At 62.3% G+C, this 56,169-nt stretch carries 59 protein-coding genes (1 of these 59 only partly in view); 13 read left to right on the plus strand and 46 right to left on the minus strand.

Going from position 1 to position 56,169, the window contains the following annotated elements:
• The 7 genes from CDO35_RS20100 to CDO35_RS20130 all read right to left on the minus strand — a co-directional run.
• Positions 1-392: NAD(P)-binding domain-containing protein (locus CDO35_RS20100; protein WP_158233729.1), on the minus strand; the 392-nt coding region annotated here is incomplete at its 3' end.
• A 47-nt stretch (positions 393-439) separates the two neighbouring features.
• Positions 440-1,699 (minus strand): TRAP transporter large permease, encoded by a 1,260-nt coding sequence (locus CDO35_RS20105; RefSeq protein WP_099526387.1) that lies wholly within the window; start codon positions 1,697-1,699, stop codon positions 440-442.
• On the minus strand, positions 1,696-2,259 hold the full coding sequence (locus CDO35_RS20110) for a TRAP transporter small permease (RefSeq protein WP_243699113.1): 564 nt from the start codon (positions 2,257-2,259) through the stop codon (positions 1,696-1,698). The genes CDO35_RS20105 and CDO35_RS20110 overlap by 4 nt, the downstream gene beginning before the upstream one ends.
• Positions 2,259-3,233, minus strand: a complete 975-nt coding sequence (locus CDO35_RS20115) for a TRAP transporter substrate-binding protein (RefSeq protein ID WP_099526388.1) — start codon at positions 3,231-3,233, stop codon at positions 2,259-2,261. Before CDO35_RS20115 ends, CDO35_RS20110 begins: the two co-directional genes overlap by 1 nt.
• 107 nt (positions 3,234-3,340) lie before the next feature.
• Entirely contained in the window at positions 3,341-4,105 is a 765-nt protein-coding gene (locus tag CDO35_RS20120; RefSeq protein ID WP_099526389.1) for an SDR family NAD(P)-dependent oxidoreductase, read from the minus strand.
• A 65-nt stretch (positions 4,106-4,170) separates the two neighbouring features.
• Complete coding sequence (locus CDO35_RS20125; RefSeq protein WP_099526390.1) at positions 4,171-5,169, minus strand: transketolase family protein; 999 nt, start codon at positions 5,167-5,169, stop codon at positions 4,171-4,173.
• Positions 5,166-6,017, minus strand: a complete 852-nt coding sequence (locus CDO35_RS20130; protein WP_099526391.1) for a transketolase — start codon at positions 6,015-6,017, stop codon at positions 5,166-5,168. Before CDO35_RS20130 ends, CDO35_RS20125 begins: the two co-directional genes overlap by 4 nt.
• Positions 6,018-6,211: 194 nt before the next feature.
• On the opposite strand from CDO35_RS20130, the gene gcvA reads away from it, so the two are divergent.
• Positions 6,212-7,111, plus strand: a complete 900-nt coding sequence (gene gcvA, locus CDO35_RS20135) for a transcriptional regulator GcvA (protein WP_099526392.1) — start codon at positions 6,212-6,214, stop codon at positions 7,109-7,111.
• 258 nt (positions 7,112-7,369) lie between these two features.
• Positions 7,370-7,996 carry a LysE family translocator gene (locus tag CDO35_RS20140; RefSeq protein WP_099526393.1) on the plus strand — a complete coding sequence of 209 codons (627 nt, stop codon included), beginning with the start codon at positions 7,370-7,372 and terminating at the stop codon, positions 7,994-7,996.
• Between the two features lie 15 nt (positions 7,997-8,011).
• On the opposite strand, the gene CDO35_RS20145 is transcribed toward CDO35_RS20140, so the two are convergent.
• Positions 8,012-8,311, minus strand: coding sequence for a chorismate mutase (locus tag CDO35_RS20145; protein ID WP_099526394.1), 300 nt, complete (start codon positions 8,309-8,311; stop codon positions 8,012-8,014).
• A gap of 382 nt (positions 8,312-8,693) precedes the next feature.
• Between CDO35_RS20145 and CDO35_RS20150 the strand changes: the two genes are divergently transcribed.
• On the plus strand, positions 8,694-9,239 hold the full coding sequence (locus CDO35_RS20150; RefSeq protein WP_099526395.1) for a hypothetical protein: 546 nt from the start codon (positions 8,694-8,696) through the stop codon (positions 9,237-9,239).
• A 145-nt stretch (positions 9,240-9,384) separates the two neighbouring features.
• A complete protein-coding gene (locus CDO35_RS20155) occupies positions 9,385-9,945 on the plus strand; it encodes a type 1 glutamine amidotransferase domain-containing protein (protein WP_099526396.1) in 561 nt (186 codons plus the stop codon).
• Positions 9,946-9,957: 12 nt separating this feature from the next.
• Here CDO35_RS20155 and CDO35_RS20160 read toward each other — a convergent pair whose 3' ends face one another.
• Positions 9,958-11,631 (minus strand): sensor domain-containing diguanylate cyclase, encoded by a 1,674-nt coding sequence (locus CDO35_RS20160; RefSeq protein WP_099526397.1) that lies wholly within the window; start codon positions 11,629-11,631, stop codon positions 9,958-9,960.
• A 328-nt stretch (positions 11,632-11,959) separates the two neighbouring features.
• Between CDO35_RS20160 and CDO35_RS20165 the strand changes: the two genes are divergently transcribed.
• Complete coding sequence (locus CDO35_RS20165; RefSeq protein ID WP_099526398.1) at positions 11,960-14,014, plus strand: TonB-dependent receptor; 2,055 nt, start codon at positions 11,960-11,962, stop codon at positions 14,012-14,014.
• Between the two features lie 256 nt (positions 14,015-14,270).
• On the opposite strand, the gene CDO35_RS20170 is transcribed toward CDO35_RS20165, so the two are convergent.
• Positions 14,271-15,410, minus strand: a complete 1,140-nt coding sequence (locus CDO35_RS20170; RefSeq protein ID WP_099526399.1) for an acetyltransferase domain-containing protein — start codon at positions 15,408-15,410, stop codon at positions 14,271-14,273.
• 168 nt (positions 15,411-15,578) lie between these two features.
• Here CDO35_RS20170 and CDO35_RS20175 point away from each other — a divergent pair, with 168 nt between their 5' ends.
• Complete coding sequence (locus CDO35_RS20175; RefSeq protein WP_099526400.1) at positions 15,579-17,351, plus strand: S8/S53 family peptidase; 1,773 nt, start codon at positions 15,579-15,581, stop codon at positions 17,349-17,351.
• Between the two features lie 12 nt (positions 17,352-17,363).
• Here the strand turns inward: CDO35_RS20175 and CDO35_RS20180 are convergent, their stop codons facing one another.
• From CDO35_RS20180 to CDO35_RS20205, 6 genes are all read right to left on the minus strand, one after another.
• Positions 17,364-17,894 carry a GNAT family N-acetyltransferase gene (locus CDO35_RS20180; RefSeq protein ID WP_099526401.1) on the minus strand — a complete coding sequence of 177 codons (531 nt, stop codon included), beginning with the start codon at positions 17,892-17,894 and terminating at the stop codon, positions 17,364-17,366.
• 55 nt (positions 17,895-17,949) lie between these two features.
• Positions 17,950-18,519, minus strand: a complete 570-nt coding sequence (locus CDO35_RS20185) for a DUF1285 domain-containing protein (protein ID WP_099526402.1) — start codon at positions 18,517-18,519, stop codon at positions 17,950-17,952.
• A 104-nt stretch (positions 18,520-18,623) separates the two neighbouring features.
• Entirely contained in the window at positions 18,624-19,226 is a 603-nt protein-coding gene (locus CDO35_RS20190; protein ID WP_099526403.1) for a DUF4823 domain-containing protein, read from the minus strand.
• A 73-nt stretch (positions 19,227-19,299) separates the two neighbouring features.
• A complete protein-coding gene (locus CDO35_RS20195; protein ID WP_099526404.1) occupies positions 19,300-20,193 on the minus strand; it encodes a radical SAM protein in 894 nt (297 codons plus the stop codon).
• Between the two features lie 212 nt (positions 20,194-20,405).
• The gene (locus tag CDO35_RS20200; protein ID WP_017677598.1) at positions 20,406-21,374 is read right to left on the minus strand and encodes a GTP 3',8-cyclase MoaA; all 969 of its coding nucleotides are present in this window, start codon (positions 21,372-21,374) and stop codon (positions 20,406-20,408) included.
• A 79-nt stretch (positions 21,375-21,453) separates the two neighbouring features.
• Positions 21,454-22,077, minus strand: a complete 624-nt coding sequence (locus CDO35_RS20205; RefSeq protein ID WP_003461933.1) for a TetR/AcrR family transcriptional regulator — start codon at positions 22,075-22,077, stop codon at positions 21,454-21,456.
• Positions 22,078-22,152: 75 nt separating this feature from the next.
• Between CDO35_RS20205 and CDO35_RS20210 the strand changes: the two genes are divergently transcribed.
• The gene (locus CDO35_RS20210; protein WP_099526405.1) at positions 22,153-23,286 is read left to right on the plus strand and encodes an aminotransferase class V-fold PLP-dependent enzyme; all 1,134 of its coding nucleotides are present in this window, start codon (positions 22,153-22,155) and stop codon (positions 23,284-23,286) included.
• 351 nt (positions 23,287-23,637) lie between these two features.
• Here the strand turns inward: CDO35_RS20210 and CDO35_RS20215 are convergent, their stop codons facing one another.
• The 13 genes from CDO35_RS20215 to CDO35_RS20280 form a co-directional block, all read right to left on the minus strand.
• Positions 23,638-24,426, minus strand: coding sequence for a TatD family hydrolase (locus tag CDO35_RS20215; RefSeq protein ID WP_099526406.1), 789 nt, complete (start codon positions 24,424-24,426; stop codon positions 23,638-23,640).
• Between the two features lie 111 nt (positions 24,427-24,537).
• Positions 24,538-24,894, minus strand: a complete 357-nt coding sequence (locus CDO35_RS20220; RefSeq protein ID WP_003245164.1) for a PilZ domain-containing protein — start codon at positions 24,892-24,894, stop codon at positions 24,538-24,540.
• Between the two features lie 126 nt (positions 24,895-25,020).
• Entirely contained in the window at positions 25,021-26,013 is a 993-nt protein-coding gene (locus tag CDO35_RS20225) for a DNA polymerase III subunit delta' (protein WP_099526407.1), read from the minus strand.
• Complete coding sequence (gene tmk, locus CDO35_RS20230) at positions 26,006-26,638, minus strand: dTMP kinase (RefSeq protein ID WP_099526408.1); 633 nt, start codon at positions 26,636-26,638, stop codon at positions 26,006-26,008. The genes CDO35_RS20225 and tmk overlap by 8 nt, the downstream gene beginning before the upstream one ends.
• A 9-nt stretch (positions 26,639-26,647) precedes the next feature.
• The gene (mltG, locus tag CDO35_RS20235) at positions 26,648-27,703 is read right to left on the minus strand and encodes an endolytic transglycosylase MltG (protein ID WP_099526409.1); all 1,056 of its coding nucleotides are present in this window, start codon (positions 27,701-27,703) and stop codon (positions 26,648-26,650) included.
• Between the two features lie 3 nt (positions 27,704-27,706).
• On the minus strand, positions 27,707-28,522 hold the full coding sequence (pabC, locus tag CDO35_RS20240) for an aminodeoxychorismate lyase (protein WP_099526410.1): 816 nt from the start codon (positions 28,520-28,522) through the stop codon (positions 27,707-27,709).
• Positions 28,522-29,766 (minus strand): beta-ketoacyl-ACP synthase II, encoded by a 1,245-nt coding sequence (gene fabF, locus CDO35_RS20245; protein ID WP_099526411.1) that lies wholly within the window; start codon positions 29,764-29,766, stop codon positions 28,522-28,524. The genes pabC and fabF overlap by 1 nt, the downstream gene beginning before the upstream one ends.
• A 111-nt stretch (positions 29,767-29,877) precedes the next feature.
• A complete protein-coding gene (gene acpP, locus CDO35_RS20250; RefSeq protein WP_003245177.1) occupies positions 29,878-30,114 on the minus strand; it encodes an acyl carrier protein in 237 nt (78 codons plus the stop codon).
• A 228-nt stretch (positions 30,115-30,342) separates the two neighbouring features.
• Positions 30,343-31,086: a 3-oxoacyl-ACP reductase FabG gene (gene fabG, locus CDO35_RS20255; RefSeq protein WP_099526412.1), complete on the minus strand. Its 744-nt coding sequence runs from the start codon at positions 31,084-31,086 to the stop codon at positions 30,343-30,345.
• A 15-nt stretch (positions 31,087-31,101) separates the two neighbouring features.
• Entirely contained in the window at positions 31,102-32,040 is a 939-nt protein-coding gene (fabD, locus tag CDO35_RS20260; RefSeq protein WP_099526413.1) for an ACP S-malonyltransferase, read from the minus strand.
• A gap of 270 nt (positions 32,041-32,310) precedes the next feature.
• Positions 32,311-33,321, minus strand: a complete 1,011-nt coding sequence (plsX, locus tag CDO35_RS20270) for a phosphate acyltransferase PlsX (RefSeq protein WP_099526414.1) — start codon at positions 33,319-33,321, stop codon at positions 32,311-32,313.
• Between the two features lie 3 nt (positions 33,322-33,324).
• Entirely contained in the window at positions 33,325-33,507 is a 183-nt protein-coding gene (gene rpmF, locus CDO35_RS20275; RefSeq protein ID WP_003245185.1) for a 50S ribosomal protein L32, read from the minus strand.
• A 13-nt stretch (positions 33,508-33,520) separates the two neighbouring features.
• Positions 33,521-34,048, minus strand: a complete 528-nt coding sequence (locus CDO35_RS20280; protein WP_099526415.1) for a YceD family protein — start codon at positions 34,046-34,048, stop codon at positions 33,521-33,523.
• Positions 34,049-34,158: 110 nt separating this feature from the next.
• Here CDO35_RS20280 and CDO35_RS20285 point away from each other — a divergent pair, with 110 nt between their 5' ends.
• On the plus strand, positions 34,159-34,740 hold the full coding sequence (locus tag CDO35_RS20285) for a Maf family protein (protein ID WP_099526416.1): 582 nt from the start codon (positions 34,159-34,161) through the stop codon (positions 34,738-34,740).
• A gap of 44 nt (positions 34,741-34,784) precedes the next feature.
• On the opposite strand, the gene sppA is transcribed toward CDO35_RS20285, so the two are convergent.
• The 3 genes from sppA to rluC are packed head-to-tail and all read right to left on the minus strand — an operon-like array spanning position 34,785 to position 37,393.
• Positions 34,785-35,762, minus strand: a complete 978-nt coding sequence (sppA, locus tag CDO35_RS20290; protein ID WP_099526417.1) for a signal peptide peptidase SppA — start codon at positions 35,760-35,762, stop codon at positions 34,785-34,787.
• Entirely contained in the window at positions 35,752-36,447 is a 696-nt protein-coding gene (locus CDO35_RS20295) for an HAD-IA family hydrolase (protein ID WP_099526418.1), read from the minus strand. Before CDO35_RS20295 ends, sppA begins: the two co-directional genes overlap by 11 nt.
• Positions 36,440-37,393 (minus strand): 23S rRNA pseudouridine(955/2504/2580) synthase RluC, encoded by a 954-nt coding sequence (gene rluC / locus CDO35_RS20300; RefSeq protein ID WP_017677613.1) that lies wholly within the window; start codon positions 37,391-37,393, stop codon positions 36,440-36,442. Before rluC ends, CDO35_RS20295 begins: the two co-directional genes overlap by 8 nt.
• A gap of 578 nt (positions 37,394-37,971) precedes the next feature.
• Between rluC and rne the strand changes: the two genes are divergently transcribed.
• Positions 37,972-41,022 (plus strand): ribonuclease E, encoded by a 3,051-nt coding sequence (gene rne, locus CDO35_RS20305; protein WP_099526419.1) that lies wholly within the window; start codon positions 37,972-37,974, stop codon positions 41,020-41,022.
• Between the two features lie 113 nt (positions 41,023-41,135).
• Here rne and murB read toward each other — a convergent pair whose 3' ends face one another.
• The 8 genes from murB to CDO35_RS20350 all read right to left on the minus strand — a co-directional run bounded on the left by murB (position 41,136) and on the right by CDO35_RS20350 (position 48,211).
• Positions 41,136-42,155 carry a UDP-N-acetylmuramate dehydrogenase gene (gene murB, locus CDO35_RS20310; protein WP_099526420.1) on the minus strand — a complete coding sequence of 340 codons (1,020 nt, stop codon included), beginning with the start codon at positions 42,153-42,155 and terminating at the stop codon, positions 41,136-41,138.
• Positions 42,152-42,616, minus strand: a complete 465-nt coding sequence (locus CDO35_RS20315; protein ID WP_099526421.1) for a low molecular weight protein-tyrosine-phosphatase — start codon at positions 42,614-42,616, stop codon at positions 42,152-42,154. Before CDO35_RS20315 ends, murB begins: the two co-directional genes overlap by 4 nt.
• A complete protein-coding gene (gene kdsB / locus CDO35_RS20320) occupies positions 42,616-43,380 on the minus strand; it encodes a 3-deoxy-manno-octulosonate cytidylyltransferase (protein WP_099526422.1) in 765 nt (254 codons plus the stop codon). Before kdsB ends, CDO35_RS20315 begins: the two co-directional genes overlap by 1 nt.
• Positions 43,381-43,566 carry a Trm112 family protein gene (locus CDO35_RS20325; protein WP_013714804.1) on the minus strand — a complete coding sequence of 62 codons (186 nt, stop codon included), beginning with the start codon at positions 43,564-43,566 and terminating at the stop codon, positions 43,381-43,383.
• Between the two features lie 22 nt (positions 43,567-43,588).
• Positions 43,589-44,590 (minus strand): tetraacyldisaccharide 4'-kinase, encoded by a 1,002-nt coding sequence (gene lpxK, locus CDO35_RS20330; protein ID WP_099526423.1) that lies wholly within the window; start codon positions 44,588-44,590, stop codon positions 43,589-43,591.
• Positions 44,591-45,019, minus strand: coding sequence for an ExbD/TolR family protein (locus tag CDO35_RS20335; protein WP_099526424.1), 429 nt, complete (start codon positions 45,017-45,019; stop codon positions 44,591-44,593).
• Entirely contained in the window at positions 45,016-45,648 is a 633-nt protein-coding gene (locus CDO35_RS20340; RefSeq protein ID WP_017677620.1) for a MotA/TolQ/ExbB proton channel family protein, read from the minus strand. Before CDO35_RS20340 ends, CDO35_RS20335 begins: the two co-directional genes overlap by 4 nt.
• A gap of 337 nt (positions 45,649-45,985) precedes the next feature.
• Positions 45,986-48,211, minus strand: coding sequence for a DNA internalization-related competence protein ComEC/Rec2 (locus tag CDO35_RS20350; RefSeq protein ID WP_243699114.1), 2,226 nt, complete (start codon positions 48,209-48,211; stop codon positions 45,986-45,988).
• Between the two features lie 128 nt (positions 48,212-48,339).
• Here CDO35_RS20350 and CDO35_RS20355 point away from each other — a divergent pair, with 128 nt between their 5' ends.
• Entirely contained in the window at positions 48,340-48,867 is a 528-nt protein-coding gene (locus tag CDO35_RS20355; RefSeq protein WP_099526427.1) for a DUF2062 domain-containing protein, read from the plus strand.
• Positions 48,868-48,904: 37 nt separating this feature from the next.
• On the opposite strand, the gene CDO35_RS20360 is transcribed toward CDO35_RS20355, so the two are convergent.
• Genes CDO35_RS20360 through CDO35_RS20370 form a run of 3 tightly spaced genes read right to left on the minus strand, consistent with a single transcriptional unit; the run spans position 48,905 to position 52,102 of the window.
• Complete coding sequence (locus CDO35_RS20360) at positions 48,905-50,149, minus strand: lipoprotein-releasing ABC transporter permease subunit (protein ID WP_099526428.1); 1,245 nt, start codon at positions 50,147-50,149, stop codon at positions 48,905-48,907.
• Positions 50,149-50,835, minus strand: coding sequence for a lipoprotein-releasing ABC transporter ATP-binding protein LolD (lolD, locus tag CDO35_RS20365; protein ID WP_425048549.1), 687 nt, complete (start codon positions 50,833-50,835; stop codon positions 50,149-50,151). Before lolD ends, CDO35_RS20360 begins: the two co-directional genes overlap by 1 nt.
• 19 nt (positions 50,836-50,854) lie before the next feature.
• Positions 50,855-52,102: a lipoprotein-releasing ABC transporter permease subunit gene (locus tag CDO35_RS20370; RefSeq protein WP_099526430.1), complete on the minus strand. Its 1,248-nt coding sequence runs from the start codon at positions 52,100-52,102 to the stop codon at positions 50,855-50,857.
• A gap of 278 nt (positions 52,103-52,380) precedes the next feature.
• Here CDO35_RS20370 and CDO35_RS20375 point away from each other — a divergent pair, with 278 nt between their 5' ends.
• Genes CDO35_RS20375 through CDO35_RS20385 form a run of 3 tightly spaced genes read left to right on the plus strand, consistent with a single transcriptional unit; the run spans position 52,381 to position 53,991 of the window.
• The gene (locus CDO35_RS20375; protein ID WP_003461983.1) at positions 52,381-52,947 is read left to right on the plus strand and encodes a PilZ domain-containing protein; all 567 of its coding nucleotides are present in this window, start codon (positions 52,381-52,383) and stop codon (positions 52,945-52,947) included.
• 19 nt (positions 52,948-52,966) lie between these two features.
• Complete coding sequence (locus tag CDO35_RS20380) at positions 52,967-53,275, plus strand: phosphodiesterase (protein ID WP_099526431.1); 309 nt, start codon at positions 52,967-52,969, stop codon at positions 53,273-53,275.
• Complete coding sequence (locus CDO35_RS20385; protein ID WP_099526432.1) at positions 53,272-53,991, plus strand: glycerophosphodiester phosphodiesterase; 720 nt, start codon at positions 53,272-53,274, stop codon at positions 53,989-53,991. The genes CDO35_RS20380 and CDO35_RS20385 overlap by 4 nt, the downstream gene beginning before the upstream one ends.
• Before the next feature lie 258 nt (positions 53,992-54,249).
• On the opposite strand, the gene sthA is transcribed toward CDO35_RS20385, so the two are convergent.
• The 3 genes from sthA to CDO35_RS20400 all read right to left on the minus strand — a co-directional run.
• Positions 54,250-55,644, minus strand: coding sequence for a Si-specific NAD(P)(+) transhydrogenase (sthA, locus tag CDO35_RS20390; RefSeq protein ID WP_099526433.1), 1,395 nt, complete (start codon positions 55,642-55,644; stop codon positions 54,250-54,252).
• 97 nt (positions 55,645-55,741) lie between these two features.
• Positions 55,742-55,972 (minus strand): (Na+)-NQR maturation NqrM, encoded by a 231-nt coding sequence (gene nqrM, locus CDO35_RS20395; protein ID WP_099526434.1) that lies wholly within the window; start codon positions 55,970-55,972, stop codon positions 55,742-55,744.
• Positions 55,969-56,169: the end of an FAD:protein FMN transferase gene (locus CDO35_RS20400; RefSeq protein ID WP_099526435.1), read on the minus strand. It continues 723 nt past the right edge of the window; only the last 201 of its 924 coding nucleotides appear in the window; its start codon lies off the right edge, out of view; it ends in the stop codon at positions 55,969-55,971. The genes nqrM and CDO35_RS20400 overlap by 4 nt, the downstream gene beginning before the upstream one ends.

Consider the following 56,169-nt stretch of genomic DNA (forward strand, 5'->3'; position numbering starts at 1 on the left):
AGCGAGCCGGCGATGGCGCCTGCGGTACCGCCGGAGACCGGGGCATCGACGAAGCGGCGTCCCGCTGCCCTCACCCGCTCGGCGATGCGCTCGACGGCAGCGGGTGGACAGGTCGCCATCAGGCAGACGATGCCCTTGTCGGCCAGTGCCTCCAGTGCGCCGTTGTCGAACAGCACCTGCTCGGCCTGGGCGGCATTGACCACCATCAGGATCAGCACATCGGCACCGCTAGCGGCAGAGGCGGCGTCGGCGGGCTGCCCGCCAGCCTCGGCAAGCGTGGCAAGCGCCGCGGGGTTGAGATCGATACCGCGCACAACGTGGCCGGCGGCGAGCAGGTTCTTGGCCATGGGTAGGCCCATCGAGCCAAGCCCGGCAAATGCAATCGTAGTCATGGGTATTCCTTGCATAACGCCCCCAGCACAGCCGGGGGGCGCATCGATCAATAGAGGGTGAAGGCAGGCACGAAGGAGACCAGGCCAAGCACGATGATCGCCACCAGGTAGAACGGCCAAAGTTCGCGTACCACTGCTCCAACCTTCTCGCGCGAAATCGCCGAGGCGATGAACAACGTGGTTCCCACCGGTGGGGTGAACAGGCCGATGCTCAGGTTGACCACCATCATGATGCCAAGCTGGGTCAGGTCGAGACCGATGGCGTTGCCGATGGCGACGAAGGTCGGCCCCAACAGCAGGATCGCCGCCGGCAGGTCGAGGAACATGCCCACCACAACCATGATCAGGTTGAGCATGAGGATGACCATCCACGGCGAACTTAGGGTTCGTGCTGTCCACTCGGCCACGGCGGTCGGTATCGACTCGACGGTCAGCACATAGCCCACCAGGTTCGATGCGGCGATCACCAGCATCACCACACCGGTGGTGATCGCGGTGTGTACCAGGGCGTCGTAGAGTCGGCGCAGGGTCAGGTCGCGATAGACCAGCATGCTCACCATCAAACCGTAGAACACCGCCAGCACGCTGACCTCGGTCGGCGTGGCGATGCCGGCACGCAGCAGGATCACAATGAAGGCAGGCATAGCCAGTGCCGGCGCTGCCGCAACGGTCACGCGCAGAACGCCCTTCAAGGTGACTTCACTGGCTAGCCGCTTGAAGCCACGCAGACGGCCTGACAGGTAGCAGGTCAGCATGAAGCCGACGCACAGCAACAGCCCCGGCACCAGGCCGGCGAGAAACAGCGCGGCAATCGACTGGTTGGATACGGCGGCGTAGAGAATCAGCGGAATCGACGGCGGAATCAGCCCGGCGATGGTCGCCGACGACGCGGTTGCGGCAGCGGCAAAGGCGCCCGGATAGCCCTCGCGCTTCTGCCAGGGAATCAGCATCGAACCTAGCGCCGAGGCCTCCGCCACGGCCGAACCGGACACCCCGCCGAAGACCGTCGAGCCGACCACCGTGACCTGGCCAAGCCCACCATGGAAGCGTCCGACCAGCATGGTGGCGAAGTCGATCAGGCGCTTGCCCAGCGTACCGCCCATCATCAGGCTGCCGGATAGCATGAAGAACGGGATGGCCAGCAACGGGAAGCTCTGCGTGGGCTGAAAGATCTTCACGATCGCCGCCACGCTGGGTATGCCGCCGACGGTGACGGCCGCAATACCCGAGCTGATCAGCAACGCGTAACCGACCGGCAATGCCAGCGCCAGCAGCACGGCGAATACCAGAAGCATCATGAACGTCATACGTCGTCCTCGATTTGATGTGCGCGCACAGCAAGGGGATCACCGGCGTACAGCAGGTGAACCAACGTGGTGAGTGCGGTGAGAGCCAGGCCGATAAAGCCAGCGATCATGGCCAGATACGCCCACTTGGCCGAGATACCTGTGACCGGATAGATCTCGCCACCGGTAATCTCGATCACGTCGAGGCCAACCCAGGCCAAGTAGAAAAAAGTGGCACAGATCAACACCTGATGGCCGATCAGCAACGCCCGATTGCCACCCCGTCCGATCCAACCCTGGATGGCGGTGACGGCAATATGCTGACCACGTTGAGCGGCAAGCACGATGCCGCCCATCACCAACCAGGGGAACAAGAGGTTGGGCACCTCGGTGGGCCAGCCCATGCCCTGGTTGGTCAGGTAGCGCACCACCACCTCGGCCATCAGAGATACGAACATAGCCACCAGCGCCATAATCACGACCGCCACGCTGGCGGCCACGATTGCGCTGTCCGCCCACCTCGCCATCCGCGCCAGAGCGCCGAGCTGCAACGCGTCGTTGCCAGAGGTATGGGCATTCATCATTGCTTACCCGCTTCCGAAACGATCAGTTCCACCAACTCGGGGTATTGCTTCGACCACTTGTCGTAGACCGACTTGGTCTTGGCAGCGAATGCGGCCTGGTCGATCTCGTTGATCTCTACGCCAGCCTCGGTCAGCTTGGTACGCAACTCTATATCAGCCGCCAGCGACATCTCGCGATTGAGTTTGCCGGCCTCTGCAGCGGCCTCCTTGATCGCTGCCTGGTCGGCCTTGGATAGCGAGGCCCAGATCATCTTGCTGGCCAGCAGCGGCGTGGTCTCGTATTTATGCCCAGTCAGCGAGATGTACTTCTGCACCTCATAGAGCTTCGAGGAATAGATGTTCATCAGCGGGTTCTCCTGGCCATCGAACACGCCCTGCTGCAGGGCGATGTACAGCTCGGAGAAGGCCAGCGGGCCGGGGTTGGCGCCCAGCGCCTTGAAGATATCGAGGGTCATGGCATCCGGCGGCGTGCGTACCTTGATGCCCTGCAGGTCTTCGGGCTTCATGATCGGATGCTTGTTGTTGCTGGTGTGGCGGATGCCGTTATCCCACAGCGCCAGTACTACCAGTCCCTTCTTATTAGCGGCCTCGTCGAGCTTGGCGCCGACCGGCCCATCGACCACTTTGTAGGCATGTTCAAGGTCACGGAACAGGAACGGCAGGCCAACCACGTTGAACTCTGGCACCACGCCTGCCGTGCTGCCCTGAGAGTTGGTGCTGAATGCCAGAGTGCCCAAACGCATGTTAGTGAGCGATTCGACATCATCGCCGAACTGCGCGCTACCCCCCACCTCGACCTTGACCCTACCCTCGGTCTTCTGCTCAACCAACTCGGCGAACTTCAGAGATGCCACCGCCTTCGGGTTGCCTGGCGCGGCGTTGTGGGAGAGGCGCAGCACCTGCTGTGCCCAGCTGGTGGAGGCAGTAGCCAATGCAAAGGTTGCGGCGACAGCAATCAGTGTCTTTTTCATGAGCTTTACCTTGCGTTTCTTATTGATATTGTCTGCATGTGTTGCTTGTTGCAGGTTGTGCGTACGAGCTCTTTAGCAGTGCCCGCACGCGGCCAACCCGGTGCTGCTCAACCGTGGATGAGCATGCCACCATTGACGTCGATCACCGCTCCGGTGATGTATGCCGATAGGTTCGAGGCGAGGAACAGATAAGCACCCGCCACCTCCTCGGCATTACCGAGACGATTGAGCGGGATGCTGGCGGCAATCTCGGCCTTCTGCTGGTCACTGAGCTTGCCGGAGCTGATGTCGGTCTGGATCAGGCCGGGGGTCACGCAGTTGACGCGGATATTGCTCGGGCCAAACTCGCGCGCCATGGCCTTGGCCAGGCCCAGTACACCAGCCTTGGCTGCCGAGTAGTGCGGGCCGCCGAGGATACCGCCACCGCGCTGTGCCGATACCGAGGACATGCAGGCGATCGAGCCACTGCCTTGCGCCTGCATGTGCGGAATGACGGCCTGAGATAGATACAGCACGCCACGCAGGTTGACGTCGAGGATACGGTCCCAGCTCGCCGGGTCGATTTCCAGGGTCTTCACCGGCTGAGTGATGCCGGCATTGTTGATCAGCACATCGATACGACCGAAATCAGCGATTGCTCGCTCAGTGGCCTTGAGGCAAGCGTCCTTGTCCGCCACGTTGCAGGCATAGCCACGATGCTGCGGACCAATGGCAGCGGCAGCTTCGACGGCAGCGCCTTCATCCAGGTCGAGAATCGCCACCTTGGCGCCGTGGCTGGCAAACAGGCGAGCGGTGGCCAGGCCGATGCCACGAGCTGAGGCCGCACCGGAGATCATGGCGACCTTGCCATCGAGAAGAAGAGCGTTGTTCATACAAAATATCCCTACAGTGGCGCCGGCAACCGGCGCTTGGAAAATGGTTTGGCGTGGCGCTGTGTTCAGCCCAGCCAGCCTTTGATGGTGGCCGACATCGCTTCGGTGGAAATCCCGTAGCGGTCGTGCAGGGTCGGCAGCGCACCGGCATCGAGGAAGGCATCGGGCAGCGCAATCTGGCGAAACTGCGGGGTCACGCCGGCAGTCAGCAACGCCGTTGCGACGGCTTCACCGAGTCCACCGACCGTACTGTGGTTTTCCGCCACCACAACCAGGCGTCCGGCGCGGCCTGCTTCACGCAGAATGGTCGCTACGTCGAGCGGTTTGATGGTCGGCACGTGCAGCACGCCGACGTCGACCTTGTCCGCTTCCAAGGCTTTGGCCACTTCCAGCGCGCGCATGGTCAGGATGCCGGACGAGATCACCAGCACATCACGGCCGTCACGCAGCATTTTGGCCTTGCCCAGTTCGAAGCTGTAGCCGTATTCATCGAGCACTAGCGGTACGTTGCCGCGCAGCAGGCGCATGTATACCGGGCCGTTGTGATCGGCGATCTGCGCCACGGCTTGCTCGGTATCAAGGGCGTCGCAAGGGTCGACGATGGTCATGCCAGGGATGCCACGCATCAGCGCGATGTCCTCGGTGGCCTGGTGGCTCGGGCCGTAGCCGGTGGTAAGGCCGGGCAAGGCGCAGCACAGCTTGACGTTGAGATTTTCCTCAGCGATCACCTGATGCACAAAGTCATAAGCGCGGCGAGTACCGAACACCGCGTAAGTGGTGGCGAACGGGACGAAACCTTCTTTGGCCATGCCGCCGGCCGCGGCCATCAGCAGTTGCTCGGCCATGCCCATCTGGAAGAAGCGGTCCGGGTAGGCCTGACCAAACAAATGCAGGTCAGTGTATTTGGCCAGATCAGCGGTCAAACCCACGATCTCAGGGCGATTGGCAGCCAGCTCGACCAGGGCCTTGCCGAATGGTGCTGCCTGAACGCGCTGCCCTTCGGAAGCAATCGACGCGATCATCGCCGAGGTGGTCAGGCGTGGTTTCTTGGCGGTAGTGCTCATTGGGCAGCTCCCTGGGCTTGATCAAGAACGTTGAGGGCTTGCTGCCACTCGGCCTGGTCGACACGGATGAAGTGGTTCTTCTCACGTGTTTCCAGAAACGGCACGCCCTTGCCCATCAGGGTGTCGCAGAGAATCACGCGCGGCTTGGCCTCGGTGAGATGGCGCGCGGTATCGAAGGCCTTTATGACTGCTGCGAGGTCGTTGCCGTCGACACGTTGAACATGCCAGCCGAACGCAGCCCACTTGTCAGCGAGCGGCTCGAAGCCCATGACCTTGCTCGAAGGACCATCGGCCTGCTGGTTGTTGATGTCGACCAGGCAGATCAGGTTGCCCAAGCCATGGTGAGCTGCGCTCATGGCTGCTTCCCAAGTCGAACCTTCGTCCAGTTCGCCATCGGACATCGAGTTGTAGACGAATGCTGGGTTGCCCTTCAGGCGCAGGCCGAGCGCCATGCCAACAGCAATAGGCAGGCCTTGACCGAGCGAGCCGCCCGACATTTCCATGCCTGGCGTGTAGGTCGCCATGCCCGACATTGGCAGGCGGCTGTCATCGCTACCGTAAGTCTCGAGCTCTTCTTCGGGGATGATCTTCGCTTCGATCAGTGCCGCATAGAAAGCGATGGCGTAGTGACCGTGGGACAGCAGGAAGCGGTCGCGGCCTTCCCAGGTTGGGTCCTCGGGACGCAGGTTCAGCGCATGGCAGTAGGCCGTCGCCAGCACATCGGCGTAACCCAGTGCCTGGCCGACGTAGCCCTGCCCTTGCACCTCCCCCATCTGCAGCGCAAAGCGGCGGATGCGGTAGGCGCCTTCGGCAACCCTGGCGTGGACGGAAGAATTATTGTTCTGCACGCAGTTCTCCTTGATATGGCCCGGCGCATGATGCTGTCGGTGCCTCATTCATCTCGCTTGGAGTTCGAATCTCCAGGCCTGCCAAACAACTCGATGAGGCGCTTGGCGAGTGAGAGAAAGCCTATTCCCTTGATTTTTTGAGCTCAAACGAATAGTTAAGGCAGATAGATGAATTGAGCTAATGTGAAAACACCATGCACAACCGAGTTTCCTTCAAGTCAATTCAGGCCTTCGAGGCCGCTGCGCGCCTGTCTTCCTTTGCCCTGGCAGCGGAGGAGCTCTTCGTCACCCCCTCGGCGGTCAGTCATCAGATAAAGCTGCTGGAGGAGCAATTTGGTGTTCGCCTATTCCATCGCGTGCATCGCGCGGTGGTGCTCACCGATGCCGGACGGGTGTATGCCGAAGAAGTCTCGGCGGCATTTGCCAGAATCGACATGGCGACTCGCGAACTGGGGCGCACCGCCAAAAGCGACATCCTCACCGTGCACTCGACACCCAGTTTCGCGACCCAATGGCTGATGCCCCGTCTAGCCCGCTTCAGCGCGCTGGAGCCCGATATCGACGTGCGGCTTAACGCGTCCTACCCGGCACCGACCGACCTGCTGACACAAGGCGTGGACATCGACATCCGCTACGGCATGAAACGGCTGCAGCCTGCCGGAACCATGGTGCTGCCCTTCCCCGCAGAGACCATCGTGCCGCTCTGTGCGCCATCGCTTGCACATGGTCCACAGGCGATCCGCGCCCCGGAGGATTTGCGCCATCACACCTTGATTCATAGCGAGGTGTGCCTGATTAGTTGGCGCGACTGGATGCGGCAACATCGCAAAGTGTCGCTGGATATCTCGCGCGGGCCTCGCTTCGATCGCTCGTTCATGGCCATCAGTGCAGCCGTGGATGGCTTGGGGATATGCCTTGAAAGCCTGCTGCTCGCGCAACGCGAACTGGCCAGTGGGCAGCTAGTCGCACCGCTTGGCCTGGCAGGGCCCAAGGTACAGGGCTACACCTTCAACATCCTGCGCTCACGGGCGGAGCTGCCGAAGATACGTAGTTTTCAGGATTGGCTGTTTGGCGAGCTTGAGGGCCAATCCTGAGAGGCGGCGTTTCATGGCCCGGTTCGGAGCATCGGTGGTCTGATCAAAACGCCCACGCTCAACGAGCTGTCACTCCCCTTCCCGCCCATGACACGCAGTCGCTCGTTCGTAGTTGCTCGAACAATTCCCTTCTGTATTTGCCATTCGGCAGTTGTGTCGCATTCCCGGCCGCGATGGTTTGCCCCGGCCAATTACGCTGCGTTAGTGTCGGCCGTCCCTGGGGGCGGAGCCCTCGTTCATTTCGGCATGGAGGTGTGCATGTTCCCTATCGATACCTGGCTGGCTTATACGGGCGCCTGCATTCTGCTGGTGCTGGCTCCCGGCCCGGACAATCTGCTGGCGGTGGCGCGCGGGCTCGGCCAGGGCCGCTTGGCCGCCATCGTTTCAGGTATGGCGTCGGGCACCGGGATTCTGTTTCACGTGTTGGCGGCGTCGCTGGGGCTGACGTTGCTGATGCAGACCTCGGAGCTGGCGTTCTGGCTGATCAAGTGCATCGGCGCTGGTTATCTGCTCTGGCTGGGCATCAAGGTGCTGCGCACGCGCAACCTGATCAGCTTTCGCTCCGTCACCCGGCAGTCGCTGCCGAGCATCTTTCTCACCGGTTTTCTGTCCGCCGCGCTCAACCCCAAGCCGGGCTTTTTCGTGTTGGCGTTCATCCCGCAGTTCGTCGATCCGCAGCGTGGCTCGGTGAGCATGCAGATGCTGGTTTACGGCCTGTGGTTCGCGGTGCTGACGGCTGTGGGCTTCGCGCTGATGGGTGTGTTCGCCACCTCGCTGTCGCGCTATCTGGAGGCTCGGCCACGGGTGGTGAAGGGGTTGAACCTGGGCGCCGGGATGACCTTCGTAGCCTCCGGCGTATCGGTGGCGACGCTGAGCCAGCGTTAGGCTCAGCGTCCGCGTTCAGGCATCTGCGCTCAAGGCGGCATGGGTACGCAGTTCTTCCTCGATGAATGCAGCGATCATCGCACGGTAAACCTGCTCCACAACCGCTGCCGAGGCGCCACGCTCATCGGCCAGTGTGCGCACCTTGGCGATGACCTGCTCGACGCGCGCAGGGGCGCGAACGTCTGCACTGTCTTTCTTGAAGCGCGCCGCCTGAGCGACGAAACCGCCGCGCTGGGCGATGAGGTCGACCATGGCGCGGTCAATCTGGTCGATGCGCTCGCGCACCTCTTCAAGGGAATTGCATTGCACGTCCATATGAGGATTTCCTGTGGTGGTTCGAATGGTGCAACCACGTTAGTCAGCATGGCGCCATGCGTCCAGCGCAACTGCCCGACGTTTTTACGCGGCGGGCGCTGGCTGTGACGCGTGTCTCTGGCAGGTGATCAAGCCTGCCCCGCCAACAATGCTCGATGCGATTGCGCACGCTGCGCTCGGCGCGGTAGAGCCCGCTATCGCTGTGCGGCAGTTCAGCTCTGAGGTGGCGACGCCATGGTGGCGGCTGGGCTGTCACGCGCCGTGCGTGGCATGCCGACCCGATAAAAACAGTGAATGACTGGAGGGCCTGCAGTCTAACTAGTCAGCCCCCACGTGGCTGCTCGTCTGCCGAGCAGGCCCAACTGACAGTCGAGCACAGCCCATGAAACGCGCCCGAATCATCACCTCGGAATTACACGATCTGCAGAGCGAGCAGCAGGCGGAGTTGATGATTTTCGGCACACCGAAGGAGCGGCTCGATTTCTATCGCCGAGAAATTCAGTACGAAGCCAGTATGCTGGCCGGGCGTACCAATTCGTATCTGACGGCGCAGTCGTTTCTGGTGATCGCCTATGCATCGTCCATGGCCAACCTGAATGAGAACTGGGGGGCGCTATTCACCTTGGTGGTTCCGGCGCTGTTCACGCTGCTGGGCATCATCAGTTCACTGCACGCCTGGCCGGGGATCAGGGCCTCCGCGACGATCATCGAGCACTGGTACTACAAGCAGGAGCAGCTGCTGCGCAGCGATCCCGAGTTCGGCCATGCCTATGACGACTCACCGCTGTTCAGCGAGAAGGAGGCCAGCCGGGAGAGCACTTACAAGTCGCTGCTGTTCTTTCTGCGCTCGCCCTGGCTGTTCATCGTTTTCTGGAGCGTGCTGGGCGTGTTTTCGATCTGGTTGCAGTTGCCCTCGGCGAATCTGTGACCCGCCGCAAACGAGCCTGATGGAAGCCATCGCCCGCCAATCAAGTCGAACTTCTGCCTCTTACACCTTTCAATCCTGATACATGCCGCGTTCACCAACGCGACCACTCACCGCGCCGTGCGGCGCATCAGCGGAGGTATCGATCATGAGTTCGAATCTGCAAGGCAAGAAGGTGCTGTTCATCACCGCCAACACGGGCATCGAGCGCGACGAGCTGCTCAAGCCGATGCAGGCGTTGAAGGATCAGGGCGCCAGCGTCACCCACGCCAGCGTCAAGGGTGGCGAGGCGGAAACCTGGCTGCAGGACAGCAAAAAGGACGTCAGCGTGCAGTCCGACACACAGATCAAGGGAGTGGGCGCGGCGGATTACGATCTGCTGGTGATCCCCGGCGGTACGGTGAACGCCGATAACCTGCGCCAGGATGAAGACGCGCAGCGCCTGGTGCAGGAGTTTCGTGATGCCGGCAAGACGGTCGCGGCGATCTGCCATGGCCCCTGGCTACTGATCGATGCTGGCGTGGTGCCAGGCAAGGTGCTGACGTCGTATGCCAGCGTGCGGCTAGATCTGGCCAATGCCGGTGCGAGCTGGGTAGACGCCGAGGTGCAAGTTTGCCCAGGGCAGAACTGGACGCTGATCACCTCACGCAACCCCGACGATATTCCTGCGTTCAACGAGGCCATCAGCCAGGCGTTGCTGGCGGCCTGAGCCAGCCTCCCGTCAATGATGCTCGATGCGATTGCGCCCGCCGCGCTTGGCGCAGTACAGGGCGATGTCGCTGCGCGACAGCGCGGCCTCGACGCTGGCATCGCTGGCATTGAGCGAGGAGATGCCAACGCTGACGGCGAGGAAGATTGGCTCCCCGACGTGCACGATCGGCGTCTTGGCCAGTTCGTTCTGGATGCGGGTGGCGAAGTGCATGGCCTGGTCCAGATCCGCTTCGCTGAGCACCACGGCGAACTCTTCGCCGCCCAGGCGCCCGGCGGTGTCGGTCTTACGCAGCTGGGTGCAGAGAATCGCCGCGAAGTGACGCAGGGCCTGGTCGCCGACGTTGTGGCCCCAGCGGTCGTTGATGGTCTTGAAGTAGTCTAGGTCGAACATCAGGATCGCCGCGCTCTGCTCGGGGCTGCGTTGCAGGCGCGCCAGTTCGGCTTCAAGCTGGCGCATGAAATGCCGACGATTGGCGAGCTGGGTGAGGAAGTCGGTAGTGGCGAAGGCCTGCAGCTCGGCTTCGATCTGCTTGCGTTCGGTGACGTCGGTCATGAAACCATGCCAGATTACGCTGCCGTCCTCCTCGCGGCGCGGGCAGGCTTCGCCTTGGCACCAGGCGATTTCACGCCCCGGTACCTGCACGCGAAACTCCAGATACCAGTCCGTCAGTTCTTCGGCCGATAGTTGCAGGGAGTCGATGAAGGCCATGCGGTCGTCCGGATGGACGATGGCCGTCAGCGCCTGAGCGTCCTGCATCAGTTGCATCGCACTGAGCCCGCAGATGGCTTGCGCGCCGGCGCTGACGTAGGTGAAGGCAGAGGTGCCGTCGGCCTGCCGGCGGAACTGGAAGACCATGCCGGGGATTTCATTGGTCAGGTCGGTCATCAGGGCCGCAGTCTGCTGTACCTGATCGGACAGGCGGCGCATGGCGGTGATGTCGGTGGTGGTACCGATCATGCGCAGCGGTTTGCCGTGCATGTCGCGCTCGACCACCTTGCCACGGCTGCATACCCATTTGTACTGGCCGTCGCGGCAACGCAGGCGGTGCTCGACTTCATAGGCGTCAGTGCGCTGATCCAGATGCGCCTGGATGGTAGCGCGCACGTAGTTGAGGTCAGCCGGGTGCACGCGGGTATAGCTCTCTTCGATGCGATTGCCGATTTCGTGGTCGGCATAGCCGAGCAGCGCCTTCCAACTGCTGGAGTAATGGATGTCGCCGGTGGTGATGTCGCGGTCCCAGATGCCTGTACCGCTACCGGCGATGGCCAGTGCCATGCGCTGCTCGCTGGCATGCAGGGCGGCGACTTCATGGCGCTGGCGGGCCTCTTGCGCTTCGCGCGCCAGCAGGTCGAGGGCCAATGCGGCGAAGTCCTGCAGGGCTTCCTGCTGCTTGGCGTCAAGCGCGCGGGGCGGGTCGAAATGCAGATACAGCGTGCCGAGCCTGACGCCCTCTTGCATCTGCAAGGGCCAGACCAGGGTAGTGGGTGAGGTTTCGCGAGTGTCGATGAGCTTCGCCAGACGAGCGTCGCTCAAACCAGGGCTGGCCCAGATATGCCGTGCAGACCCGACGCCGGAGACCAGCGCGGCGGCCGAGTCGAAATACCGGCTAAGCAGGCGCACGAAGCCATCGAGTCGCTCATCATTGGCGCTGGTGGGCGCGTTGACCGAACACAGGGGCTGCATAGTGATTCTGCTTGGATAGAAACGCGGAAGGCGCTTGATATTGATACGCCATTAGCGCGCTGGCGTCTAATCCTTCGTGCACCTAAAGCCGCTATTCATCAGCCTTTGCGCCGGGTACTCAGCCGCCGATCCCTCTGGCCTGGGCCTGCACTGGCTCTGGTTACAGGTTTTCAGAGTAGCCGTGCGCCTTGAAATTGTTATGATATAACATCTTTCAGATGAATTATTTACCGATACATCCCGCGCTGATGTCTGGACGTCGCCAGCCACTCCAGCAGGCCAACGCACACTCCTCCCTCACTTAGAAAACGCAACGCTAGGAATACCCATGAAAGCCACTTCGGCCTCCCTCGCCGTCATGACCGCCCTGGTCACACCTCAGATTCACGCTGCCTCATCCGGCAACTCCACCGTTTCGCTCGGCTCGGTCTACGTCACCCCGGAGGCCAGCGGCACGCTGCGCACCGACAGCATTCTGTCCTCGGTCGACATCATGGGCAGCGACAAGATCGAGGATAAGAACGTGATGAACAGCTGGGAGCTGGTGGGCCAGATGCCCGGCATCCAGCTGACAGAGACGCGCATGGGCGCCGAGTCCGGCAAGGTGACCTTCCGTGCGTTCAACGGCGAGGGCTACATCAATGGCATCAAGACCCTGATCGACGGCGTACCGAGCAACGTCAACAGCGGCAACCAGCGCTTCATCGACATGGTCTTCCCGCTGGATCTGGAATACATCGAGGTGGTGCGCGGCACCAATGACCCGCGCTACGGCCTGCACAACATCGGCGGCAACATCAATTTCGTCACCCGCCAGGGCGGCAACTATACCGACGGCCGCCTGACCTACGGCAGCTTCAATACCCGCGAATTGCAGTTGGCCGTGGGCCACGAGGAAGGCAACTTCGCGCAGAACTACTTTCTGGCCAAGCAGGATTCCGACGGTTTCCGCGACAACAGCAACTCCAACAAATATTCCCTGGGCGGCAAATGGTTCGTCACCGATGACGAACAGACCATGAAGCTCGGCATAGTCGCCCGCCTCTATCACCACCAGGCCGAGGAGCCGGGTTTTCTCACCGTGCAGGAGCTGGCCGCGAGCCGCTCGCAGTCGCCGGAAAAAAACGCCAACGATGGCGACGACCGCGACATGAAGCACCTCAGCGCGCATGCAGACTTTCAGCTCAACGATGACCTGAGCCTGAGCAACAAGCTGTACTACAACAGCTACGACGATGACCGCACCGTGACTTTCACCAGCTACCCGGTCGGCAATGCCCCGCGTCAGCGCCGCCAGTGGGAAGAGCGCCAGACCGGCGTGTTGAGCAACCTGACCTGGCGCGCCCACGAGATGCTGACCCTCGACGGCGGCATCAACTACGAGCAGCAGAACAACGAATACCGCCGCTACCGCTACAACTTCGATGTTCCCACCGATTTCGACGCGCCGCCGGCACGCACGCAGAACGACGACAGCTACACGCTGTACAACACCGGCGCCTATGCCCAGGCGATCATCCAGCCCATCGAGCAACTGAAGATCATCCCGGCGTACCGCGTCGACAAGTTCTCCGGTAATACCGAGCTGATGAACGGCGAGAAGGCCGAGCTGCAGGACTACGGCTGGATCGAACAGCCCAAGCTCAGCGTGGTGTACAGCATCACCCCGGACATCAACGTCTACGCCAACTGGGGGCGCACCTTCCAGATCCTTACCGGTTCCACCGCACCGGCCTACATGACCGCCGGCCAGGCCTCGTACAAACCGTCGATCAACACCGGCAAGGAAGTGGGGGTAAAGTTCAAGCCGTTCGCCGGTTCCGAAGCGCGCATCGCCGTGTGGCAACAGGAGGCCACCGACGAAGTCGCCAACATGCCCAGCACCGGCACCACTGTCGGCCTGGGTGAAACCAAGCGTCGTGGCATTGACATGCAACTCACCGCACAGCTGAACGACCAGTGGACGGTGTGGGGCTCGCACGCTATTCAGGAAGCCAAGGTGGTCAGCGCGTTCACCGCTGGCGGGCAGTCGCTGGCGGGCAAGGAAGTGTTCTCCACGCCGCGCTACATCAGCAATGCAGGGGTCGACTACCAGTTCAACGATGCCTGGCGCTTTGGCCTGTCGGCCCGCGCACAGGGCGACTACTACATCGACGAGCTGAACGAGCAAGGCAAGTACGGCGGCTTCGCGGTGCTCGATGCCAACGTGCGCTATCAGCTATCGGCTACCACCAGCCTCGATCTGCAGATGAAGAACCTGACCGACCGCGACTACGAGTACGTATGGTTCGACAACTTCTTCTGGGCCGCTGGCGACGAACAACCGATGTTCTCCCCTGCACCAGGTCGCTCGGCCTATCTGTCGGTGAACATGAAACTCTAAGCCGCCCGGCTGCAACCTGGCCTGCAGGAGCTCGAAAACGGACTCCTGCACGCACAACATGGTGTGACCAGCGAACGTAGGGTGCGCCGTGCGCACCGCCAGGGCACCTCGACAACATCGGTTGTACACGGCGCAAATCATCAATGAAAAGGCCAGGGACGAACCCTGGCCTTTTTGCGTTCAAGGGGATGAGTATCGGCGCCGGTGTGGTTGCGGCTTGCCCCGGTGCGCGCGGCGCACCCTACGACAGAGGTTCCTAGAGGTACTTCAGCCAGCGAATATCGCGACGCCGCGCCTTGAACCGCGCGAACCACTGCGTGGGTGGAAACAGCACCAACGCCAGCAGCACGGTCGTAGCCCAGACCCACCCCATCGAATCGAAGCCGAAGTAGTGCCCCTGGTTCGCGCCCCAGATAGCCAGGGCGGTGATATAGAGCAACTTCAGCACATACAGGTGCAGCAGGTAGAAGAACATCGGCGCACTGCCGAATACCGCCAGGGTACGCACCAGGCGCTCGTCGTTGCGACGCTCGAAGGCAGCCAGCAACAGCAGGCCGATGCCCAGCGTCAGCGCCAGGAACAGCAGCGACGGTGGGTATTTGGTGATATTGAACAGGCCCATCAGCGTTTGCAGCGCGGTTTCTTCCACGGCCCAGGGCTTCTCGCCATAGCCGTTGAGCAGGCGCAGCAGGACGAACAGCGCCAGCGCAGCAAAACCGACGCGGCGCAGCCATTGCAGGCGCTGCTCGGGCGCGCTCGCGCCGCGAAACCACGGGCCGATCACATAACCCAGGGCGATCACCCCGATCCACGGCAGCACCGGATACGACGTGCGCAGGCGTAACGTGTCGGAAAACTCGAGCCAGCCGCGGTCATGCAGGATCGCCCAAGGCATGTGCAGCGCCGACTCTGGGCCGAAGTGCAGCCCATCGAGCAGATTGTGCCCCGCCACCAACGCCAGACCCAGCAAGGACAACAGCGTGCGCGGCAGCCATAGAAGCGCAGCGAGCGCCAGCATGCTCAGGCCGATGACCCAGATCACCTGCAGGTAGATCACCGTGGGCGGGAACTGGAAGGTCCAGGCGAAATTGACCAGGGTGAACTCCAGCACGACGAGGAACAGCCCGCGCTTGAACAGAAAAGCGCTGGTCGCCGCCCGGCTCATCTGCTTCTCGCCATAGAGAAACGCCGAAAGCCCGGTGAGCAGGATGAATACCGGCGCGCACAGATGCGCCAAGGTACGGCTGAAGAACAGCGCAGGCTCGGTGGCGGTCACGTCCATCGGGTCGCCGACCTGCTGGTGCAGGTAGAAGGTTTCGCGAACGTGATCGAGCAACATGAAGAGGATGACCAGACCGCGCAGGGCGTCGATCGAGAGCAGACGATTGAAGGGCATGGGGGGCTTCGAATAAGGCCTAAATGAAACGTAATACTATAACCATATTCACATTACAGTTGTGGCCAATATGCCTCGACACCAGGCGCCATGCGCGCACCTGACGCTGAACGATGCGCGGCTGCCGCAGTCGGAAATGCAGGACAATCGTCAAGGAAACCCTACCCCATGCTGCCCAACCGCGCCCTCCTTTCCGCTTTCGTCGTGGCCCTGCTCAGCCCTCTTGCCGAGGCGCAGGAGCCGTTGCGCATCCAGAGCCTGCAACGCTGCGGCGACCTGCTCGCCAGTGAAAAGCAGGACTGGTGCATGCAAGTGCGTGGCCTTGGCGCGAAGCTGCCCACGCTGCACCTCGGCGACGACACCCTGCCCGCTTCGGCGGTCAAGCGCACGGGCGATGGTCTACGTCTGCAACTGAGCAGCGACAAACATCGCAGCGCACCGCTGTGGCTGGAGGACGACTCGCGCGCCAGCAATCCGGTGTGGCTGTCGCTGCACCGCAGCCATGTGCTCGCTGCCGGCCCGGATGAAGTGGCGAAGAACAGGGACGGCCTGACCACCTATGTCGACCTGGTCAGCCTGCTGATCGAGGAAAGCCACGACGGCCTCGATGAGGCCAAGCGCCTGGCGAAGAAGTACGACGCCAAGGTGGTCGGCGCCATCCCACCGCTGAACGTCTACCAACTGCGCCTGCCGGTAAAGAACCTCACCGAGCGTGATGCGCTGGTGCTACGTATCGGCAACGAAGTCAGCGTCGATGCTGTGGTGGTGGAAGAAAGCGCACCGGAGCGTGGCGAAGAAAGCGAGGCCGCCCGCAAGTCGGCACATAAACCGGAAAAGAACTCCGAGGAATGGGCCGCGAACCGCTTCATGGATGCGGTCAACTATTACCAGCGGCGCATCCCGGCGGGGGAAACGCCCATCGAAGCCGAGCCGATTCGCGTCGGCGTGATCGAGCGCAACGTCGATTTCGACGCACCCGACTTCGCCGATTACCTCGGCGCCTGTCCCGATGGCAAACCGCGCACCTGCGTCTATGCGCGTGATGCCGACGAGCCGGACAACCACGGCAGCACCGTGGCCGGCATCCTCGCTGCGCACTGGGACAAAGGCGGCAACACCGGCTTCCTGCGCGGGCTGGACAAAGCCAGCCAGGGCTTCGAGGTGATCGTCGAGCGCAACTCGGACGCCGGCATCACCGCCAACATCGCCGCCTCGGTGAATCTGGTGGAAGACGGCGTACGCGTACTCAATTGGAGCTGGGGCATCCACCGCGTCGGCACGCGCAACGTCGAAGGCGACGAGATCGATTCGCTGGTGCGCTCCGGCATCGCCATGAGCGGCTACGAAGAATTGCTGGAGGAGTTCTTTCTCTGGCTGCGCGAGGAACACCCGGACGTGCTTGTGATCAACTCCGCCGGCAACGGTTCGTCCTTCTCCGGCCGGGACGAGTACCGCCTGCCCTCCTCGTTCATTACCGAGCAGTTGCTGGTGGTCGGCGGGCATCAGCGCAGCAAGGAAAAAGAGGCCGAAATCGACGACCCGACCTACGTGGTCAAACGCGACTCATCGAACGTCGACATGCGCGTCGATATCACCGCCGCCGCCTGTGCCCGCGCTTCCACCCAAGAGGTCGATGCAACCGGCGATGTGCATTGTGGCACCTCCTACGCCACGCCCCTGGTCACTGGCGTGGTCGCCGCCATGCTGTCGATCAATCCGCGCCTGCAGCCGGAACAGGTACGCATGCTGCTACGGCGCAGCGCCATGACCATCGGCGGTGATTACGACTTCGAACCGATGGACGCCGAAGACCTGACCGCGCCGATCCTGCCATCGGAGCGCAACTACAAGATGAGTGACAAGGACGTGGGCCGCTCGGCGCGGCTGGATATGCAGAAAGCGCTGGACCTGGCGGTGCAGAGTCGCGATCGGGTGCGTTGAGGGCCGTTCAGGTCACTCGCCGGAAACCCGCTCGTAGAGCTCGACCGGCTCGACCTTGCCCTGGGCGCCGCACCGGCTGTGGCCCAGGCCCAAGTGACGGAAGCCGGCCTTGAACAGCACCCGGCCGGATTGCGGGTTGCGCGCCAGGTGGCTGGCGTGCAGCCGGCGCAAACGAAGCTGGCGGAAGGCAAATTCCACCAGGGCATTGCAGGCCTCACTGGCGTAGCCACGGCTCCAGTAAGGCACGCCGATCCAGTAGCCCACCTCGGCCTCGCCTCGGCCAATATCCTTGAGCACCATGCTCCCGACCAGCGTGCCACTGGCCGACTCGGTGATGATGAAGTTGGCTGCCGTGCCACTGGCCCAATCCTGCGCGCAGCGCTCGATCCACTGCTGCGCCAGCTCGGCCGGATAGGGATGGGGAATACTGCTGGTGACATCGGCAATACGAAAATCACCCGCCAGGCGCTGAACCTCGTCGGCATCCTGTAGCTGCGGTGGGCGCAGCGTCAGCCGTTCGGTTTCGATGCGGTGCTCATCCATATGCGTCTCCTGTCAAATCCATGGGGTGCGCCAGCGCCGCTTGCGCATCGCCCGTTCAGGCCGGAGAAGGCCCGATGGGATAGAACACCCCAGCGCTCCACACACCCAACCAGGGTTCTCCGTCGACCTCGCGCTCCACCGCCAGTTCCACCAGCTGATAGAACACGTTGCGGTGAATCAGCGCCTCGAGGTTACGCCGCACCAGAATGTAGGGCGAGGGTTCGAGTGTCGCAGGGTCGATCTCGACACGGATAGGATGCTCGCCGCCTGCGACCACCTCGTCCTCGACGTTGGTGGTGAAACGCAGCACCTGCGCTTCCCCCTCGCCTTCGACCTGCAGGGTCACGGCGACGAAGGGCGCATCCTCGACCTGGATGCCGACCTTCTCCACCGGCGTGATCAGGAAGTAGTCGTCGCCGTCACGGCGAATGATCGTGGAAAACAGCCGCACCATGGGTTTGCGGCCGATGGGCGTGCCCAGGTAATACCAGGTGCCATCGCGGGCGATGCGCATGTCGATATCGCCACAAAAATCCGGATTCCACAGGTGCACGGGGGGCAAGCCCTTGCCTTCACCCTTGGGGATCTGCGCCAGCAGATCGCCCGCCTTGCCTGGATCGCTCATGGCCTTTCCTCGTCCAGTTCGATTCGAACGGACGAGGATACACCGTGCCACCTGTCGCGGCTAAAGCCCCTCCCACAAGAGCAGCGCGCCGATTGTCCCTATTCTTAGCGCCCCACACCCAACAGGCTGCGCGCATAGTCATGCAGCGGCGGGCCGATCAGGTCCTGCGGCTGGGCGTCGTAAAACGTCAGGAATCCGCCACGGCTGCGAATCCGTGCGGTGTCCACCAGGTAGCGCGTGTTGGTTTCGATCAGCATCAGCTGGATCGAGGCGCGGTCGGTACCAAGGCGATCCACAGCCTCCTGGTCTTCCCACTCCTCCAGGGTGCCGATACGGTCGTCGCTGTAGGCAAAACGGCTGTACAGCAGATAATGCGCGCCGGCGGCACGGGCTTCGGCCATGGCTTCGTCCAGGCCTGCCGGCTCACGTGCGCGGCGCACCAGCGGGAAGTATTCGACGAAGCCCTTGAAGGCCTCCTCGGCCACTACGTTTGGCCGCGGATAGCCGTGGCCCGGCGGCACGAAATGGCCCTGGGCGATGTAGATGAAGGAGTCCTGCTGCAGGCGCCGCGAGGCCATGCGCTCGGTGCGACCGTGATCGAGAAACCCGGCATCGCGCAGGTGGTACTCGGCGCCACTGGCCAGATCACTGACCTTCATGCACCCGGTCAGGCCCAGCAGCGCCACCAGTAGAAGCAGGTTACGCATGAATCCATCCTCCTCGTGCCGGTGACGGAAAACCGGCGGATAAGGGATAGATGCAGGTTCTGCGCCAGCCTCGTCAAAGCCCGCGCTGCCACTCCTGACGCAGATTGGCCTGTTGCGGTCGCTCGATAGCCTCACGCACCTGCGCCAGCAGACGTACTTTGTCACGCCCCAGGTTGCCCTTGAGCACCAGGTAGTTGGACGCGTGATCACTGCGAAATATTGTTTGCTGCAGTTCGAGCCCCTGCAGCAAGCGCTCAACCTCACCGAATAGCTGCAGTTGCGTCAGCGGCTGGTAATCGGCGAATTGCTCGCGAAAGCGAGCCTCACCCATGGGGAAACTGACCACCAGAGTGGAGAGATACTCAGGTTCGGCCTCGTTCATCAGGCGCGCCGAGTTGTCTGCATGCTGATCGCTGAGTACCTGACCACCGAGCCCGTTGAGAATCATCACGGAGCGGGTGATGCCGGCCTGGCCAAGCTTGTCCAGAGCGCTAAGGCTGGACTCGAAGGTTTCACCTTTGTTGACCCGCGCCAGCACCTCGTCATCACCGGACTCGCAGCCGACATAGGCCATTTTCAAACCGGCATCGGCCAGCTCCTTGAGCTCCTCCACCGATTTCTTGCGCAGGTTGCGCGGCAGGCAATAGCTCGAGACCCGACGCACTTCAGGCATGTATTCGCGAATGGCTTGCAGGATGGCCAGCAGGCGCCGAGTCGGCAGCACCAGCGCATCGCCGTCGGCGAGGAATACCCGGTTGACGATCAGTTGCTCACCCGCACGACGAATCTCCTCCAGCACCTGCGCCTCATCGCGGGCGCGGAATTTCTTCTGCGGCGCGGTGTACATCTCGCAGAAGGTGCACTGGTTCCAGGAGCAGCCGTTGGTGACCGGCAGAATCAGCGACTGCGCCTCACTCGGCGGGCGAAACACTGGCTCGATGTAAGCGATGGGAAAGGTGGCGGGCATGCAGGCAGTCACTCGGTTGGTTGGCGCCCCGGCAGTTTATCCGGGCCTGGAGTGACTGCCGAGCCACTCTGGGCCTCGACCTGCAACCGTTGCATGCCGCTCAGGTTGCGTTTAACTCACGTGGGACGGGGCTCGAGAATGGATCGTGGGCTAAAGCTCACCCTGCAGCACTGCCGGCGGTGCGCATGGCGCACCCTACCGTGATCGGCCCACTAGCCGCCGATGATCTTCATCACTGTGACGCCGCCGGAGAAGGCCAGGTCCTGCTTGTCGCCGAGTGCCTTGACCAGCAGACGCTGCAGCGCTGGCAGGGCCTGGTGACGCGGTTTGTCCAGCAGGTCACCAACGAAGTGGCGGTTGCTCGACGACAGGCAGCCATGCAGCCAGCCGGTGGAGGACAGGCGCAGGCGCGAGCAGGTACGGCAGAACGGCACGCTTTCGTTGGCGATCACGCCGAAATGACCGGCGCCGGGAATGGCATAGCGCATCGCCGTGGCATCCACCGGAGCGCTGGCCTGCACGTACTGGTGACGGCTGCCAATCAGCTCCAGCAGCTCCGGCAGACCGACGAATTGCTGGTTGAAGGCATTGGGGTCGCGCGCCAGATGGCCCATGCGCATCAGTTCGATGAAGCGCAGCTCGAAACCACGCTCCAGGCAGTACTCCAGCAGTGGCAGCACCTGGTCGAGGTTCTGCCCACGCAGCGGCACCATGTTGACCTTGATTTTCATCCCGGCTTCGCGCGCCGCTTCCATGCCAGCCAACACGGTGGCCAGGTCGCCGCCGCGGGCGATGCTGCGGAAGGCGTCGGCGTCGAGGGTATCGAGGGAAACATTGAGACGGCGGATACCGCATTCGACCAGCAGCGGCAGCTTGCGCTCGAGCAACTGGCCGTTGGTGGTGAGGCTGATATCGTCGAGGCCGAGTTGGCTGACCTGGCGCAGGAAAGGCTCCAGGCGCGTGCTGACCAGGGGCTCACCACCGGTAATGCGCAAGCGCTCGATGCCAGCGGCTTCGATCAGGTAAGCGACGCCACGCGCCATGGCGTCGGCGGAGAGTTCGTCCTGAGCGGCGACCAGACGCTTGCCGTTCGGCACACAGTAGGTGCAGGCGTAGTTGCAGGCAGCGGTCAGGCTGACGCGAAGGTTGCGGAAGCGTCTGCCCTGGCGGTCGACGATCATTGGGAGCTCCAGTTCGTTAAGAGCCGGAGTATATCGCTATGTCGGCCACGGCACAGTCCCGTGGCCGACATGCCAGGCGTCAGGCGTCGCGCTTGCGCTTGTTACCCATGCGCACGCCGATATCCATGAGGAACTGGAAGAAGCCTTCCTGATCCTCGAGCACATTGCTCCAGAACGGCGAGTGGTACAGCGCCACGGCGCCATGCACCAGGGCCCAGGCGGCGCAGTAGTGGAAGTATGGCGGCACGTCTTCCAGCTTGCCTTCGGCGATGCGGCCCTTGATCAGCTGGGTCAGACGCTCGAAGTTGGAAGCACGGATCTTGTGCAACTGCTCGACCATTTCCGGCACTTGATTGCCCTTGACCACCTTCTCTTCGAGGCGGTCGAACAGGCGATAGCGTTGCGGATCGCGCATGCGGAATTCGAAGTACGCACGCGACAGCGCTTCCTTGTCACGATCCACATCGGCCGAATGCAGCAGCTCGTTGAGATCGCGCTCGTAGTCGAGCATCAGGCGCAGGTAGATCTCCGCCTTGGACTTGAAGTGCTTGTAGATAGTGCCTTTGCCGATACCGACCGCATCAGCGATCATCTCGACGGTAACGCTGTCTTCTCCTTGTTCGAGGAAGAGTTTCAGCGCGGTATCGAGAATTTCTTGCTCGCGGCGACGGAATTCGCGGACCTTACGGGGTTCTTTCTGCATAAAGGGACTACGGGGTCAAAAATCGAAGCCGCTTATTATGCCCAAATGCGGCCAAATTGCACGGATCATCCGACCATGTACGTGTTTCATGATGAGTTCCCCCTGGAAAACGGACTGCGCTATCTGAACCATGCGGCGGTCGCTCCCTGGCCGAAACGCAGTGCTGAAGCGGTTCGACGGTTCTCGGAAGCGAACGTGAGCAGCGGCGCGCGTGACTATCCCGACTGGCTTAAACTTGAGCGCAGCCTACGCGAACGCCTTGCGCGCCTGATGAACGCACCAAGCACCGGTGATATTGCACTGGTCAAGAATACCTCCGAGGCACTCTCCTTCGTGGCCTTCGGCCTGGACTGGCGAGCCGGCGACCAGGTGATCATCAGCGACGAGGAATTCCCTTCCAACCGCATCGTCTGGCTGGCACTGGCGGCTCAGGGCGTCGAGGTAGTCGAGGTCAATCTCAAGAGTGATGATCCGGAAGCAGCCTTGCTCGCCGCCTTCACCCCGCGTACACGCCTGTTGTCGATCAGCGCCGTGCAGTTCGCTAGCGGCCTGCGTCTCGATCTGCCGCGCTTAGGCCACGGCTGCCGCCAGCATGGCGTGCTGTTCTGCATTGATGCCATCCAGCAACTGGGCGCCCTGCCCTTCGACGTCCAAGCCTACGACTGCGACTTCGCCATGGCCGACGGCCACAAATGGATGCTCGGTCCGGAGGGCCTGGGGGTGTTCTATTGCCGAAGTGCGGTGCGCGACCAGCTGAAACTGCACGAATACGGCTGGCACATGCTAGAGCACGCCGGCGACTACACCCGCCAGGACTGGCAGCCGGCCCGCAGTGCACGGCGCTTCGAATGCGGCAGCCCGAACATGCTCGGCGCCTTCGCCCTGGAGGCGAGCCTGTCGCTGCTCGAGGAAGTGGGCATGGAGCGGATCGGCGCGCTGGTGGGAGAGCGGGTTCAGCGCCTGAACGATGGTATTCGCGAATTGCCTGGTGCAGTGATCCATAGCCCGCTCGAGCCTGCGCGTCGTGCCGGTATTCTCAGTTTCAGCCTGGCGGGCTGGGACAATCCGGCGCTGTATCAGCGCTTGCGCGAGGAACAGGTGATCTGTGTACAACGCGGGCCAGGCGTCCGCCTGTCGCCGCATTTCTACACCAGCGAGCAGGTTATCGAAGAGACCTTGGGCCTGCTAACCCAGCTGGCAAAAGGGTGAGGACTCAGCAGCGCCCGCGGTATTCCAAATCCGTTTAAAAAACTCAGGCTTTTGCCTGGACGCTCGCTGATCATGGCCAATACTGAAATTTACTGGTGCGCGGCATCTCCCCCCAAGTGCCCCGCCAGCCAAGGTACCGTGGACCGCGTACCTTGATTTACTCCTAATGGTCTTGACCCGGATTCATCCCCCAGAGTCCGGGTTTTTTTTGCTCAGCGAATCGCCGTTCCCGTAGGGTGGGTGAGCCGCCTGTCACGGTCGCCGACTGCTTCGCTGGATCTGGGTGCGGCGTAACCCACCATGGCTGCAACACCTCACATCGCCTGGTGCGCGCGGCGCCCCTACGGGCTGTTATGCGTCAGCCACACCAGCCAACGGGAACAAACGCTTGAAGTTGTTCGAGGTCTGCTCAGCCAGGGCCTCGTAGCTCACCCCACGCAGCACCGCCAGGTACTCGGCCACCTCTCGCACGTATTGCGGCAGGTTGGGCTTACCGCGATGCGGCACGGGCGCGAGATATGGCGAATCGGTTTCCACCAGCAGACGATCAACCGGCACCTGGCGCGCCACTTCGCGCAACGCCTCGGCATTGCGGAAGGTGACGATACCCGACAGGGAAATATAAAAACCGATATCCAGCGCGGCCTTGGCCATATCCCAGTCTTCGGTGAAGCAATGCAGCACGCCAGCCTGTGGCAACGCCGCTTCACGCAGTAGCGCCAGGGTATCGGCGCGGGCCTCGCGGGTATGCACGATCACCGGCTTTCCGGTAATGCGTGCGGCCTCCAGATGCAAACGAAAGGAGGCCTGCTGCAGCGCAGCAGACTCCGGCTCATAGTGGTAATCCAGGCCGGTTTCGCCAATGGCGACCACCTTCGGATGCGCCAGCTCGCCCAGCAGCCAGTCCAATGCGGGTTCTGCCCCCGGTTCCAGATCCAACGGATGCACGCCCACCGAGCAATCGACATCGTCATAACGCTCAGCCAGGCCCTTGACCGTGGCGGCGTTGTCGGCGCTGATGCCGATGCACAGAAAGTGGCCCACACCTGCAGCGCGCGCCGCGTCCAGGGCAGCATCCAGCGAACCGCCATGGGCAGCGAGGTCGAGACGATCAAGGTGACAATGGGAGTCGATCAGCACAGCGGGAAAACTCGGGCAAAGGGAAAGCCCGAATTGTAATCGAAAGCAGCGGATGCCTGGTCACGTGGGAGGGGCTTTAGCCGCGACGATGCGAGTTCGCGGTCAGAAGGCTTACATCGTATGGGTCGGGCGGTCGGACTTCAGCGCGCCAGCGAGGTAGGTTTCGATCTTGTTGCGCGCAGTGTTATCACCGTCGTTGAACTGCACGCCGACACCGGCAGCACGGTTGCCCTGCGCGCCTTTCGGGGTGATCCACACCACCTTGCCGGCAACCGGAATCTTCTCCGGCTCATCCATCAGGTTGAGCAGCATGAACACTTCGTCACCGAGCTTGTAGCTCTTGTTGGTGGGAATGAAGAGGCCGCCATTCTTGATGAAAGGCATGTAGGCCGCGTACAGCACGGACTTGTCCTTGATGGTCAGGGACAGAATTCCGTTACGGGGACCCAGATTGGGTGGCAGGCTCATCAGCACATTCCTGGCGTTTATTGCTTAATGCCTGATTCTAGGGCCTGACCATACTCATGCGCAAACAACCAGGTGGCAGGCAGCCGGCAGAATGTGACGCCCTGCCGAATCCTGCCATGACGCTGCTCAGCCGCGATCCTGCCCAGGCAGTGACGCCCATTGCACCAGCAGCGCTTCGAGCAGCAGCACACGGTTGAGGTTGGCTTTGCCCATCACCTTCTGCCGCTGCGCGAGCAGCCATTCCTGAATGGCCAATACCTTGGCCTGCGCGCTCTTGTCCGCCAGGTATTGCACCACCTTGCGCATATCGGCCTGGCCGAGGCCTTCCTCGTCCTTGGTCAGTTGGTAGCGCAACATCAGCTGAGCCCAGTCGCAGAACCAGTCGAACAGCAGATTCAGCGGCAGTGAGTTCCAGCTTTCGGCCAGTTGGCTGGGCGATATCTGCTGCTTGAGCAGTTTCTTCACACCCTCCACGGCCTGGGCACGCTGTTCGCGCACGCCCTGAGCCTGCAGGCGCACGGCGGCCAGCGGCGAACCCGCTGCGAGCGTCAGCAGGTCGGCGCGCTCATCGTCACCCAGTTCGGGCAATGCCTGGGCCAGCCAGGCCAGGCTCATCGCCTCGCTCGGTAAGGGGCAGGCCTGCTGCACGCAGCGACTCTTGATGGTCGGCAACAAGCGGCTTGGCTGGTGACTGATGAGCAGCAGCACGGTATTGCCGGACGGCTCTTCCAGGCTTTTCAGCAGCGCGTTGGCGGCGTTGAGGTTCATCGCCTCGGCCGGCTCCAGCAGCACCACTTTGCGCCCACCCAGCTGCGCGGTCTGCACTACGAAATCGACCAGCTCACGCACCTGATCGACCTTGATCGGCTTGTCCGCCTCTTCCGGCTCCAGCACGTAGTTGTCCGGGTGAGTACCGGCGGCCAACAGATGACAGGATTTACAGTTGCCACAGGCATCTAGCCCGTTCGGACTCTGGCACAACAGGCGCGCCATGAGACGCTCAGCCAATGCACGCTTGCCTATCCCGGCCGGGCCATGCAGCAGATAGGCATGAGCATGTTGCGTGCGCCCGGCCAGTTGCTGCCAAAGCGTTTGCTGCCAGGGATAGACCTCAGCCACGGCAAGCCTCCAGCAGGCTCGGCAGCAAGGCATCGATATCGGCTTGCACCTGCATCAGGGTCTGCCCGGCATCCAGCACCCGATAGCGTTGCGGCGACTGCTCGGCGCGCTGCAGATAGGCCTGGCGTACGGCCTCGAAGAAGCCACGGCCTTCCTGCTCGAAACGATCCAGGCGACCGCGAGCCGCAGCGCGAGCCAAACCAACCTCGACCGGCAGATCGAAGATCAGCGTCAGGTCAGGACGCAGCTCACCCTGGACGAACTGTTCCAGTTGCGCGATGCGCTCGATGGAAAGACCCCGGCCGCCGCCCTGGTAGGCGTAAGTAGCATCGGTGAAACGGTCGCACAGCACCACGCTACCTTTGGCCAGAGCCGGACGAATGACCTGCTGCAGGTGCTGGGCGCGGGCGGCGAACACCAGCAGCAATTCGGTATCGACCGCCATCGGCTCATCGCTAGGATCGAGCAGCAATTCGCGGATGCGCTCGGCCAGCGGCGTACCGCCGGGCTCACGGGTCAACAACACGTTAATGCCGCGCTCGCGCAGGCGCTCGGCCAGGTACTCGCGGTTGGTGCTTTTGCCGGCGCCTTCCGGGCCTTCCAGGGTAATAAACAGACCGGTCACGGATTGCCCTTATTCAGTTTCGGCCGCCGCGCGCGGCGCGGGGCTGGAGCGGTAGTCGGCGCGACGCTTGAGCTGATATTCGCGCACCGCGCGATTGTGCTCGGCCAAGGTGTTGGAGAACACATGGCTACCGTCGCCTCGCGCGACGAAATACAGCGTGGTGCCATCGAGCGGGTTGAGCGCGGCGTTGATCGCCTCACGGCCGACCATGGCGATGGGCGTCGGCGGCATGCCGTCGATGGTGTAAGTGTTGTAGGGCGTCGGTGTACGCAGATCAGCACGAGTGATACGCCCGTTATAGCGCTCGCCCATGCCATAGATAACCGTTGGGTCGGTCTGCAGACGCATGCCCATGCGCAGACGACGAACGAACACACCGGCGATCTCGCCGCGCTCCTCGGGCACGCCGGTTTCCTTCTCGATCATCGAGGCCATGATCAGCGCGTCATAGGGCTCGCGATAGGGCAAGCCCTCGGCACGCTTCTTCCACTCCTCGGCCAATACGCTTTCGAGGCGTGCGTTGGCCTGCTTGAGCAGGTCCTCGTCGCTCATGCCGCGTACATAGCGATAGGTGTCAGGAAAGAAACGCCCCTCGGGGTTCTGCCCGGCCAGGCCCAGGCGCTCCATCAACTGGACATCGCTGAGATCGGCCAGACGCTGCTCCAGGCGCTCCTGCCGGCCCAAGGCGGCGCGCACCTGGCGGAAGTTCCAGCCCTCGACCAGGGTCAGGCTGTACTGCACCACCTCGCCACGCTGCCACAGGCCGAGCATGTCTCGCGCCGTCTGCTGCGGAAGCAGTCGATATTCACCGCTGTGCATGGCCGGAGCACGCAGATTGAAGCGCCAGTACAGACGCAGCCAGAAGGCGTTGTCGATCACGCCATCCGCCTCCAGACGATTGAGCAGGCCGCTCGGAGTGGCGCCGGACGGCACCTCCAGAAGCATTTCCTCAGTCAGATGCAGAGGCTGTTCCAGCGCTCTCTGCTGCTGCCAGGCGGCCCCCACGACTAGCAGCGCAGCCAGTAGCACGCCGCACTCAAGCAGCACCAAGATCTTGCGTAGCACCAGTTATTTACTCAGTAGGTCGCAGACGATGGCCTGCAGTTTACGGGTGAGCGGCCCGACCGACCAGTGTCGCTCTTGCAGCGCCCGCACAGGCCAGATGCCGTAAAGGCTGTTGCAGAGAAAGACTTCATCGGCATCCAGCAGTTCGGCGGAGGAAACATCGCGTAACTCGACGGCCAGTCCGAGCAACTGCGCCTGCTGCAGGATCTCGGCACGCATCACGCCAGCCACGCCACAGCGCGACAGATCAGCCGTCACCAGCCCACCGCCGACGACGAGGAACAGGTTGCTGTACACGCCCTCGATGACTCGGCCACTGCTGTCGCGCATCAGGCCTTCGGCGCACTCGGCATCCTGCCATTCGGCGCGCGCCAACACCTGCTCCAGGCGATTAAGGTGCTTGAGCCCGGCCAGCAGCGGTTGCTCAGCCAGACGCGTCTCGCAGGGAAACAGACGCACGCCCTGCTCGGCGTGCGCGGCAGGGTACTGCGGCAACGCAGCAGATTGCAGGATGCGCAGCGGCTGACAGGGTTGCGGTGGCGCGTAGCCTCGCTGGCCCTCGCCACGGGTGACGATGAGTTTGGTCACACCCTCGCCCAACTGCCCGGCGAACGCCTGCAGCTCGCGCTCCATGAGAAGCAGATCGAGAGGAATGGACAGACGCCGACAGCCATCGGCCAGGCGCGCCATGTGCCGCGCCAGCAGCGGAATGTGCCCGCCGCGCACGGCGATGGTCTCGAACAGACCATCACCGTAAGCCAGGCCACGGTCGCGAACCGACGACTGCTCGCCGGGCACGCCGTTGACCCAGCTCAGCATCAGCCGTTGAACCGACGGAACAGCAGCGAGCCGTTGGTGCCGCCAAAGCCGAAGGAGTTCGACAGAGCGATCTCGATCGGCCTGGCTTTGGCCTGATGCGCAACGAAGTCCAGATCGCAGCCTTCGTCCGGCTCATCTAGGTTGATGGTCGGCGGCGCAACCTGATCACGCAGCGCCAGCACGCTGAAGATCGCTTCCACGGCGCCTGCAGCACCCAGCAGGTGACCGGTCATGGACTTGGTCGAGCTGACCGACAGCTTGTAGGCATGATCACCGAACACGCTTTTCACCGCGGCGACTTCAGCCTTATCACCCGCAGGCGTCGAGGTGCCATGCGCGTTGATGTACTGCACCTGATCGGCATTGATACCCGCATCACGCAGGGCGGCGGCCATGCAGCGCGCTGCACCGGCGCCATCTTCGGGGGGCGAGGTCATGTGGAAGGCATCGCCGCTCATGCCGAAGCCAATCAGCTCGGCGTAGATGGTGGCGCCACGCGCCTTGGCGTGCTCCAGCTCTTCCAGCACCAGCGCGCCGGAACCATCGGACAGCACGAAACCGTCACGGCCCTTGTCCCACGGACGGCTGGCCTTGGTCGGCTCGTCGTTGCGCGTCGACAGCGCACGTGCAGCACCGAAGCCGCCCATACCCAGGCCGCAAGCCGCCATCTCGGCACCGCCGGCAACCATCACATCGGCTTCGCCGTAGGCAATGTTGCGCGCGGCCATACCGATGCAATGCGTGCCGGTAGTGCACGCTGTGGCGATGGCGTAGTTCGGCCCCTGCAGACCCAGGTGAATCGACAGGAAGCCGGAAATCATGTTGATGATCGAGCCTGGCACGAAGAACGGCGAAATACGCCGCGGCCCCTGCTCGTGCAGCGATTTGCAGTTGTTCTCGATATTGGTCAGGCCGCCGATACCGGAGCCCATGGCCACACCGATGCGCTCACGGTTGGCATCGGTGATATCCAGCCCGGAATCACGCACGGCCTGGAAGCAGGCTGCGAGACCGTACTGGATGAACAGGTCGAGCTTGCGCGCCTCTTTGGCGGACAGGTATTCCTCGACGTTGAAGCCCTTGAGCGATCCGCCAAAACGGGTGGAGTAGGCGGACAGGTCCATATGCTCGATCAGACCGATGCCACTGCGCCCGGCCAAAATGCCCTGCCAGCTGCTCGGCACATCGTTACCCAGCGGCGACAGCATGCCCATACCGGTAACCACGACGCGTCTACGCGACACAGCAATCTCCTCTTGTTCTACTCAGGCGCCACATGCGCCTTGCACGTAAAGAAAAGCCGCACGCCTGATTAGGGCAGTGCGGCTTTTCTCGGTCAGAAAGCTGACGGTGACTTATTGCGCGTGGGCAGTCACGTAGTCGATAGCTTCCTGAACGGTGGTGATCTTCTCAGCTTGCTCGTCCGGGATCTCGGTCTCGAATTCTTCCTCGAGAGCCATCACCAGCTCAACGGTGTCAAGAGAGTCGGCACCCAGGTCTTCAACGAAGGAAGCGCTGTTGGTTACTTCCTCTTCCTTGACGCCAAGTTGCTCAGCAACGATTTTCTTGACGCGTTCTTCGATGGTGCTCATACCTTGTTTTCACTCCTATTGGACAAATCCAGGCAGCTGGTAGCGGCCAAGTGTATAGAAAGGGTTTTTAGCATTTCAAGCTGAATGCCGGGGAGCCCCCAGGAACACTTCAACGATCTGTCTATAAACCTGTTGCAGCTTTATAACGGATTTTAGACAGCCACTATGACAGTTTTCTGATGGCTCGCGTCACATTCGAGAGCCTCCGATCATTCGAAGGCGCCCTTTTTAGCTCATGTACATACCGCCGTTCACCGGAATAGTAGCGCCAGTGACGTAGCCTGCGCCATCGGAAGCCAGGAATCCGACAACTTTGGCAATCTCTTCAGCCTGGCCCAGACGACCCAGCGGAATCTGAGTCAGCAGCGCTTCACGCTGTGCTTCAGGCAGCTCACGGGTCATATCGGTGTCGATAAAACCCGGAGCGACCGAGTTGACCGTGATACCGCGAGAACCCACTTCACGCGCCAGAGCGCGGCTGAAACCTTCGAGACCGGCCTTGGCAGCCGCATAGTTGGCCTGCCCGGCATTGCCCATGGCACCGACCACGGAACCGATGTTGATGATGCGACCGAAGCGCGCCTTGGTCATGCCACGCAGCACGCCCTTGGACAGGCGATAGAGGCTGTTCAGGTTGGTATCGATGACGTCGAACCACTCGTCGTCTTTCATGCGCAGCATGAGGTTGTCGCGCGTGATGCCAGCGTTGTTGACCAGAATCGCCGGAGCACCGAACTGCTCGACAATAGCGCCCAGCACAGCCTCGACGGACTCGGCGCTGGTCACATTCAGTTCCATGCCAGTCCCACTGACACCATGCTCTTTCAGCGTGGCAGCAATGCGCTCGGCACCGGATGCCGAAGTAGCAGTACCGATAACGGTAGCCCCCTGACGCCCCAATTCCAGTGCGATTGCCTGACCGATGCCACGGCTGGCGCCAGTGACCAGCGCGACCTTACCTTGCAGACTCATGTTCGTTCTCCTTTCTCAAGCCAACGCAGCGCGAGCAGCGGCGAAAGCATCGGGGGTATCCAGATTGTAAGTGTTGATGCCTTTGACGCAGCGCTTGTTCAGGCCGCCCAGCACCTTGCCCGGGCCGCACTCGACCAGCTCGGTAACGCCCTGCTCGGACAGACGCACCATGGACTCGACCCAGCGTACCGGGCTGTATAGCTGCGCCAGCAGGTCGGCTTTCAGCGTGGCCAGATCCGATACCACGGCTGCACTGACGTTCTGTACCAGCGGGATCTGCGGCGCCTGCCAGCTCAGCGCTTCTACCGACTCAGCGAAACGCTCGGCGGCCGGCTTCATCAGCGCGCAATGCGACGGCACGCTGACCGGCAGCGCCATGGCGCGCTTGGCGCCACGGGCCTTGCACGCCTCGATGGCGCGCTCGACGGCAGCAGCGCTACCGGCGATCACCACCTGGCCAGGTGCGTTGAAGTTCACTGCGCTGACCACATCACCCTGCGCAGCTTCGGCGCAGGCAGCCAGTACGTCGGCATCTTCCAGACCGAGGATGGCAGCCATACCGCCCTGCCCGGCAGGAACGGCCTGCTGCATCAATTGACCACGGCGCTCCACCAGCTTCACGGCATCGGCAAAGGCGATGCTGCCAGCGGCGACCAGCGCGGAATATTCACCCAGGCTGTGACCGGCGACGAACGCCGGCTTGGCGCCGTTTTCGGCCTGCCACAGGCGCCACAGGGCGACGGAGGCAGTGAGAATGGCCGGCTGAGTCTTGTCGGTCTGGTTCAGTTGCTCTTCCGGGCCTTGCTGGGTCAGCGCCCAGAGGTCGTAGCCGAGCGCTTCAGAGGCTTCACCGAAGGTATCGAACACCAGCTTCTGCTGAGCACCGTGATCGGCAAGCATGGCTAGGGCTTGCGAGCCTTGACCGGGGAAGACGAATGCGAGGGATGCAGACATGAATAAGTCCCTTGAGTCGAAAAACCAACGCCAGGCGAGCCTGGCGCAGCAAACTGACAGTTGGATGACAGGCTACGCGCAGCGGTCACATTAGCCAGCAGCCTATGCCCTGAAGGGCGCCTCTAAAAACGTAGGCGAGGCAGCCAGCGCAAGGCAAAAATAGGCGAAAAAGCGGAGTTTACGCGCTGTAAATGAGCATTTTGAGCCTGTTTTTAACGCCGCGATGGCAACGCAGGTAGTTTTTAGAGGCGCCCTGAAAACGTGACGAGTCTACAGTAACAAGTCTTCGAGGCGACCATGCAGTCGCTGCGGCAAATTTTCCTGCACCTCGCGCAACGCACAACGAATGGCGCTCTGGAAACTCTCCTGCCCCGCCGCACCATGGCTCTTGACCACGATGCCCTGCAGCCCGAGGAAACTCGCACCATTGTGCTTGGCGGGCGCCAGGTCGGCCTTGAGGCGACGCAGAAGCGGCATCGCCAGGGCACCGATGGCCTGCGCGAACAACCCCTCACTGAACAGCGTCTCGACCCGCCCGGTGATCATCTTGGCCAGGCCTTCGCTGGACTTGAGCAGGATATTGCCAACGAAGCCGTCGCACACCACGACATCGGCTTCACCGCGGTACATGCCGTCGCCCTCGATGTAGCCAATGAAGTTCAACCCTGGCGCCTGCTGCAGCATATTGGCCGCCAGCTTGACCTGCTGATTGCCCTTGATGTCTTCAGTACCGACATTGAGCAAGGCGATCCGCGGCCGAGGGACGCCCAGCGTCTCGGCAGCCACGGCGCCCATGATGGCGAACTGATAGAGGTGCTCGGCACTGCAATCGACGTTGGCGCCCAGATCCAGCAGGTAGCAGTGACCACGCTCGGTAGGAATCGGGCTGACCATGGCAGGCCGATCGATACCTGGCAGCGTCTTCAGCACATAACGCGACAGCGCCATCAGCGCACCGGTGTTGCCCGCGCTGACGCAGGCATGCGCCTGACGCTGACGCACCAATTCCAGCGCCACGCGCATCGAGGCATCCGGCTTGCCGCGCAGGGCCTGAGCTGGACGCTCGTCCATGGCAATCACTTCACTGGCGTGATGAACCTGCAGGCGCGAGCGATCGACGCCAGACTGGCGAGCGAGCTGTTCTTCGATAAGGGGAGCTTGACCGACAAGGGCGAGGTGCAGCGAGGGGAATTCGGCCAGCGCAGAAATGCAGGCCGGAACAATGCAGTGGGGACCGAAGTCCCCACCCATTGCATCAATCGCGATGATCGAGGCGGACAAGGATTACTCGTCAGCGCCCTTGTCGATCACTTTGCGACCGCGATACACGCCTTCCGGAGAAACGTGGTGGCGCAGGTGAACTTCACCGGTGCTCTTCTCTACGGACAGGGTGCTGGCCTCGAGGGCGTCGTGCGAACGACGCATGTCGCGGGCGGAACGGGATTTTTTGTTCTGCTGAACAGCCATAACTCATTAACTCCTAAACGTTTGGGTCACGCTTTAACTGCGCCAATACACTGAACGGGTTGGACCGCGATACCTCGTCCTCGCCTGGCTCGGGCTCATCGAGACCGTCCGGCTGCTGGCAATCACCTGGGGCATGAGCAGGAACGATTGGCAGGGCGAGAAGTAACTCTTCCTCGACCAGACCAAGAAGCTCCAGCGGCTCTTCGCCCACTTCCAGTATGTCGTAGCCCTTGGGCAAGGACTGAGTGTTCGCTCCAACCCGAACCACTGCGTATTCACATTCGCTGCGGATGGGTAGCGCGACCAGCTCCAGACAACGCTGGCAGACCATTTTGACCTCAACCTCGAGCTCACTGCGGATAACCACAGTTTTCTGCTCGTCACGGGCGAAATGAAACTTCGCCTGCACCGTACCAACCGTATCGGCAAGCGGGTCGCAGAGACGCGGCAGGCTGGCCAGTTCGAGCTGCCCTTCAAGAGTAGCTTCGCGGTCGGCGAGCTTGCGCGGATCAACGTGAGGTGGAATCGGCCCATTCAACATAGGCGCAGCATTCTAGGGATGCACCCTGTCCATGTCAAAGGAAATTCGGCCTGTTTTCGAGGCGCGACGGCCAGTAGAATTTCCCACCCACGCGTATAAAGGAAGAGAACATGCCCTCACTGCTGCTCGCCTCCAGCTCACCCTACCGCCGCGAGCTGCTCGAACGCCTGCAACTGCCCTTTACCTGGCAGTCACCCAGCATCGATGAAAGCCGCCGCGAGGGCGAAGCCGCCATCGACCTGGTCAAACGCCTAGCTGAAGAAAAGGCACGCGCCCTCGCCGCCAACCACCCAGACCACCTGATCATCGGCTCGGACCAGGTCGCCGCACTCAGCGACGGACAGATACTCGGCAAACCCCACGATCTGCCGAGAGCCCAGCAACAGTTGCGCGCCGCCAGCGGCAGCAGCGTCACCTTTCTGACCGGACTGGCACTGCTCAATTCGAGCACCGGCAAATGCCAGGTCGAATGCGTGCCCTTCACCGTGCATTTTCGCCCACTGAGCGACGAGCAGATCCTGCGCTACCTGCAACGCGAGCAGCCATTCGATTGCGCCGGCAGCTTCAAGTCCGAAGGTCTGGGCATCAGCCTGTTTCGCAGCACCGAGGGCGAAGACGCCACCAGCCTGGTCGGCCTGCCACTGATTCGCCTGGTGGACATGCTGCTGAACGAAGGCATCGAGATTCCTTGACTCATCAATAAAGAAGGCCCGCTAAGCGGGCCTTCTTTTATATATCAGCGCAGCGTCGGCCCCTGAAAGCCCATCCACAGCGCAATGCGATCCGCGACACTGGTACCCAGGCGCTTGGCGAAGCGATCAAATGGCGTATCACGCTGAGTGAAGTCGACCATCTCTTTCTGACCAATCACCTCACGCGCCACATAACTGGCACTACCCAGCGCATCGACCAAGCCCAGCTGCAGCGCCTGCTCGCCGGACCAGACCAGCCCCGAGAACAATTCGGGATGCTCGTCAGCCTTGAGGCGATCACCACGCCCCTGCTTCACGCTGTCGATGAACTGACGATGAGTGGTGTCCAGCACGGTTTTCCAGAAGCGGGTTTCCTCTTCCTTCTGCGGCTGGAACGGATCGAGGAATGCCTTGTGCTCACCCGAGGTATAGACGCGACGCTCGACACCGAGCTTGTCCATGGTTTCAACAAAACCGAAACTGGCCGCCGTAACACCAATGGAGCCAACCAGACTGGCCTTGTCGGCATAGATCTCATCGGCCGCGCTGGCGATGTAATAGGCACCGGATGCACCCAGATCACTGATCACAGCGTAGACCTTGGTCTGCGGATACTCGCCACGCAAGCGACGAATCTCGTCATAGATGTAGCCGGACTGCACCGGACTACCGCCCGGGCTGTTGATACGCAGGATCACACCCTTGGTATTGGTGTCCTCGAAGGCGGCGCGCAGACTCCCCACCACTTTGTCGGCACTAGCCTCCTCTCGATCAGCGATCATGCCGCGAATTTCGATAAGCGCCGTATGCGCCTCAGTGGTCGAGGCCTTTTTCAAATCAAGCACCGGCAACACCAGCGCCAGCGCACCGAACAGATAGATAAAGGTCAGCAGCTTGAAAAAGATGCCCCAGCGACGCGAGCGACGCTGCTCCTGAACACTGGAAAGCAGTGCCTTTTCCAGCAACTTCCAGCTTTTGGCATCCTCGCCCGACGAAGACGATGACTTCCACTCATCCGACATGCTCACTCACCTCTGCAGGACGCTGCGCCTGACGGCCTTCCAGCCATGCACGCAGCTCATTGAATTCATTGATCACCAAACGCGGCGAGCACTCGCGCAGCACCGACAACGGCTGTGCACCGAAACCTACCGCCACCGCGTCCATCCCGGCATTGCGCGCCATCAGCAGGTCGAAGGTCGAATCCCCCACCATCAGCGCGCGCTCGGGCTGCACCCGGCAATGCGCAAGAATCTCGTGCAGCATCAGCGGATCGGGCTTGCTCGCCGTCTCGTCAGCGCAACGGGTGATATCGAAGTAATCCAGCCAACCCTTGTCAGCCAGCACCCTATGCAACCCCCTGCGCCCCTTGCCGGTCGCCACAGCCAGTTGATACCCCTGCTCACGAAAGACTTCGAGCGACTCGCGCGCACCCTCGAACAACGGTGACGGCTCGGTTTCCAGCGCCAGATACTGCTCACTATAGGCGCGCCGGATGGTTTCGATTCGCAGCGACTCATCGAGTTCCGGGTACAGCGTGCGAATCGCAACCCCAAGTTCCAGCCCAATGATCCCGCGCACTGCGACATCCGTGCAGCGCGGCACGCCCGCCACATCGGCCGCGCGATGCATGGCCTCGACGATACGGCCGATGGAATCCACCAGCGTGCCATCCCAATCGAAGATCAGTAGCTGATAATCAGGCACTCAGGCGCTCCAGGGTCTTGGCCCACATCTCGTCCACCGGCGCCTCGAGCTTCAGCACGCCACCATCAGGCAGCGGCACGTGCAACTCGTAGGCATGCAGGAACAGGCGCTTGCCGCCCAGCTCGCGAATCTCGCGGGAGAAGTCGTCATCGCCGTATTTGCTGTCACCGGCAATACCATGGCCTGCATATTGCGCGTGCACACGAATCTGGTGGGTACGACCAGTGATCGGCCTGGCTTCGACCAGCGTGGCGAACTCGCCAAAACGGCGCAGCACACGAAATACCGTGAGCGCCTCCTTGCCCTCGGGATTCACCTCGACCATACGCTCGCCGGAGCGCAGGTTGCTTTTCAGCAGCGGCGCGGCGATCTGCTTCTTGGCAGTCGCCCAATGGCCGCGCACCAACGCCATATAGCGCTTGTCCACGCCATCGCCGCGCAGTGCTTCGTGCAGGTGGCGCAGCATGCTGCGCTTCTTGGCGATCATCAGCAGGCCGGACGTATCGCGATCGAGACGATGCACCAGCTCCAGATCCTTGGCATCGGGACGCAACTGGCGAAACGCCTCGATCACACCGTAATTCAAGCCGCTGCCACCATGCACGGCGATACCGGCCGGCTTGTTCAGCACGATCAGCGCCTTGTCCTCATAAACGATGGCGGCTTCGAGGCGCTGCAGCAGTCCCTGCGCCAGCGGCTCGGGCTCATCACGCTCAGCCAGACGCAGCGGCGGCACACGCACGACATCGCCAGCCTGGAGTTTGTATTCGGGCTTGATCCGACCCTTGTTAACCCGCACCTCACCCTTGCGCAAAATGCGGTAAATCAGGGTCTTGGGCACGCCCTTGAGCTGTGTCCTGAGGAAGTTGTCGATGCGTTGGCCGGCGAGTTCCGGTGCAACCTCGATCAGCTGAACGCCGGAGGTTGGAGAGGCAGGAGTAGTCATCGCGCAATCATAACAATTTTTTATGGAATTGAAGCACTTAATCATTGCTGCTATAGTCGCGAACGCCGCCAAAAGCGGCCTGGCTTGTGGATGAATGCCAAACTTGCCATCCCCTGCCCGCGCAAACGTATTTGGACGTGAGGCCGTCCGACGGATTCTTCAGGTTAGAAAGGCCGCAAAAGGCCACGAAGACTTCGGAAATAAAGCCTTGAGTATGATGCGCGATTCGCCCGCCGGGCGGTCGCGGTAACTGACAACCGCTGCGGAATCCGCGCGCGGCACCCGATTTTCAGCGATACGTGTAGGGTGGAGATGTACAACTGTCGGACTGCGTAGCACATCGCTTGATCAAAGACGCCTCATCTCGTCCGCTACCGCCAGTTGATTCCTCTTCCTGACTGAGTGCTTTCTGTCACCACAGCAAGCAGGAGACGTCCGTCGCGACCGCCGCCTGATAATGGCTGACCGTCGCTAGACAGTGGAACGATTTACGACCGTTTCTGACGCGCCTGACACCGACCCTGAGAGTCGTGTGTGCCTAACGTGGCTTCCGCTAGCCCGGAACCCATTGGTACCACATGAAAAGAATGCTAATTAACGCAACTCAGCCCGAAGAGTTGCGTGTTGCCCTGGTAGATGGCCAAAAACTCTACGATCTGGACATCGAGTCCGGCGCCCGCGAACAGAAGAAGGCCAACATCTACAAAGGCCGTATCACCCGCGTTGAACCCAGCCTTGAAGCCGCTTTCGTCGATTTCGGCTCCGAACGCCACGGTTTCCTCCCCCTCAAAGAAATCTCCCGCGAATACTTCTCCAAGTCTCCCGAAGGCGGCCGCGTCAACATCAAGGACGTGCTCAAGGAAGGCCAGGAAGTTATCGTCCAGGTCGAGAAAGAAGAGCGCGGCAACAAGGGCGCAGCCCTGACCACCTTCATCAGCCTGGCCGGTCGTTACCTGGTGCTAATGCCGAACAACCCACGCGCTGGCGGTATCTCCCGCCGCATCGAAGGCGAGGAGCGCAACGAACTGCGCGAAGCGCTGAATGGCCTCAATGCGCCGGCCGACATGGGCCTGATCGTGCGCACCGCCGGCCTGGGTCGTTCCAGCGAAGAAATGCAGTGGGACCTCGACTACCTGCTGCAACTGTGGAGCGCCATCAAGGAAGCCTCCACCAGCCGCCCTGCCCCGTTCCTGATCTATCAGGAATCCAACGTCATCATCCGCGCCATCCGCGACTACCTGCGCCAGGACATCGGCGAAGTGCTGGTCGACAGCGTCGAAGCCCAGGAAGAAGCCCTGTCCTTCATCCAGCAGGTGATGCCGCAGTACGCCAGCAAGATCAAGCTGTACGAAGACAGCGTTCCGCTGTTCAACCGCTTCCAGATCGAAAGCCAGATCGAAACCGCCTTCCAGCGTGAAGTGAAGCTGCCGTCCGGCGGCTCCATCGTCATCGATCCGACCGAAGCCCTGGTGTCCATCGACATCAACTCGGCGCGCGCCACCAAAGGCAGCGACATCGAGGAAACCGCCCTGCAGACCAACCTGGAGGCGGCCGAAGAAATCGCCCGCCAACTGCGTCTGCGTGACATCGGCGGCCTGATCGTCATCGACTTCATCGACATGACCCCGGCCAAGAACCAGCGCGCCGTCGAAGAAAAGGTGCGTGAAGCCCTGGAAGCCGACCGTGCCCGCGTTCAGGTCGGCCGCATCTCGCGCTTCGGCCTGCTGGAAATGTCCCGCCAGCGTCTGCGTCCATCCCTCGGCGAGACCAGCGGCATCGTCTGCCCGCGCTGCAACGGTCAAGGCATCATCCGTGACGTCGAATCCCTGTCGCTGGCCATCCTGCGCCTGATCGAAGAAGAAGCGCTGAAAGATCGCACCGCCGAAGTCCGCGCCCAGGTGCCGATCCCGGTCGCCGCCTTCCTGCTCAACGAGAAGCGCAACTCGATCACCAAGATCGAACTGCGCACTCGTGCGCGCATCGTGATCCTGCCGAACGACCACCTGGAAACGCCGCACTTCGAAGTGCAGCGCCTGCGTGACGACAGCCCGGAAGCGCTGAGCGGCCAGACCAGCTACGAAATCGCCGCTACTGCGGAAACCGAAGAAGCCGCTGCCCACCCGGCCGCTGCCACGCGCACCCTGGTTCGCCAGGAGGCCGCAATCAAAGCCGCACCACGCAGCAGCGCCCCGGTCGCAGCCGAGCCGCAAGCACCGCTGACGCCGACCAAAGCACCTGAGCCGAGCCTGTTCAAAGGCCTGGTGAAGTCGCTGGTCAGCCTGTTCGCCGGCCAGGAAGAAGAAGCCAAGCCGGCTGTCGTCGAGAAGAAGAACAGCGAGCGTCCGCCGCGTGAAGAACGCCGCAATGGTCGTCAGCAGAGCCGCAATCGCGGTGGTCGTCGCGACGAAGAGCGCAAGCCGCGCGAAGAACGTGCACCGCGTGAAGAGCGCCAGTCACGCGAGCCGCGCGAAGAGCGTCAGCCTCGCGAAGAGCGTGCTCCACGTGAAGAACGCGCCCCACGCGAGCCGCGTGAAGGCCAAGAAAACCGCCGCGAGCGCAAACCACGCGAAGAGCGTGCTCCGCGTGAAGAGCGCGTACGTGAACTGCGCGAGCCACTGGACGCCGCCGGCAATGAGCAACGCGAAGAACGCGCCGAGCGCCAACCACGCGGTGAGCGCCAGGAGCGTCAGCGTCCGCCACGCGAAGAACGTCAGCCACGTGCCGAGCAGGCCGAGGCTCTGCAGGATGAAGCCCTGCCAAACGAAGAACAGCTGCAGGATGACGAGCAGGACAACAACGATGGCGAACGTCCGCGTCGCCGCTCTCGTGGCCAGCGTCGCCGCAGCAACCGTCGCGAGCGTCAGCGTGATGCCGACGGCAACCTGATCGAAAGCGCCGAGAACAGCGAAGCCGCAGGTAACGAAGCTCAAGCCGCCGCTCCAGCTGCCGTAGCCACTGCCGCCGCCGTGGTTGCAGAAAGCGTCGATAGCAGCGAGGCCGTTGCCAGCGAAGCTCCGGTCAACCCAGCACCGGCCGTCGAAGCACCGGCTGCTCAGGTTGAAGAAGCCCCTGCTGCTCAACCGGTCGAGGCGCAAGTCGAAGCTACCGTGACTGAAGTGGTCGAAGCTCCGGTCGCGGAGAAGGCAACTGAAGCAGAGCCGGCCGCAGTCGAAGCCCCTGTCGTCGTGGAAGCTGCTGCTGCCGAGCCGGTCGCACAAGCTGAGCCGGTTGTCGAAGTCGCCCAGGAGCCTGTTCCGGCACCGGTCGAGCAAGCCCCTGCTGCCGCAGCGGTTCCGGCAAATGCCACTGGCCGTGCGCCGAACGACCCGCGCGAAGTGCGTCGTCGTCAGCGTGAAGCTGAGCGCCTGGCGCGCGAAGCTGCACAGGCTGCCGCTGCAGCCCCGGCTATAGAGGCTGCGCCAGCAGTCGAAGTTGCTCCGGCCGCCGAAGCAAGCGCCCCGGTAGAAGCCGAAGCCACTGCAGTCGAAACCGCTCCTGCGGTCGAGCCAGTCGCCGAAGCCGAAACCACTCCTGTCGTCAGCGAGCAAAACGTGAGCGAAGCGGTAGAGCAAGCGCAGCAGGACGAAGAGACACCAGCCGACAAGGAAGAGGTCAAGCCCCAGGCTTGATCCTCCTGCGGTCACTAAAAAGGGGATGCCTAGGCATCCCCTTTTTCATTTCCGTGTCTGGCGCTGCAGAAGCGTAGCCTGGATGCAATCCGGGAGTGGCAAGCAGGAACAGATCAGAGCACGTTAGGCTCGATCTCCAACTCAACACCGAAGCGCTCGAATACATCAGCCTGGATACGCTGCGCCAACTGCAGCAGTTGCGCGCCCGTGGCGTTGCCGTAGTTGACCAGCACCAGCGCCTGCAAACGATGCACACCGGCATCACCCTCACGCGCGCCCTTCCACCCTGCCCGCTCGATCAACCAGCCAGCCGCCAGTTTGGCCAGGCCAGCACCAGCCGGATAGCTGACCAGATCAGCATGCTCGGCGCGAATACGCTCGGCCAGTTCGAATGGCACCACCGGATTCTTGAAGAAGCTGCCGGCGTTACCCAGCGCGGCGGGATCTGGCAGCTTTTCGCTGCGAATGGCGCAGATTGCCCGGCTGACATCGCTTGCAGTCGGTGCCTCGATGCCCATCTCAGCCAGGCGCTGACGTACCGGACCGTAATCCAGACGCAGCGAAGCCAGGCGACTCAGACGAAAGCGCACGCGCAGGATCAACCAGCGCCCGGCTTCACGCTTGAACAGGCTGTCGCGATAGGCGAAAGCGCATTCTTCGAGGGTGAAGTCGCGTAGTTCTCCGGTCTGTCGATCCAGCGCAGTCAGGCCTTCGAACAGATCCTTGATCTCCACGCCGTAGGCACCGATGTTCTGCATCGGCGCGGCGCCGACGGTGCCGGGAATCAGGCTGAGGTTTTCCAGGCCATTGAGGCCTTGCGCCAGGCTCCATTGCACGAAGGGATGCCAGGGCTCGCCAGCTTCGGCCTCCACCAGCACCTGCTCGCCGTCGTCCTCCAGAATGCGAATACCACGGCTGGCCATGCGCAGCACCAGCGCCTCGACATCGCGAGTGAGCAGCAGGTTGCTGCCGCCGCCGATCACCCGCAGCGACAAGCCGTGCTGCTGCGCCAGGCCTAACGCCTCGCGCACTTCGTCGTCGTCACGGGCTTCGGCGAATAGCCGGGCGCGCACGTCGACGCTAAAACTGTTGAAGGCCTTGAGCGACACGTCGCTCTGCAGATTCAGGCTCACAGGCGCCCCTTGATCTCGATTAACAGCGCATCACTGGCCTGTTCTATCAGGTCCAGCACCTGCTCGAAGCCATCTTCGCCGCCGTAGTAAGGGTCCGGCACCTCATCCAGTGCAAGCTGATAACGGCGCAGATAGAGATCGAGGTCAGCACCGGAATTGGCAGGACGCAGCGCCTTGAGGTTGCGCAAATTACTCTGATCCATGGCCAGGATCAGGTCAAAGCGCTGAAAATCGGCGGCCTCGACCTGGCGCGCACGCTGTGCAGACAAATCATAGCCACGGCGCAGCGCGGCTTGGCGCGTACGACTGTCCGGCGCCTTGCCGACATGCCAGTCACCGGTGCCGGCGGAATCCACCTGCACCCGATCTTCCAGGCCAGCTGCGCGCAGCTTGTGGCGAAATACGCCTTCTGCCGTCGGTGAACGACAGATGTTGCCCAGGCAGACAAACAGAACCTTCATCAGGCCCCCAGCAGGTGGCGTACCCGCTCCAGGTCTTCGGCGGTATCCACGCCAGCAGCCGGCGCTTCCAGCGCATCGGCGACATGGATGCGCACGCCGTTGTACAGCGCACGCAGTTGCTCCAAGCATTCGGTATCTTCCAGCCAGCATGGCCCCCAGGCCACGAAATCATGCAGAAAGCCGGCGCGGTAGGCGTAGATACCGATATGACGGCGGTACGGCACACCTTGCGGCAACACATCGCGGTTCTTGGCGAAGGCATCGCGCGCCCAGGCCAGCGGCGCACGGCTGAAGGTCAGGGCCAGGCCGTTCTTGTCGGCGACGACCTTGACCACGTTGGGGTTGAACAGCGCGGTGACGTCCTCGATGGGCTCGGCCAGGGTGGCGATACCGGCCTGCGGATTGGCTGCCAGGTTGGCTGCCACCTGATCGATAATCACAGGCGGAATCAGCGGCTCATCGCCCTGCACGTTAACCACGATGGCATCGGACGGCAAACCAAGCTGGGTGGCGACTTCAGCCAGGCGATCGGTGCCGGAGTTGTGATCCTCACGAGTCAGCAGCACCTCGGCGCCAAAGGCCTGGCAGGCTTCGACGATACGCGCATCGTCGGTGGCGATGACCACGCGCTGGGCCGAGCTCTTTTTCGCCTGCTCCCAGACGTGCCGCACCATGGGCTTGCCGGCGATGTCCTGCAACGGCTTGCCGGGCAGGCGGGTGGAGGCGTAACGAGCAGGAATGACGACGGTGAAGGCTGCGTTCATTTACTTGTCCAGACGCTCATCGGTATTCAGGGTCCGCGCTTCGCTTTCCAGCATCACCGGAATGCCATCGCGAATCGGGTAGGCCACACCAGCGCCCTTGCTGATCAGTTCGGTCTTGTCTTCGGAAAGCTGCAGTGGGCCTTTGCAGATCGGGCAAGCGAGAATATCGAGCAGTTTGAGGTCCATGGCGCAGTCCTTGATGGGGTCATCAAGACCCCGGTATGAGGCGGGCCAATTCGTTATCCAGCCAGTCGACAAAAGCCGGCGTGGGCACGGCGTCAACGGCCAGGTACCACCAGTCGGCGGCGGCGAAGGCCCGGCATTTCACCGCATCCTTTTCCGTCATCAGCAGGGGCAGCGACGGCTCGAAACTGAGCTGCGCGGCATCGTACTGGGCATGGTCGGCGAAGGGGTGCGGAACCGGCCGCCAGTTTAGCGCTTCGAGGGTATTGAAGAAACGTTGCGGATTACCGATACCGGCCACCGCATGCACTGCCTGGCCTGGCGGCAGATGATCGAGGCCGACGCGCTCACCACTGGCCAGATTGACCAGTGCGGTCGGCTGCAAGCGAAAGGCGTAGCCATCGGCGCGGTCGGCTTCGGCTCCATTGAACAACACCGCATCCACCTCATTGAGACGCTCGGCCGGTTCACGCAGAGGCCCGGCAGGCAGGCAGCGGCGATTGCCCAGACCGCGCGCGGCATCGATCAGCACCAGTTCCAGATCGCGCGCCAGACGGTAGTGCTGCAGGCCATCATCGCAGAGGATCAGGTCCAATGCTTCTTCGGCCAGCAACGCACGCACGGCGCGGCTGCGATCCGGGTCGATCATCAAGGGCACGCCTGTACGCTGGACGATCAGCAGGGGCTCGTCACCTGCTTCGGCCGCAGGTTGCTCGGCACGCACGCGCCACGGCAGGCTCGGCGGCGTGGCGCCATAGCCACGGCTGACCACGCCGACCTTGAGGCCACGGGCGCGGCAATGCTCGATGAGAAAGAGGATCAGCGGCGTCTTGCCGGTACCGCCGACGGTGATATTGCCCACCACCAGCACCGGTACCGGGGCACGGTAGATATCGCCCTCGCCGGCCAGAAAGCGTGCACGCTTACCCTGCACCACACGGCGGTACAACCACTCCAGTGGGCGCAGCAGTGCCAGCGCCGGGTGGCCGCGGTACCAGGCCTCGAGCAAGCGATCAGCAGCGCTCACTTAAGGATTTTCCTGTGCTTCCACCGTGGTGATGCGCAGGTGCGAGAAGCCCAGCTTGCCGGCAGCGTCCATGGCCGTGATCACCGCCTGGTGTGGGGTCTTGCCATCGGCACTGAGGATCAACGGCAGGCTGTTGTCGCCGTCGGATTCCTTCTGCAGCGCCGCCATCAGGTTGCTCAGATTGCTCTCCAGCAGCGCGTTGCCATTGACCGAGTAGGCGCCATCGGCACCAATCAGCACCTCGACCTGCTTGAGCTCGGTCTGCTCGGGCGGCGTGCCACTGGCCGCCTCAGGCAGATCGACCTTGAGCTGGGTCTCGCGGGTAAAGGTGGTGGTAACCACGAAGAACAGCAGCAGGATGAATACCACGTCGATCAACGAGGCCAGGTTGATCTCGACGTTCTCCCGCGGTTTGCGCCGGAATTTCACGCCTTGCCCTCACCCAGGTCGACGTCGCGATCACCCTGCACCATTTCCACCAGCTTGATCGCTTCCTGCTCCATGCCGACTACCAGTTCGTCGACACGACGCTGCAGATAGCGATGGAAGAACAGTGCCGGGATTGCCACCATCAGGCCGGCCGCCGTGGTGATCAGCGCCTTGGAGATACCACCGGCGAGCATCGGCGCGTTGGCCATGCCCGAGCCCATGAAGGAGCTGAAGATTTCGATCATACCCAGTACGGTACCGAGCAGGCCGAGCAGCGGCGCGATGCCTGCAATGGTGCCGAGCGCATTGAGGTAGCGCTCCAGCTCGTGGATGACGCGGGCTGCGGCCTCCTCGATGCACTCTTTCATGATCTCGCGACCATGCTTGGAGTTGGCCAGGCCGGCAGCGAGAATCTGCCCCAGCGGCGAATCCTCGCGCAGTTCCTTGAGCTTCTGGTTATTGAGTTTCTTGTCCTTGATCCAGCGCCACACCTGAGCCAGCAGATTGGCCGGGGTGACGCGGGCGGGCCGCAGGGTCCACAGGCGCTCGGCGACGATGCCGGCAGCAGCGATGGAACAGAGAATGATCGGCAGCATCATCCAGCCGCCAGCTTTGACCAGTTCCCACACGGTAGAGAATCCCCCCTCGAAAAAGTCGCGCCACTCTAGCATAGGGTTTAAAGGGTCTGTGGGCGTTTCGTCACAGCCGCGACGGAGCCTGTTTTGCCGCAGGGCTAGGCGCGAGGAGTGTGGTTTGGTCATTCCAAACGAGCGACGAGCAACGACGCACTGCGGCAAAACAGGCCCGTCCCTACGGGTTGCGCGACAAATGGCGCCATGCGTCGTTGCAGGACTAGGCAAGGGGACACCATTACCTGCGTCCTGCGCCTAGCCTGGCGCCATTTGGCGCAGCAACGCGACTTGTGACGAAACACCCACAGACCCTTCGTGCCGACCGCCGCCGTTCTCATTTTTCCCGCCAGAAACGTGGCTCGTTTCGCAACCCGCGAGGCGCGACCTGTTCGCCCAGACGTAAATGCAGAGCACCGCGCAACGCCGTGTCATGCACCTCGACGCCTGCCGCCTGATAGCGCGCCAGCACCTGCGGGTGAGGATGCCCAAAAGCATTGTGGCGGCTGCGCGTGATCAGCACATGCTGCGCACCGACCGCATCGATAAAAGCCTGACTGGATGACGTGCGACTACCGTGATGGGGTGCCAGCAGCCAACGCGAGGCCAGGGGAAAGTCGGCCTGCATCAGCGCGCGTTCGGCGCGGACATCGATATCACCAGTCAGCAACAGGCGCTCACCCGCCGCCTCGATCTGCAATACGCAAGAACGCTGATTGCCGGATACGGCCTTATCCCACTGCCACAACCTGAACGTCACGTCGTTCCATTGCCAGCGCTGTCCCGATTCGCAATCCTCAGCGCCGAGCGTTCTGGCCAACCGCTGCGGCTCGCCACTGATGACCCGGCTCACCGGCATACCGGCTTTGATCGCGGCAGCCCCGCCGGCATGATCATTGTCGGCATGGCTGAGCAGCATCAGGTCGAGCCGCCTGAGGTTCATTGCCCGCAAGGAAGGCAGGACGATACGCTCCCCTGTATCGAAATCGCCGAAGCGCGGGCCTGCGTCGTACAGCAAGCTGTGTTCCCGGGTCCGCACCAGCACCGCCAGCCCCTGCCCTACGTCCAGCACCCAGACATCGGCGCGGCCATCGTCCAGTTGTTTCGGCGGCAACAGCAATGCAGGCAATAACAGCGCAAGGCCGGGTAGGCGCATCGTTACTCCGGCCGGCAGCAGGAGCAACAAGGCACCTGTCGCCGCCAGTAACCAGGCCCACAGCGGCAGGTTGCTAGGCAACCAGGCAGGTAGCCAAGCAGCGATCACGCTCAGCAACTCGAACAACAGATACAGAGCACCACCGGCCAGCCACAACAGGCCCTCTCCAACCACAGGAACGGGCAACAGAAGAGTACCCAGCAAGGCCAGGGGTACGACTACCAGCCCGACCCAGGGCACGGCGATCAGGTTGGCCAGCGGCCCGCTGCTGCTGACGGGCAGACCGAGAATCAGCATCATCGGCAGCAGGCCGATGGCCATGGTCCACTGCGCGCGTGTCAGCCCGCGCCACCAACCCCAGACGCCTAGCCGACCGCCAAATACCAGAGCCAGAATCGCCACCGCCGAAAACGACAACCAGAATCCCGGCTGCAACGATGCCAGCGGCTCTAGCAGCAGAACCACGATCAAGGCCAGCAACAATGGCCACCAGGCGCCCAGATGACGAAAGCGCATGCGCCAGAGCAGCACCAGCGCAACCATCACGCAGGCCCTGCGCACCGGCACCTCAAAACCAGCCAACATCCCGTAGACCAGAGCTCCGCTCAAGGCCAACGCACAGGCGCAGGGCAACCAGGGCCAGCGCCTTGGCCAGGCACCGACTCTCGCCAGCAACGCCACCAGTCCGTAAAGAAAGCCGGCTAGCAGGGCAATATGCTGGCCGGAGATGACCATCAGGTGCACCGTGCCCGTGTGCTGCAGCAGGCGCCAGTCGCTCGTACTCAGGCCGGAGCCATCACCGAGGACCAGAGCAGCGATGGCACCTTCGCGCCCAAAGGCCGGCGCAGCCAGCAGATGCTGGCGAAGGCTGTCGCGCCAGCTACCAAAGCCCGTCGCTGCGGATAACCGCTGGCCAGACTTGATCGTGCCCGTAGCGCCAATGCGCTGGGCCAGCAGCCAGGCTTCATAGTCGAAACTCTGCGGATTGACCAGGCCATGCGGTCGTTTCAGGTTGACCGCCAGACGCCAGCGCTCGCCGCCTTGCACCGGCGGCCCACCATACCAGGCCAGGCGCATTCTTTTCGGCAGCTCGGCGCGCCGCGAGTGCGCCTCTTCGAACTGGAAGCGCACCACACCATCGGCCACTTCAGGCAGGCCGACCACCCGCCCCTCCAGCCACAGGGTACGGCCATCGAGCGGTGGAGCAAGGCGGTCATCCAGTGCCGATTGCGCCGAGCTGCAGGCCCAGGCCAACCCCAGCAAAAAGAACCCAAGCGGATAGAGGCGCGAGAACAGCAAAGCCAGAGCGGCGCAGACCGCCACCAGCAACGACCAACTCGGCGGCAGGCTTGGCAGAAAGCGCAGCGTCAATAGCCCCAAGGCCAGTGCCAACATCCCTGTTCGCATCCCCTTCCTCCCTGCTCATCGAGCTGCAGCGAACGCGTCCGGCGCTCACCTTCGGTCACAATATGGAAACGCTGGCCAGACCGAATCCGTGCATAATATCGGCGCTTTTGCCTGCCCAGAGACTCTTCATGCCGCGTCGTTTATTCAAGCGCTACATGCCCAACCCCGACAGCATCAAGGGTAACAAGTCCCTGCGCTTTCTCGGCAGACTCATTCATGACCCCAATCTCTGGCATCTCAACCGTCACTCGGTAGCGCGCGGAATGGCCATCGGCCTGTTCTGGGCGATGATCCCCATGCCAATGCAGATGCTGGCCGCCGCCGCAGTGGCCATCCCGTTGCGCGCCAACCTGCCGATTTCCATCGGCCTGGTGTGGCTGACCAATCCCATCACCATGCCACCGGTTTTCTACTGCACTTACAAACTGGGCGCGTGGATCATGCAGACACCGCCCGTGCGCATGCCGCAGACCCTGAGCCTGGAATGGATCACGGCCGAGGTAGCGGTGCTGTGGAAGCCGCTGTACCTGGGCTCCTTCGTCGCGGGGATCATCCTCGCGATACTGGGCTACGTGCTGACCATGCTCTACTGGCGCTGGTGGGTACAGCGTAGCTGGCGCAAGCGTCAGGAAAAGCGCCGACTGGAGCGCCGCTGAAAAGAAAAAGCCGTCTTAGTTGACGGCTTTTTCGTTCTTACTCGTAGCGCAGCGCTTCGGCCGGCTGCACCTGCGCCGCCCGCCATGAGGGGTAGAGCGTGGCGAGGAAGCTCAGGATCAGCGCCGCCGAACAGATCAGCGCCACATCCAGCCACTGCAGATCCGATGGCAGGCTGCTGATGAAGTACACATCGGAGCTCATCACCTGCTGCCCGGCGAACGATTCCAGCCAAGCCACCAGGGCGCTGACATTGAGCGCCGCCAGCACACCCAACACCGTACCAATCAGCGTACCGACCAGGCCGATCACCGAGCCTTGAACCATGAAAATCGCCATGATCTGCCGCGGTGTGGCACCCAGAGTACGCAGGATGGCGATGTCGCCGCTCTTATCGGCAACCACCATGATCAGCGTGGCGATGATGTTGAACGCTGCCACCGCGACGATCAGCAAGAGCAGCAGACCGATCATGGTCTTCTCCATCTTCATCGCGCTGAACAGGCTGCCCTGGGTATGAGTCCAGTCATCGGCACGGTAGTCGGCGCCCAACTGCGCCAGCAGCGCCTTGGATACCTGCGGCGCCTGGTAGAGGTCTTTCAGCGCCAGGCGAATGCCCGGCACCGTGCCTTCCGGCAGTCGCTGCATGGCAGCGGCGTCGACGACGTTGATCAGCGCCAGCGAGCTGTCCAGCTCGGCACCGACCTTGAACACCGCAGCCACGTTCAAACGCTGCATGCGCGGCGTGACGCCGCCAGGCGCGCTGCTCAGTTCAGGGATGATCAAGGTCAGCTTGTCGCCCACCTGCAAGCCGAAACGCCGCGCGGTGATGTCGCCGATCACCACGCCGAATTCGCCGGGTTGCAAATTGTTCAGGCTGCCCTGGCGGATGTGCTCGGGCAGGATCGATACCTTGCCCTCTTCTGCCGGATCGATGCCGTGAATCTGGATCGGCTGCATCAGCCCGCGATGCGAGAGCATGCCCTCCAGCTCGGCATAAGGCGCTGCCGCCTGCACCTGTGGATTGGCCATGGCCTTGTCCGCCAGGGCGCGCCAGTCGGCGACCGGCTCGGTTCCGTAGAGCATGGCGTGCGGCACCATGCCGAGAATGCGCGAGCTCATTTCCTTCTGGAAGCCGTTCATTACCGACAGCACCACGATCATCGCCAGCACGCCGAGCGCCAGGCCGATCATCGAAGTCAGCGAAATGAAGGAGATGAAATGGTTGCGGCGCTTGGCCCGTGTGTAGCGAGCGCCGATGAAGATACTCAGCGGACGAAACATCAGAGGGTCACCAGCTTGCCGTCCTGCAGGCTGAGCACGCGATCCATCTGGCGGGCCAGCTGCATGTCGTGGGTCACCACCAGAAACGCGGTGTTGGAATCGCGGCTAAGCTCGCGCATCAGCTCCTGAATTCCTTCGGCGGTATGCTGATCGAGGTTGCCGGTCGGCTCATCGAGCAACACCAGCCCTGGGCGGTTGACCAGGGCGCGGGCAATCGCCACACGCTGACGTTCGCCGCCGGACAGCTCTGACGGCTTGTGATTCAGGCGATGCCCTAGGCCTACCCGCTCCAGCAAGGCTGTCGCGCGCTGACGCGCCTCGGCGATCGCAGTCTTGCCGATCAGCAGCGGCATGCAGACGTTCTCCAGCGCGGTGAACTCGGCCAGCAAGTGGTGGAACTGATAGACGAAGCCCAGCGCACGGTTGCGCAGCAGGCCACGTGCGGTCTCGCTCAATGCCGACAGTTGTTCGCCAGCCAGCCAGACGCTGCCTTCGCTGGGCGTATCCAGGCCGCCAAGCATGTTCAACAAGGTGCTCTTGCCGGAGCCGGAGCTGCCGACGATGGCCACGCGCTCGCCCGGGAAGAGTTCCAGTTCGAGCCCATCGAGCACCACCACCGACTCGGGGCCTTCGTCGTAACGCTTGCTCAGGTTGCGGCAGCTGAGCACGGCATTGTGCTGTTTCATGGCGTTCTGATTCATGGACTCACTCATAGCGCAGGGCCTCGGCCGGCTGGGTACGCGCAGCGCGCCAGGCTGGATACAGGGTGGCGAAGAAGCTCAGCAGCAACGCCGCGGTGCAGACCATCACCACGTCGGCGCTCTGCAGTTGCGAAGGCAGGTAATCAATGAAATAGACATCGGCGTTGAGAAACTTGATGCCCAGCAGGCGCTCGATGCCGGCGATCAGGCTGCTGATGTTCAGCGCCGCAACAATGCCAAGCAGCGCACCGATGACAGTGCCGACCACGCCGATCACGGTGCCCTGGACCATGAAGATGGCCATGATCTGCCGCGGCGTGGCGCCGAGGGTACGCAGGATGGCGATGTCGCCCTTCTTGTCGGTCACCACCATCACCAACGTGGAGATGATGTTGAATGCCGCCACCGCGACGATCAGCAGCAGGAGCAGACCGATCATGGTCTTTTCCATGCGAATGGCCTGGTACAGGTTGCCGTGGGTACGGGTCCAGTCGCGAGCATAGAAATCGCCGTCGAGGGTCTGGGCGATCTCCCAGGCACTGCGCGGCGCCTGGAACAGGTCATCGAACTTCAGCCGCAGGCCCTGCACCTGATCCGGCTTCCAGCGCTGCAGGCGCGCCAGGTCGCTGATGTTGGCCAGGGCCAGGGCACCGTCGATCTCACCGGCGCCGACATGGAAAATACCGGTGACGGTGAAGCGCTTCAGGCGCGGGAACATACCCGCCGGGGTCACGGTGACCTCAGGCGCGACGAAGGTGACCTTGTCACCGAGCTTGAGACCCAGCTTGGCCGCTGCCTTGTCGCCAATGACCATGGCGAAATCGCCCGGCTGCAGACTGTCGAGACTGCCCTGCTGGAAGAAGCCGTCGATGATCGAGACCTTGCGCTCCAGCTCGGGATCGATGGCATTGATCAGCACCTTCTGCACCTTGCCGTCGTTCGTCAGCAAGCCCTGCATCTGGGTGAAGGGGGCCAGCGCCTCGACGCGCGGATGGCGCTCCACCTGGCGCGCCAGGGTCTGCCAGTCACTGACCGGGGTCGGCGACTCGACCGTGGCGTGAGGGATCATCCCCAAGACGCGCGTGCGCATCTCGTGGTCGAAACCGTTCATGACCGACAGCACCAGGATCATCACCATCACCCCCAGGGTGAGGCCGAGCATGGACGTCAGGGAAATGAAGGAAACGAAATGGTTGCGGCGCTTGGCTCGCGTGTAGCGCGTACCGATGAATACGAACAGAGGTCTGAACATGTCGGAGAGATTCGGGGGAAAGAAAAACGTCCATGTGGCGGGGCCAGATCAGCGGCCTTACACTCAGAAGCAACTCGAAGTCGGCTGCGTAACGGGCCTGCTGCGTTAAAAACACTTGGAAAGCCGCTTACGACTAGTGCGCTTCAGTGTGGCCCCGAAGGAACGAGCGAAGCGAGCAATGCTCGTTTACCATTCGTAACCGACGCTTGCCTGGCACGCATCCAGTTCGCGAGACTTTCAACAGGGTCTTCGACCACCACCGCTTTCATGGGTTCGCCATGTCGACTAACGATGTAGATGATCGCCGCGAATACTATCGTATCGACGATACGATCGCACTGGAATTCAGCTTGCTGTCGGGGGCCGAAGCCCATGCCAGCGACGCGCTTCACGATCCATCGCCGCTGTTCAACCTGCTCAGCGACCTGCACCTGATGGACTTCGAATCCCAGCATCTGCTGCGTCATATCACTGAACGCGATCGCACCCTGGCCAACTACCTGAAGGTGATCAACAAGCGCATCGACCTGCTCGGCCAGGCGGTGGCGCAAAGCCTGCTACGCGACATCGGCGCACCACGCCAGGTATCGCTGTCCGAAGGTGGTATCAGCTTCAATAACGCCCAGCCCGTGGCGCCGGGTAGCCATCTGGCGATCAAGATGGTGCTGATGCCACAAGCGCTCGGCCTCCTGCTGCGTGGTCAGGTGGTGCACTGCAGCCAACGCGCGGACGGCCAATTCGAGATCGGCACCGAGTTCGAAGCGTTGACCGACGCACAGCGCCAGTTACTGGCTCGGCATATCCTGCAGAAGCAGGCTCTGGAACGTCGCCAAGCCCGCGAATGACACTCGCCAAGGAACCGCCATGTATCGTCTCGCACTGCTTCTCACCCTACTCGCCCCTACTGCTCTGTTGGCCGACACCCTGACCATTCCCGTGGGCGACCAGGGCGCCGACCTCGACGCCAGCAACCTGCCGCACAAAGGCCAGTCCAAGCGTGCAGTGTTGGAGCGCTTCGGCCTGGCCGATGAAGAGCACAAGCCTGTCGGCCAGCCGCCGATCACGCGCTGGGATTACCGCGAATTCAGCGTCTATTTCGAATACGATCACGTGATCAACAGCGTGCGCCATCACCAGCCGCGCCACCTCGACACCGTCAAGGAGAAACAGTGACTCTCATCTATGGCCATCGCGGCGCAAAGGGCGAAGCCCCGGAAAATACCCTGACCAGCTTCCAGCGCTGCCTGGAGCATGGCGTCAATCGTTGCGAGTTGGACCTGCACCTGTCACGCGACGGTGAGCTGATGGTGATCCACGACCCAACCTTGAAGCGCACCACGGGCCTGCGCGGCAAGGTGGTCGAGCACGATGCTGCCGAGCTGAGCCGATACGACGCGCGCAAGGGCGGCCCGGGCTGGGTGCGGCCCTGCCCGATTCCACGCCTGCAAGACTTGTTCGAGCAGTGCACGTTCGAGCATTGGCAGTTGGAGGTGAAAAGCGCCTCCAAGGTTCGCGCTGCACGCACCGTGCTGGCCATCTCGGAACTGGTCGAGCGCTTAGGCCTGCGCGAGCAGATCACCATCACCTCCAGCTCACGCGAGGTACTCAAGGCCGCACGCGAGCTGACTCCGCAGCTGCAGTTGGGTCTGGTTGCCGAGTACGCCTGGCTCGACCCTCTGAAAGTCGCGGCGCATTACGGCTGCCATCTGCTGGCGCTGAACTGGACGCTGTGCACCCCGGAGCGCCTGCTCAAGGCGCAAAAGCAAGGCCTGCACGTGTCAGTCTGGACGGTCAACGAGCCGGCGCTGATGCGTCGCCTGGCTGATTTCGGTGTCGACAGCATCATCACCGACTTCCCTGGCCTGGCGGCACAGACACTGCGCGGTTGAGCCCTGCAGGTTGCGTCGTGCGCACCAACTCCTCCCGCGGTGCGCACGACCTGGGCGGCCCCGCGACACCCTACGAGACGTTGTAGCCGCCAAACACTCGCTCTACATCCCCCCAACAACGACAAAACCGGCACTAGGCCGGTTTTGTCGTTTGCTGCCGCCTGAGACGCTAGAAGCTCTCCCGATTCGGCCAGCGCCACTCGGAAGCCACTACCCAGCCTGTCTCCCCGACCGGCTCAGGCCGCCGGCCGGAGCCGCTCAAAAAAGCCGGTTGAGACCGTCGAACGCGGCAACCCGATAGGCCTCGGCCATGGTCGGGTAGTTGAAGGTGGTGTTGATGAAGTACTTGATGCTGTTGGCTTCACCCTTCTGGTTCATGATCGCCTGGCCGATGTGGACGATCTCCGAGGCCTGATAGCCGAAGCAGTGCACGCCCAACACTTCCAGGGTTTCACGATGGAAGAGGATCTTCAGCATGCCCACCGGCTCGACCGAGATCTGCGCACGGGCCATGCCTTTGAAGAAGGCCTTGCCCACTTCGTAAGGCACCTTGGCCTGAGTCAGTTCACGCTCGGTCTTACCGATCGAGCTGATCTCCGGAATGGTGTAGATGCCGGTTGGCACGTCATCGACGAAACGCCAGCTGCCGTTGTCGACGATGCTGCCGGCAGCGGAACGGCCCTGGTCGGCAGCGGCGCTGGCCAGGCTCGGCCAGCCGATCACGTCACCGGCGGCGTAGATGTTGCTGACCTCGGTGCGGTAATGCTCGTCGACCTGGATCTGGCCACGACTGTTGACCGCGATGCCGATGTTCTCCAGGCCCAGCTGATCGGTATTACCGGTACGACCGTTACACCAGAGCAGCGCGTCGGCCTTGATCTTCTTGCCCGACTTCAGGTGCAGGATCACGCCGTTTTCCAACCCCTCGATGCGCTCGTACTCTTCGTTGTGACGAATCAGCACGTTGTTGTTGCGCAGGTGATAGCTCAAGGCATCGGAGATTTCCGAGTCAAGGAAGCTGAGCAGTTGATCGCGGTTGTCGATCAGGTCGACCAGCACGCCCAGGCCGCTGAAGATCGAGGCGTACTCACAGCCGATCACCCCGGCTCCGTAGATGATCAGGCGGCGCGGCGTGTGGCCGAGGCTGAGAATGGTGTCGCTATCGTAGATACGCGGGTGACGAAAATCGACATCGGCCGGGCGATAGGGGCGCGAGCCGGTGGCGATGACGATCTGCTTGGCCACCAGCTTTTCCACTACGCCATTGAGGCAGACCACTTCGATCGTCTGCTCGTCGGCAAAGCTGGCTGTGCCGAAATAGGTGTCGATACGGTTGCGCGCGTAGTAGCCCGTGCGCGAAGTGACTTGCTTGGCGATCACCTTCTCGGCGCTTTTCAGCACATCGGGGAAGGAGAACCAGCGCGGCTCGCCAATCTGGCGAAACATCGGGTTGGTGTTGAACTGCATGATCTGCCGCACCGAGTGGCGCAGCGCCTTGGAGGGTATGGTGCCGAGGTGGGTACAGTTGCCACCGACCAGCGGACGGTTGTCCACCACGGCCACCTTGCGCCCGGCCTTGGCCGCGTTCATCGCTGCGCCCTCGCCCGCCGGGCCGGAGCCCAGCACCACCACATCGTAGTTGTAGACCGCCATGTTTACTCCTTCAGATCAGGCCGGAGCGCTTGTGGCGCACCCTCGGCAGGGCCGGCAGTGGATTACAGCTGCCGGCTATCAAAGCATACCGCCTGGCTTAGCGCTTGCTCGCGTCGTAAGCCAGGTCAGTGTTCGGCGCTTCGCCGTTGTCGCGATTGACCTCTTCGCACTTCTCACGACTTCCACCACAGATCGAGCACTCTTTCTCGATACCGAGGTTGGCGATGCCACCGCAGGAACCGGCGATGGGTTTGCGCCCCATGATCACGCCGACGGCCATCATGCCGACGATCAGAACCATGGCCAGAAATACAACCAGAAAAGTCATTGCTCATCTCCTGCAGCGAATAGCTGCTCGAATGCGGCCGTGCCCTGTGTGACGAAGCCCTCGCCCTCACGCGTCACGAAAAACGCCGCGATAGCGTTGCGCTCGGCGAATGCCATACCGGCATCCGGTCCAAGCACCATCAATAGGGTAGACAAGCCATCGGCGCGCAAGGTCGATGGATCTGCCACCGTGACAGC

It is taken from the genome of Pseudomonas sediminis (assembly GCF_002741105.1).
GTDB lineage: Bacteria > Pseudomonadota > Gammaproteobacteria > Pseudomonadales > Pseudomonadaceae > Aquipseudomonas > Aquipseudomonas sediminis.

Bases quoted from the DNA above. Each gene is read 5' to 3' on its own strand.
- CDO35_RS20105 (WP_099526387.1), bottom strand. From the start codon at position 1,699: ATGACGTTCATGATGCTTCTGGTATTCGCCGTGCTGCTGGCGCTGGCA.
- CDO35_RS20110 (WP_243699113.1), bottom strand. From the start codon at position 2,259: ATGAATGCCCATACCTCTGGCAACGACGCGTTGCAGCTCGGCGCTCTG.
- CDO35_RS20115 (WP_099526388.1), bottom strand. From the start codon at position 3,233: ATGAAAAAGACACTGATTGCTGTCGCCGCAACCTTTGCATTGGCTACT.
- CDO35_RS20120 (WP_099526389.1), bottom strand. From the start codon at position 4,105: ATGAACAACGCTCTTCTTCTCGATGGCAAGGTCGCCATGATCTCCGGT.
- CDO35_RS20125 (WP_099526390.1), bottom strand. From the start codon at position 5,169: ATGAGCACTACCGCCAAGAAACCACGCCTGACCACCTCGGCGATGATC.
- gcvA (WP_099526392.1), top strand. From the start codon at position 6,212: ATGCACAACCGAGTTTCCTTCAAGTCAATTCAGGCCTTCGAGGCCGCT.
- CDO35_RS20140 (WP_099526393.1), top strand. From the start codon at position 7,370: ATGTTCCCTATCGATACCTGGCTGGCTTATACGGGCGCCTGCATTCTG.
- CDO35_RS20145 (WP_099526394.1), bottom strand. From the start codon at position 8,311: ATGGACGTGCAATGCAATTCCCTTGAAGAGGTGCGCGAGCGCATCGAC.
- CDO35_RS20150 (WP_099526395.1), top strand. From the start codon at position 8,694: ATGAAACGCGCCCGAATCATCACCTCGGAATTACACGATCTGCAGAGC.
- CDO35_RS20155 (WP_099526396.1), top strand. From the start codon at position 9,385: ATGAGTTCGAATCTGCAAGGCAAGAAGGTGCTGTTCATCACCGCCAAC.
- CDO35_RS20160 (WP_099526397.1), bottom strand. From the start codon at position 11,631: ATGCAGCCCCTGTGTTCGGTCAACGCGCCCACCAGCGCCAATGATGAG.
- CDO35_RS20165 (WP_099526398.1), top strand. From the start codon at position 11,960: ATGAAAGCCACTTCGGCCTCCCTCGCCGTCATGACCGCCCTGGTCACA.
- CDO35_RS20170 (WP_099526399.1), bottom strand. From the start codon at position 15,410: ATGCCCTTCAATCGTCTGCTCTCGATCGACGCCCTGCGCGGTCTGGTC.
- CDO35_RS20175 (WP_099526400.1), top strand. From the start codon at position 15,579: ATGCTGCCCAACCGCGCCCTCCTTTCCGCTTTCGTCGTGGCCCTGCTC.
- CDO35_RS20180 (WP_099526401.1), bottom strand. From the start codon at position 17,894: ATGGATGAGCACCGCATCGAAACCGAACGGCTGACGCTGCGCCCACCG.
- CDO35_RS20185 (WP_099526402.1), bottom strand. From the start codon at position 18,519: ATGAGCGATCCAGGCAAGGCGGGCGATCTGCTGGCGCAGATCCCCAAG.
- CDO35_RS20190 (WP_099526403.1), bottom strand. From the start codon at position 19,226: ATGCGTAACCTGCTTCTACTGGTGGCGCTGCTGGGCCTGACCGGGTGC.
- CDO35_RS20195 (WP_099526404.1), bottom strand. From the start codon at position 20,193: ATGCCCGCCACCTTTCCCATCGCTTACATCGAGCCAGTGTTTCGCCCG.
- CDO35_RS20200 (WP_017677598.1), bottom strand. From the start codon at position 21,374: ATGATCGTCGACCGCCAGGGCAGACGCTTCCGCAACCTTCGCGTCAGC.
- CDO35_RS20205 (WP_003461933.1), bottom strand. From the start codon at position 22,077: ATGCAGAAAGAACCCCGTAAGGTCCGCGAATTCCGTCGCCGCGAGCAA.
- CDO35_RS20210 (WP_099526405.1), top strand. From the start codon at position 22,153: ATGTACGTGTTTCATGATGAGTTCCCCCTGGAAAACGGACTGCGCTAT.
- CDO35_RS20220 (WP_003245164.1), bottom strand. From the start codon at position 24,894: ATGAGCCTGCCACCCAATCTGGGTCCCCGTAACGGAATTCTGTCCCTG.
- pabC (WP_099526410.1), bottom strand. From the start codon at position 28,522: ATGCTGAGCTGGGTCAACGGCGTGCCCGGCGAGCAGTCGTCGGTTCGC.
- acpP (WP_003245177.1), bottom strand. From the start codon at position 30,114: ATGAGCACCATCGAAGAACGCGTCAAGAAAATCGTTGCTGAGCAACTT.
- fabG (WP_099526412.1), bottom strand. From the start codon at position 31,086: ATGAGTCTGCAAGGTAAGGTCGCGCTGGTCACTGGCGCCAGCCGTGGC.
- fabD (WP_099526413.1), bottom strand. From the start codon at position 32,040: ATGTCTGCATCCCTCGCATTCGTCTTCCCCGGTCAAGGCTCGCAAGCC.
- rpmF (WP_003245185.1), bottom strand. From the start codon at position 33,507: ATGGCTGTTCAGCAGAACAAAAAATCCCGTTCCGCCCGCGACATGCGT.
- CDO35_RS20280 (WP_099526415.1), bottom strand. From the start codon at position 34,048: ATGTTGAATGGGCCGATTCCACCTCACGTTGATCCGCGCAAGCTCGCC.
- CDO35_RS20285 (WP_099526416.1), top strand. From the start codon at position 34,159: ATGCCCTCACTGCTGCTCGCCTCCAGCTCACCCTACCGCCGCGAGCTG.
- sppA (WP_099526417.1), bottom strand. From the start codon at position 35,762: ATGTCGGATGAGTGGAAGTCATCGTCTTCGTCGGGCGAGGATGCCAAA.
- rluC (WP_017677613.1), bottom strand. From the start codon at position 37,393: ATGACTACTCCTGCCTCTCCAACCTCCGGCGTTCAGCTGATCGAGGTT.
- rne (WP_099526419.1), top strand. From the start codon at position 37,972: ATGAAAAGAATGCTAATTAACGCAACTCAGCCCGAAGAGTTGCGTGTT.
- CDO35_RS20315 (WP_099526421.1), bottom strand. From the start codon at position 42,616: ATGAAGGTTCTGTTTGTCTGCCTGGGCAACATCTGTCGTTCACCGACG.
- kdsB (WP_099526422.1), bottom strand. From the start codon at position 43,380: ATGAACGCAGCCTTCACCGTCGTCATTCCTGCTCGTTACGCCTCCACC.
- CDO35_RS20325 (WP_013714804.1), bottom strand. From the start codon at position 43,566: ATGGACCTCAAACTGCTCGATATTCTCGCTTGCCCGATCTGCAAAGGC.
- CDO35_RS20350 (WP_243699114.1), bottom strand. From the start codon at position 48,211: ATGCGAACAGGGATGTTGGCACTGGCCTTGGGGCTATTGACGCTGCGC.
- CDO35_RS20355 (WP_099526427.1), top strand. From the start codon at position 48,340: ATGCCGCGTCGTTTATTCAAGCGCTACATGCCCAACCCCGACAGCATC.
- CDO35_RS20360 (WP_099526428.1), bottom strand. From the start codon at position 50,149: ATGTTTCGTCCGCTGAGTATCTTCATCGGCGCTCGCTACACACGGGCC.
- lolD (WP_425048549.1), bottom strand. From the start codon at position 50,835: ATGAAACAGCACAATGCCGTGCTCAGCTGCCGCAACCTGAGCAAGCGT.
- CDO35_RS20370 (WP_099526430.1), bottom strand. From the start codon at position 52,102: ATGTTCAGACCTCTGTTCGTATTCATCGGTACGCGCTACACGCGAGCC.
- CDO35_RS20375 (WP_003461983.1), top strand. From the start codon at position 52,381: ATGTCGACTAACGATGTAGATGATCGCCGCGAATACTATCGTATCGAC.
- CDO35_RS20380 (WP_099526431.1), top strand. From the start codon at position 52,967: ATGTATCGTCTCGCACTGCTTCTCACCCTACTCGCCCCTACTGCTCTG.
- sthA (WP_099526433.1), bottom strand. From the start codon at position 55,644: ATGGCGGTCTACAACTACGATGTGGTGGTGCTGGGCTCCGGCCCGGCG.
- nqrM (WP_099526434.1), bottom strand. From the start codon at position 55,972: ATGACTTTTCTGGTTGTATTTCTGGCCATGGTTCTGATCGTCGGCATG.